Annotated in this window: 48 protein-coding genes, 1 pseudogene and 1 riboswitch (1 of these 50 cut by a window edge); of the genes and pseudogenes, 37 read left to right on the top strand and 12 right to left on the bottom strand. The window is 43.6% G+C overall.

Annotated features, from left to right (window positions below; genetic code table 11):
- Positions 1 to 124: 124 nt before the first annotated feature.
- Positions 125 to 2,491 carry an accessory Sec system translocase SecA2 gene (gene secA2 / locus J2S25_RS08295; RefSeq protein WP_307191654.1) on the bottom strand — a complete coding sequence of 789 codons (2,367 nt, stop codon included), beginning with the start codon at positions 2,489 to 2,491 and terminating at the stop codon, positions 125 to 127.
- Between the two features lie 406 nt (positions 2,492 to 2,897).
- On the opposite strand from secA2, the gene J2S25_RS08290 reads away from it, so the two are divergent.
- Positions 2,898 to 3,956 (top strand): glycosyltransferase family 4 protein, encoded by a 1,059-nt coding sequence (locus J2S25_RS08290; RefSeq protein ID WP_044390292.1) that lies wholly within the window; start codon positions 2,898 to 2,900, stop codon positions 3,954 to 3,956.
- Positions 3,957 to 4,060: 104 nt separating this feature from the next.
- On the opposite strand, the gene J2S25_RS08285 is transcribed toward J2S25_RS08290, so the two are convergent.
- Positions 4,061 to 5,041, bottom strand: coding sequence for an LCP family protein (locus J2S25_RS08285; RefSeq protein WP_044390293.1), 981 nt, complete (start codon positions 5,039 to 5,041; stop codon positions 4,061 to 4,063).
- Between the two features lie 94 nt (positions 5,042 to 5,135).
- A complete protein-coding gene (locus tag J2S25_RS08280) occupies positions 5,136 to 5,774 on the bottom strand; it encodes a YigZ family protein (RefSeq protein WP_044390295.1) in 639 nt (212 codons plus the stop codon).
- A 410-nt stretch (positions 5,775 to 6,184) separates the two neighbouring features.
- Here J2S25_RS08280 and J2S25_RS08275 point away from each other — a divergent pair, with 410 nt between their 5' ends.
- Genes J2S25_RS08275 through sda form a run of 3 tightly spaced genes read left to right on the top strand, consistent with a single transcriptional unit; the run spans position 6,185 to position 8,354 of the window.
- Entirely contained in the window at positions 6,185 to 7,327 is a 1,143-nt protein-coding gene (locus J2S25_RS08275) for a sensor histidine kinase (protein WP_307191653.1), read from the top strand.
- A gap of 45 nt (positions 7,328 to 7,372) precedes the next feature.
- Positions 7,373 to 8,056 carry a response regulator gene (locus tag J2S25_RS08270; protein ID WP_044390296.1) on the top strand — a complete coding sequence of 228 codons (684 nt, stop codon included), beginning with the start codon at positions 7,373 to 7,375 and terminating at the stop codon, positions 8,054 to 8,056.
- A 31-nt stretch (positions 8,057 to 8,087) separates the two neighbouring features.
- Positions 8,088 to 8,354 (top strand): sporulation histidine kinase inhibitor Sda, encoded by a 267-nt coding sequence (gene sda / locus J2S25_RS08265; protein ID WP_084221664.1) that lies wholly within the window; start codon positions 8,088 to 8,090, stop codon positions 8,352 to 8,354.
- A 96-nt stretch (positions 8,355 to 8,450) separates the two neighbouring features.
- Here the strand turns inward: sda and J2S25_RS08260 are convergent, their stop codons facing one another.
- Positions 8,451 to 9,752 (bottom strand): DUF2254 domain-containing protein, encoded by a 1,302-nt coding sequence (locus J2S25_RS08260; RefSeq protein WP_307191662.1) that lies wholly within the window; start codon positions 9,750 to 9,752, stop codon positions 8,451 to 8,453.
- Between the two features lie 530 nt (positions 9,753 to 10,282).
- Between J2S25_RS08260 and J2S25_RS08255 the strand changes: the two genes are divergently transcribed.
- The 13 genes and pseudogenes from J2S25_RS08255 to J2S25_RS08195 form a co-directional block, all read left to right on the top strand.
- The gene (locus J2S25_RS08255) at positions 10,283 to 11,122 is read left to right on the top strand and encodes a DegV family protein (protein WP_307191652.1); all 840 of its coding nucleotides are present in this window, start codon (positions 10,283 to 10,285) and stop codon (positions 11,120 to 11,122) included.
- 302 nt (positions 11,123 to 11,424) lie between these two features.
- Positions 11,425 to 12,780 (top strand): ATP-dependent helicase ComFA, encoded by a 1,356-nt coding sequence (locus J2S25_RS08250; RefSeq protein WP_439117492.1) that lies wholly within the window; start codon positions 11,425 to 11,427, stop codon positions 12,778 to 12,780.
- Positions 12,777 to 13,481, top strand: coding sequence for a ComFC family protein (locus J2S25_RS08245; protein ID WP_307191650.1), 705 nt, complete (start codon positions 12,777 to 12,779; stop codon positions 13,479 to 13,481). Before J2S25_RS08250 ends, J2S25_RS08245 begins: the two co-directional genes overlap by 4 nt.
- A 28-nt stretch (positions 13,482 to 13,509) precedes the next feature.
- On the top strand, positions 13,510 to 13,914 hold the full coding sequence (locus J2S25_RS08240) for a TIGR03826 family flagellar region protein (protein WP_307191649.1): 405 nt from the start codon (positions 13,510 to 13,512) through the stop codon (positions 13,912 to 13,914).
- A gap of 78 nt (positions 13,915 to 13,992) precedes the next feature.
- Positions 13,993 to 14,265 (top strand): flagellar biosynthesis anti-sigma factor FlgM, encoded by a 273-nt coding sequence (flgM, locus tag J2S25_RS08235; protein WP_307191648.1) that lies wholly within the window; start codon positions 13,993 to 13,995, stop codon positions 14,263 to 14,265.
- A gap of 29 nt (positions 14,266 to 14,294) precedes the next feature.
- On the top strand, positions 14,295 to 14,765 hold the full coding sequence (locus J2S25_RS08230) for a flagellar protein FlgN (protein ID WP_307191647.1): 471 nt from the start codon (positions 14,295 to 14,297) through the stop codon (positions 14,763 to 14,765).
- 18 nt (positions 14,766 to 14,783) lie between these two features.
- Positions 14,784 to 16,379, top strand: a complete 1,596-nt coding sequence (flgK, locus tag J2S25_RS08225; protein ID WP_307191646.1) for a flagellar hook-associated protein FlgK — start codon at positions 14,784 to 14,786, stop codon at positions 16,377 to 16,379.
- Positions 16,380 to 16,389: 10 nt separating this feature from the next.
- Positions 16,390 to 17,280: a flagellar hook-associated protein FlgL gene (gene flgL / locus J2S25_RS08220; RefSeq protein WP_307191645.1), complete on the top strand. Its 891-nt coding sequence runs from the start codon at positions 16,390 to 16,392 to the stop codon at positions 17,278 to 17,280.
- Between the two features lie 201 nt (positions 17,281 to 17,481).
- The gene (locus tag J2S25_RS08215) at positions 17,482 to 18,072 is read left to right on the top strand and encodes a DUF6470 family protein (protein WP_044395186.1); all 591 of its coding nucleotides are present in this window, start codon (positions 17,482 to 17,484) and stop codon (positions 18,070 to 18,072) included.
- 14 nt (positions 18,073 to 18,086) lie between these two features.
- Positions 18,087 to 18,521 carry a flagellar assembly protein FliW gene (gene fliW, locus J2S25_RS08210; protein WP_044395189.1) on the top strand — a complete coding sequence of 145 codons (435 nt, stop codon included), beginning with the start codon at positions 18,087 to 18,089 and terminating at the stop codon, positions 18,519 to 18,521.
- A gap of 6 nt (positions 18,522 to 18,527) precedes the next feature.
- Entirely contained in the window at positions 18,528 to 18,746 is a 219-nt protein-coding gene (gene csrA / locus J2S25_RS08205; RefSeq protein ID WP_307191644.1) for a carbon storage regulator CsrA, read from the top strand.
- Positions 18,747 to 18,885: 139 nt separating this feature from the next.
- Complete coding sequence (locus J2S25_RS08200) at positions 18,886 to 20,319, top strand: flagellin N-terminal helical domain-containing protein (protein WP_307191643.1); 1,434 nt, start codon at positions 18,886 to 18,888, stop codon at positions 20,317 to 20,319.
- A gap of 345 nt (positions 20,320 to 20,664) precedes the next feature.
- Positions 20,665 to 20,778, top strand: a pseudogene (locus J2S25_RS08195) (flagellin); the annotation flags it as partial.
- 2 nt (positions 20,779 to 20,780) lie between these two features.
- Here the strand turns inward: J2S25_RS08195 and J2S25_RS08190 are convergent.
- Positions 20,781 to 21,740: an endonuclease gene (locus J2S25_RS08190; protein ID WP_307191642.1), complete on the bottom strand. Its 960-nt coding sequence runs from the start codon at positions 21,738 to 21,740 to the stop codon at positions 20,781 to 20,783.
- Between the two features lie 134 nt (positions 21,741 to 21,874).
- On the opposite strand from J2S25_RS08190, the gene flaG reads away from it, so the two are divergent.
- The 9 genes from flaG (at position 21,875) to prfB (ending at position 30,708) form a co-directional block, all read left to right on the top strand.
- On the top strand, positions 21,875 to 22,228 hold the full coding sequence (gene flaG / locus J2S25_RS08185) for a flagellar protein FlaG (protein ID WP_052807064.1): 354 nt from the start codon (positions 21,875 to 21,877) through the stop codon (positions 22,226 to 22,228).
- Positions 22,229 to 22,241: 13 nt separating this feature from the next.
- Complete coding sequence (locus tag J2S25_RS08180; protein WP_307191641.1) at positions 22,242 to 23,771, top strand: flagellar hook-associated protein 2; 1,530 nt, start codon at positions 22,242 to 22,244, stop codon at positions 23,769 to 23,771.
- Positions 23,772 to 23,804: 33 nt separating this feature from the next.
- Complete coding sequence (gene fliS, locus J2S25_RS08175) at positions 23,805 to 24,206, top strand: flagellar export chaperone FliS (RefSeq protein WP_307191661.1); 402 nt, start codon at positions 23,805 to 23,807, stop codon at positions 24,204 to 24,206.
- Positions 24,206 to 24,550 carry a flagellar protein FliT gene (gene fliT, locus J2S25_RS08170; protein ID WP_307191640.1) on the top strand — a complete coding sequence of 115 codons (345 nt, stop codon included), beginning with the start codon at positions 24,206 to 24,208 and terminating at the stop codon, positions 24,548 to 24,550. The genes fliS and fliT overlap by 1 nt, the downstream gene beginning before the upstream one ends.
- Positions 24,551 to 24,940: a DUF8042 domain-containing protein gene (locus J2S25_RS08165; RefSeq protein WP_307191639.1), complete on the top strand. Its 390-nt coding sequence runs from the start codon at positions 24,551 to 24,553 to the stop codon at positions 24,938 to 24,940.
- 175 nt (positions 24,941 to 25,115) lie between these two features.
- The gene (gene hpf, locus J2S25_RS08160) at positions 25,116 to 25,661 is read left to right on the top strand and encodes a ribosome hibernation-promoting factor, HPF/YfiA family (RefSeq protein ID WP_044395211.1); all 546 of its coding nucleotides are present in this window, start codon (positions 25,116 to 25,118) and stop codon (positions 25,659 to 25,661) included.
- A 117-nt stretch (positions 25,662 to 25,778) separates the two neighbouring features.
- Positions 25,779 to 26,621 (top strand): DUF1028 domain-containing protein, encoded by an 843-nt coding sequence (locus J2S25_RS08155; RefSeq protein WP_307191638.1) that lies wholly within the window; start codon positions 25,779 to 25,781, stop codon positions 26,619 to 26,621.
- A 330-nt stretch (positions 26,622 to 26,951) separates the two neighbouring features.
- Positions 26,952 to 29,465, top strand: coding sequence for a preprotein translocase subunit SecA (gene secA / locus J2S25_RS08150; RefSeq protein ID WP_307191637.1), 2,514 nt, complete (start codon positions 26,952 to 26,954; stop codon positions 29,463 to 29,465).
- A 132-nt stretch (positions 29,466 to 29,597) separates the two neighbouring features.
- Positions 29,598 to 30,708, top strand: a protein-coding gene (prfB, locus tag J2S25_RS08145; protein WP_307191636.1) for a peptide chain release factor 2 whose coding sequence is annotated in 2 segments (ribosomal slippage) — positions 29,598 to 29,669 and positions 29,671 to 30,708 — 1,110 coding nt in all. Because the reading frame shifts where the segments join, the coding sequence is not laid out codon by codon here.
- A 191-nt stretch (positions 30,709 to 30,899) separates the two neighbouring features.
- Here prfB and J2S25_RS08140 read toward each other — a convergent pair.
- Both J2S25_RS08140 and J2S25_RS08135 read right to left on the bottom strand, forming a co-directional pair.
- A complete protein-coding gene (locus J2S25_RS08140) occupies positions 30,900 to 31,856 on the bottom strand; it encodes a nuclease-related domain-containing protein (RefSeq protein ID WP_307191635.1) in 957 nt (318 codons plus the stop codon).
- Positions 31,857 to 32,114: 258 nt separating this feature from the next.
- Positions 32,115 to 34,613, bottom strand: coding sequence for a CoA-disulfide reductase (locus J2S25_RS08135; protein WP_307191634.1), 2,499 nt, complete (start codon positions 34,611 to 34,613; stop codon positions 32,115 to 32,117).
- A gap of 350 nt (positions 34,614 to 34,963) precedes the next feature.
- On the opposite strand from J2S25_RS08135, the gene J2S25_RS08130 reads away from it, so the two are divergent.
- From J2S25_RS08130 to J2S25_RS08100, 7 genes are all read left to right on the top strand, one after another.
- Complete coding sequence (locus J2S25_RS08130; RefSeq protein ID WP_044395668.1) at positions 34,964 to 35,779, top strand: YitT family protein; 816 nt, start codon at positions 34,964 to 34,966, stop codon at positions 35,777 to 35,779.
- A gap of 54 nt (positions 35,780 to 35,833) precedes the next feature.
- Positions 35,834 to 36,151, top strand: a complete 318-nt coding sequence (gene cccB, locus J2S25_RS08125) for a cytochrome c551 (protein WP_044395654.1) — start codon at positions 35,834 to 35,836, stop codon at positions 36,149 to 36,151.
- 348 nt (positions 36,152 to 36,499) lie between these two features.
- The gene (gene ftsE, locus J2S25_RS08120) at positions 36,500 to 37,186 is read left to right on the top strand and encodes a cell division ATP-binding protein FtsE (protein ID WP_044395653.1); all 687 of its coding nucleotides are present in this window, start codon (positions 36,500 to 36,502) and stop codon (positions 37,184 to 37,186) included.
- Positions 37,176 to 38,069 (top strand): permease-like cell division protein FtsX, encoded by an 894-nt coding sequence (gene ftsX, locus J2S25_RS08115; protein ID WP_044395652.1) that lies wholly within the window; start codon positions 37,176 to 37,178, stop codon positions 38,067 to 38,069. The genes ftsE and ftsX overlap by 11 nt, the downstream gene beginning before the upstream one ends.
- A 99-nt stretch (positions 38,070 to 38,168) precedes the next feature.
- A complete protein-coding gene (locus J2S25_RS08110; RefSeq protein ID WP_307191633.1) occupies positions 38,169 to 39,500 on the top strand; it encodes a murein hydrolase activator EnvC family protein in 1,332 nt (443 codons plus the stop codon).
- Between the two features lie 153 nt (positions 39,501 to 39,653).
- Complete coding sequence (locus tag J2S25_RS08105; protein WP_307191632.1) at positions 39,654 to 41,096, top strand: S41 family peptidase; 1,443 nt, start codon at positions 39,654 to 39,656, stop codon at positions 41,094 to 41,096.
- A 194-nt stretch (positions 41,097 to 41,290) separates the two neighbouring features.
- The gene (locus tag J2S25_RS08100; protein WP_307191631.1) at positions 41,291 to 42,460 is read left to right on the top strand and encodes a PDZ domain-containing protein; all 1,170 of its coding nucleotides are present in this window, start codon (positions 41,291 to 41,293) and stop codon (positions 42,458 to 42,460) included.
- A gap of 718 nt (positions 42,461 to 43,178) precedes the next feature.
- On the opposite strand, the gene J2S25_RS08095 is transcribed toward J2S25_RS08100, so the two are convergent.
- Genes J2S25_RS08095 through J2S25_RS08085 form a run of 3 tightly spaced genes read right to left on the bottom strand, consistent with a single transcriptional unit; the run spans position 43,179 to position 46,983 of the window.
- Positions 43,179 to 44,279, bottom strand: a complete 1,101-nt coding sequence (locus J2S25_RS08095; protein WP_044395644.1) for a GerAB/ArcD/ProY family transporter — start codon at positions 44,277 to 44,279, stop codon at positions 43,179 to 43,181.
- A gap of 14 nt (positions 44,280 to 44,293) precedes the next feature.
- Positions 44,294 to 45,409, bottom strand: a complete 1,116-nt coding sequence (locus tag J2S25_RS08090; protein WP_044395641.1) for a Ger(x)C family spore germination protein — start codon at positions 45,407 to 45,409, stop codon at positions 44,294 to 44,296.
- Positions 45,406 to 46,983 carry a spore germination protein gene (locus J2S25_RS08085; RefSeq protein WP_044395639.1) on the bottom strand — a complete coding sequence of 526 codons (1,578 nt, stop codon included), beginning with the start codon at positions 46,981 to 46,983 and terminating at the stop codon, positions 45,406 to 45,408. The genes J2S25_RS08090 and J2S25_RS08085 overlap by 4 nt, the downstream gene beginning before the upstream one ends.
- Positions 46,984 to 47,277: 294 nt before the next feature.
- On the opposite strand from J2S25_RS08085, the gene J2S25_RS08080 reads away from it, so the two are divergent.
- The 3 genes from J2S25_RS08080 to J2S25_RS08070 all read left to right on the top strand — a co-directional run bounded on the left by J2S25_RS08080 (position 47,278) and on the right by J2S25_RS08070 (position 50,273).
- Entirely contained in the window at positions 47,278 to 47,970 is a 693-nt protein-coding gene (locus J2S25_RS08080) for a class I SAM-dependent methyltransferase (protein ID WP_044395636.1), read from the top strand.
- Between the two features lie 313 nt (positions 47,971 to 48,283).
- Entirely contained in the window at positions 48,284 to 48,958 is a 675-nt protein-coding gene (locus tag J2S25_RS08075) for an ArsR/SmtB family transcription factor (RefSeq protein ID WP_241768530.1), read from the top strand.
- A 91-nt stretch (positions 48,959 to 49,049) separates the two neighbouring features.
- The gene (locus J2S25_RS08070) at positions 49,050 to 50,273 is read left to right on the top strand and encodes an MFS transporter (RefSeq protein ID WP_307191630.1); all 1,224 of its coding nucleotides are present in this window, start codon (positions 49,050 to 49,052) and stop codon (positions 50,271 to 50,273) included.
- Here the strand turns inward: J2S25_RS08070 and J2S25_RS08065 are convergent, their stop codons facing one another.
- Positions 50,274 to 50,516, bottom strand: a complete 243-nt coding sequence (locus J2S25_RS08065; RefSeq protein ID WP_307191629.1) for an HAD hydrolase family protein — start codon at positions 50,514 to 50,516, stop codon at positions 50,274 to 50,276.
- 135 nt (positions 50,517 to 50,651) lie between these two features.
- Positions 50,652 to 50,775, top strand: a riboswitch (cyclic di-AMP (ydaO/yuaA leader).
- Between the two features lie 130 nt (positions 50,776 to 50,905).
- On the opposite strand from J2S25_RS08065, the gene J2S25_RS08060 reads away from it, so the two are divergent.
- Positions 50,906 to 52,267, top strand: coding sequence for a TrkH family potassium uptake protein (locus J2S25_RS08060; protein WP_044395634.1), 1,362 nt, complete (start codon positions 50,906 to 50,908; stop codon positions 52,265 to 52,267).
- Positions 52,268 to 52,644: 377 nt separating this feature from the next.
- Here J2S25_RS08060 and J2S25_RS08055 read toward each other — a convergent pair whose 3' ends face one another.
- On the bottom strand, positions 52,645 to 52,757 hold the 3' portion of the coding sequence (locus J2S25_RS08055) for a hypothetical protein (RefSeq protein ID WP_044395632.1). The gene runs 106 nt beyond the window's last position; the window shows 113 of its 219 coding nt (coding positions 107-219); the start codon falls outside the window, past its right edge — the gene reads right to left on this strand; it ends in the stop codon at positions 52,645 to 52,647.

The following is a 52,757-nucleotide window of genomic DNA, read 5'->3' as shown; positions in this document are numbered from 1 at the left end:
TGGAGCCACCTTTGATTAGGTAATTACTTTTTTGGCTCTAAAAGAGGAAAAATATTAAACTGAAAATTGTGACATTATTTATGCAACAATAGTGATTTCTTTTAAAAAATGAAAACATAGGCCCTTATCCTTCCTCTCCCTGTAATTCAGATAATTTTCTCAGCTCAGCAAACTGGACACTAACTTCCTTTGAGATTTTATAATAGGCTATTTCAAATAGTTCGAGGCCTTCGCGCTGGTAAATTCGCATAGGGTCCTCCTGCTGGTAATGACGCATTCCGATGCCTTCCTTCAGCCTATTCATACTTTCAAGGTGGCGGATCCAGTTCCGGTCAATAACGAAGATGTTGGCAGCCTTCAGGGCACTTTGTAGCTTTTGGTTAGCGCCTGAACGGTCGATCATCGTTTTATATTCTTCCAAGCTCTTGGCAACCATTTTTTCAATGACACGACGGTCGAAATTTTCTTCAGGAAATTCAAGGGAAGATACTGGTAAAAACTGATTCAGCTCGGATTTTAAATCGCCAAGATGCCAGTTTTCCGGAATCTCATCCTCAAGGCAATATTTATTTAGTAAACTGCTTACAGCTCGCTCCAAAAGAGGCAAAATGATCGGAATTTGGTCCTGCTCTGTCAAAACGCGGTTGCGCAAATGATAAATAACATTACGCTGCTCATTGATGACATCATCAAGCTTTAGATTATACTCACGCATGGAGAAGTTTGCTCCTTCGCAAATACGTTGTGTACGATTGACGAACTCGTGAATTTTTTTATTCAAAATGACGCCAATTGCATCCGTTGTAAGGGTAGGTTTTAGTTTCTTTAGGTCATCCTGGGCAAAACGGCGGAACATATCATCTTCAATGGAAATGAAGAACTGAGAGGAGCCTGGGTCACCTTGGCGGCCAGATCGCCCCTTTAGCTGATTATCTACTCGTCTGCTCTCATGCCTTTCCGTACCAATGACATGAAGTCCCCCTAATTCAGCAACACCTTCACCTAGAAGGATATCAGTTCCTCTTCCAGCCATGTTAGTTGCAATCGTTATCCGGCCGCGTTGCCCTGCCTGGGAAATCAGTCGGACTTCCTGTTCAACAGTCTTAGCATTCAATAACTGAAAGTCCAATTTTTCTTTATCGAGGTATTCGGCGACTTTTTCCGACTGGAGAATCGAGGTTGTTCCTATCAGGATGGGCTGACCCTTCGAATGGCGTTCTTTTACCTCTTTTGTAACTGCCTTGTATTTCTGCGCCTTTGTTTCAAAAACAAGATCTTCCAAATCTTGCCGAATAACTGGTTTGTTCGAAGGGATTTGAATAACATCCATCCCATATACAAGTCGAAACTCGTTTTCTTCGGTTTTGGCTGTCCCCGTCATACCAGATAAAATTGGATACATCCTAAAATAGTTCTGAACAGTGATCGAGGCCTGGGTCTTATTTTCATCTGTAATCTCGAGGCCTTCTTTGGCTTCTAACGCTTGGTGAAGGCCATCAGAAAGCGAACGACCTTCCATGATTCTGCCAGTGAACATGTCAACCAGTACGATCTTGCCGTCCTTAATGATGTAGTCAACATCCCGCTCGAACATCACATGAGCACGAACAGCCTGAATCATATAGTGATAAAGAGTTTGGTGTTCGAGTTCATAAAGATTATCGACTCCGAAGGCTTTTTCCACTTTATCAATTCCGACATCCGTCAGGCTTGTTGCCTTTGTTTCTTCATCGAAAGTGTAATCAACATCCTTGACAAATCGCTTGGCAAGCTTCGCGCCTATGTAGTGTAAATCAGCACTGGACTGCATTTTACCAGCGATGATAAGCGGTGTCTTCGCCTCATCAATCAGAACACTGTCAATTTCATCAATGATTGCGTAATGATATGGGCGTTGCACTCGCTGTGCGATGCTGGCAACCATATTATCACGGAGATAATCGAACCCAAATTCGGTACCAATTCCATAGGTAATATCCGCTTTATAAGCAAGCAGTTTTTCTTCAGGCTGCCTCATCGGAATATTCAACCCGACCGATAATCCAAGAAATTCGTGAATTTTCCCGATCTGGTTGCGGTCACGTGTTGCAAGATAATCATTGACGGTAATGATATGAACTCCTTTGCCTTCTAGTGCACGCAGATAACTCGGCAGTGAAGCGACCAAAGTTTTGCCCTCACCAGTAGGCATCTCAGCAATATTGCCTTCATTAAGAACAAGTCCGCCGATCAACTGAACATCATAGTGACGCAAGCCGAGCACACGCTTTGAAGCCTCTCGAACGACAGCAAACGCTTCAACTTTGATATCCTCTAGTTTTTTTCCACTAGCAAGCTGTTCTTTAAAAGAAAATGTTTTATTTTTAAGCTCCTCATTACTGAGCTTTTCCATTTCCGGTTCTATTCGATTAATTTGTTGCACTAACTCTCGATATTTCTTAAGGCTCTTCTCATTCGAATCACCAAACTTTTTCTTTAAAATCGACAGCATCCTTTAACGCTCCCTTATTCAAATTCGTTAACTAGTATATCATTTATTTCCTTATAGTAGTATGTTTTGCCAGGATGACAAATTTTTCTATCATTCTTGGTAACTTATTTGTTTTTCTTAGCGTCTATTTAAAAGATTGGAAGGTTTGCTTTAAAGCAAAAATGGGAATTTACGAGTATATTGAAGATATTTGTCGATAGGTAGAAATAATAGTTGTTTCACAGATTCCTATCTTATGCTATAATGCTTTTTGTGGTAATCCGAGCTTTTGCTCATTTTCACTTTGAAAATTTACCCAGCAAGGCTGGCATTGACAGTGTAAACTGTCAATTTATTACGAAAAAGTCATCAATTAGATGTTCAAAAAAATTCGCATTGGTTATGCTATTAATTAAGGAGGACCAACATGATTTATGTAACAATGTTCATTAGTTTTATCACCTCCATTTTGATCACGCCGCTAGTAAAAAGGATTGCCATTAAAATCGGTGCGACGGATAAACCAAATCATAGAAAAGTCCATCAAAAAATTATGCCTCGACTCGGAGGATTAGCAATTTATATTAGCTTCATCATCGGCTTGCTCATACTTCAGCCAAACAGTGATACTCACTGGCCGCTGATACTTGGCAGCTTAATCATTATTTTAACCGGAATATTCGATGATATGTTCGAACTTTCCGCAAAAGTAAAGCTTGCTGGCCAATTGGCTGCAGCTGTTGTCGTAGTCGTTTGGGGCGATGTCCTTGTTTCGTTTATCAATCTTCCGTTTGGCGGAGTAATTGAATTTGGATATTTAAGTATCCCACTGACGATTCTCTGGATCGTGGGAATAACCAATGCCATCAATCTTATTGATGGATTGGATGGCTTGGCTGCTGGCGTATCATCCATTGCGTTGATTACGATTGCCTTTATGGCGTTGATTATGGGGAACTACTATGTGGTCGCCATTGCCTCCATATTGCTTGCTAGCACCCTTGGGTTCCTGTTTTATAACTTCCATCCAGCTAAGATTTTTATGGGCGACACAGGAGCACTCTTCCTTGGTTATATCATTGCCGTTCTCTCTTTGCTTGGCTTTAAAAATGTTACGGTCATCTCCTTGATCGTTCCTGTTATTATCCTCGGTGTACCGATTTCTGATACATTTTTTGCGATTATCAGAAGGGTATTGAACAAAAAGCCGTTATCAGCACCAGATAAATCACACTTGCATCACTGCTTGTTGAGGCTCGGGTATTCCCATCGCCAGACGGTTATTTTGATTTATGCCCTGGCAGCTTTTTTCGGATTAACAGCTGTGATCTTCTCCCAGGCAAAGGTATGGGGTTCACTACTTGTGATCACCGGCCTGTTGGTGCTAATTGAAGTTTTAGCAGAAAGCATCGGTCTAATGGGCAAAAACCATCGACCTTTACTAAAATTCATCCGTCGTTATTCAACAGCAAAAGATCGATCTTAATAGTAAAAACCGTTCCTGAATTGGAACGGTTTTTTTTTTGGACTAAATCTCCTAATGCTGTGAATAATAAATAAAAAGGACAGCGTTACGCTGTCCAATGCAGATTATTGCCCTGACGACACCATTAGGTGGGTTTTTAGGTCTAGTATCGTTTGCTGCAGGGCTTCTTGGTCAAGCTGGTAGTAATATATGCCGTCAATTGTAGCATCAGCCCCCTTTAAGGACATCGATTCTATATCGAGGTTTGATCCTGCTGTAGCATAGTCGATCAAGGCTTTAATTTCATTAAAAGATAAGTCTGTCTGCATGTTGTCGCCAACTGCTTCCATTACATCGGAATATTTTGTGATCGATTTAGCAGAAGTTGCTTTTTCCATAATTGCTTTGAGAAGCTCCTGCTGTCGTTTGCCGCGTTCAATATCATTGTCCAGTTTCCTTGTACGTGCAAGAGCCAATGCTTCTTCCCCATCGAGCGTTTGGAGTCCTTGTTTCAGGTAAACAGCACCAGAGCGGTCAGTCGAGTCCTTTTCATGTAATTCAAACGGTACATCAACTTCGATGCCATCAAGGGCATCAACGACATCAATGAAGGCCTCGAAATTCATTTGAACATAATAGTCAACAGGTACATCGAGCAAAGTTTCAACTGTTTCAATAGTTGAAGTTATGCCGCCTTTCCCATATGCATGGTTAATTTTATCTTCATACCCTTTGCTTGGAATATAGACAAGCGAATCACGCGGGATGCTTAACAGTTTGATCGATTTGTTTTTCTCATTTAGTGTTGCCAGCATCAATGCATCCGTACGAGATGCTGATTCGAAGCTGCGAACTTCGCTGTCATCAATTCCGACAAACAGGACGGAAATATTATCAATATTCGGATTTACTTGTTTATCCCGCTTGTCAGATTCGCGGTCCAGCGGTTTATAAGAATCATCGATAACAGATTGTGCTTTGCTGTATAAAAATGCTCCATACCCTCCTGCGATGAGAAAGGTGGTCAGCACAACGAACAATATGGTAGAAACCACTCTTCTTCGTTTCTTTCGTTTCTTCATTAGAACACGTCTATCAACAGACATAAGATAGCTCCTTTGTAATATAATAACCAACTTTTTTATAAGTACTATTTATTCTACAATTTTTATCGTATTTCGTAAATTGAATTTTGGGTGATTAACCGGCAGCAGGCTCTTCTAAATAGTGGATCATGCCTTCGTGAATTTCGCATTGCCCATTCGTCATTTCAACGATCCATTCATTAAAAGCTTCTGTCTGAGACTCCGCCACATATGTCTCTATTTCCACCTTATCCAGATAGTGGATTTCTTTTATCTGGTAAACTGAGGATCTTAACTCGTTTTCCACTTTCCCGAGTAGGGTGTAATCGATGATCGTGTGCATTACTCGCATCAGCTTGCGTTCTACCACCCCTGTCGCCTTCAACCCCTCCGACGTCGCCTTCCCGTAAGCGCGAATCAAACCGCCAGCCCCGAGCTTGATTCCCCCGAAGTAACGGGTAATTACTACGACTGTGTCTTTTAACTGTTTCTTTTTCAATACTTCTAAAATCGGTACGCCTGCTGTTCCGCTTGGTTCGCCGTCGTCATTTGCTTTTTGGATCTGGTCATTTTGGCCGATTAGATAAGCGGAGCAATTGTGGGTGGCGTTCCAGTTTTGTTTTTTGATTTTCTGGATGAATGCTTGTGCTGCTTCTTCTGTTTCTGCTCTTTGTATATAGGCGATGAAGCGGGATCGTTGGATTTCGATTTCTTGTTCGCCGTAGCCTTTCACTGTATAGTAATTTGGAAGCAAATCTAGCTCCCCTCTCTTAGAAATTTTCCCAACCTAGTATTCGACCATTTTTGTATATTCGACACGGACATTTGATGCTACAATTCATTATAAGTGGACAGCAATCGGGGGACAACGGTGTCTTATGATTGTAATATAACTTTAATACAGTAACTAAGTGCGGATGGTATAATTATTACTATCGTTTGATTGATTTTTTAGTTAAGAATAGCTTCTAACCTTCGAATCTCTTCGCTGATAAAATAGGAGTTTGCCTTCTAAAATAATAGGATATAAGACTTAGAATGAAAAATCAAATTTATGTCTTTCTATCGATTTTCAGCAAAATTGGGATGATTTTCTTGTTGAAAATTAGTAACAAATTCGTTTTCAAGTTAAAATATCTTTGTGCCGCCCTTGGGGGAGTTTACATGGCGATTAAAAAATTCGACACGAAAGCGCTTGATTTGATTTTGGAAAAAATGATCGAAACGGTGGGAGACAGCAAGGATGAAATTTTCCGAATAGGGGAAGAATGTCGAACGGATTACGAATCGATCACAGACGAATTAATAGAGATTAAGCGAAAAGTAGCGCAAATTATTAATGATGGCGACAAGCTGGATATCCGGGTAAGGAAGGCAAGGCTACGGTTGTCGGAGGTAAGCAAGCGTTTTAAGGATTATTCTGAAGAGCAGGTCCGCGAGGCGTATGAAGTTGCCCATAAGCTCCAAATGGATTTGACAATGGCCAGGCAATTGGAAAAACAGCTGCGTGAGAAAAGGGATGACCTGGAGCGCAGGCTGATTGGACTGAATGAAACGATTGAACGAGCCGACCATCTTGTTTCCCAAATTAGTGTGGTCATGAACTATATGATGAGCGATATTCGGCAAATGGGGGAGGCGCTTGAAACTGCGAAGGAAAAGCAGGATTTTGGGCTGAAGATTATTGCAGCGCAGGAGGATGAACGAAAGCGGCTTTCCCGTGAAATCCACGATGGTCCTGCGCAGATGATGGCGAACGTGATGATGCGTTCGGATCTGATTGAGAAAATTTATAAAGAGCGCGGGACAGACGAGGCTATTCAAGAAATCAAGCGCATGAAAAAGATGGTCCGCTCTGCTTTGTATGAGGTCCGGAGAATCATTTATGACTTAAGGCCAATGGCGCTTGACGACCTCGGCTTAATTCCTACCCTCAAAAAGTACTTACAGACAATCGAAGAGTATCATAGAACTACTAGAATCCAGTTCACAAACATCGGTGAGGACAGACGACTCCCTTCCAATTATGAAGTTGCCTTGTTCCGGATTATCCAGGAATCCGTTCAGAATGCGCTAAAACATGCGGATGCGATGACGATCCAGGTGAAGCTGGAGATCAAGAAGGACCACATCATGGCGGTTATCAAGGATGACGGGAAAGGATTTGATATGACAGAAAGCAAACCAGAGTCCTTTGGGCTGCTCGGCATAAGAGAACGAGTCGCACTGCTCGAAGGCGAGCTGACGATTCATTCCAAAATCGGCACAGGAACGCTTGTCATCCTCCAAATACCGATGAATTTATGAAACAGACAAAAATAGAGATAGAAGCCGCAAAGGGAGGCGAATAATATGACAACAAAAATTGTTATTATTGACGACCATCAACTTTTCAGAGAAGGGGTAAAACGGATCCTTGAATTTGAACCAACATTTGAAGTGGTTGCCGAAGGAGAGGACGGCAGTGAAGCAATCACCCTTGTCGAGCAACACGAGCCCGACGTTATCATTATGGATATCAATATGCCTCATATGAACGGGGTGGAGGCGACTGCGGAATTGATTCAAAAGTTTCCAGAGTCAAAGGTGATCATCTTATCGATCCATGATGACGAGAACTATGTAACGCATGCTCTAAAAACAGGTGCAACTGGGTACCTTTTGAAGGAAATGGACGCAGATGCTCTAGTTGAGGCAGTAAAAGTGGTTGCCGATGGCGGTTCTTATTTGCACCCTAGAGTGACTCACAATTTGGTAAAAGAATACCGTCGACTGTCCGCTGACGAAGATAATCCAGACAAATACATACCTCAAGTCGAAATTCGCCGGCCATACCATCTGTTGACCCGCCGTGAGTGTGAAGTCCTCCAACTGCTGGCAGATGGGAAGAGCAACAGGGGAATTGGCGAAGCGCTTTTCATCAGTGAGAAGACTGTTAAAAATCATGTAAGCAATATTCTGCAGAAAATGAATGTAAACGATCGTACCCAAGCAGTGATCGTCGCCATCAAAAATGGTTGGGTCGATGTGAGATAGGCCGAAAAACCCACATTTGTCGACATGGCAGATGTGGGTTTTTGTCGGTTTTTGTTGGAAAAATAAGAGAAAAGCCTCCCCATTAACTGACAATTTTCCCCTAAATTCCGTTATAATAAAGGAAAGAAAACGGGGGGTGGTTCCAATCTCTACTCTATGGGAACTAACAGATGAAAAACTAGAAGAAGCTTACCAACAGGCAACCCTCTTGCATTTAGATGACTCTTTTATTGAAATGCTGTTAGAGGAGATGATCAGCAGAGGATTAGCATGCTCCATCCAATCCTATGTTTCGTAACGGCGTGCTGCTGTTTTGCCTTTTGGGAAAAATGGTTTTCCTAAGCCTATACAATTGATGAATGCTCTCATTTTTTGTCTAGAAAACAGGAGTCCGCTATAGAGCAATCCCCAGTACCGTTGATAGTTTTCTTTTTTTCTCGTTCAAATAGGTCTGGTCGAGCTCCTTCAACTCGTTTGAATCAAATTTTTCCATGCTGTAGATATACAGCTCCCATATGCTTCTCTTCAAGGAAGCATCGGCCGTTTTTCCAATCAGTAGAAAAGCGTCTAGTAAAGCAGTTAGAATGGAGATGTCCTTGCTCCCATAATGGATAATTTGATAAAATGATAAATACAGGATATCCTTCGTTTGTTTTTGCTTTCTGACAATCCTTGGCTGCGAATCTTCATCATAATAAGCTATATACCGTCCATTTGAACGGGCACGGCATAAATGGGAAAGGGCCACACCTAGATAAGAAATACAAACTCTCGCGGTATTCGGGTCATTAATGCCCGGGGAGATGGCCCTTAACGCTACCTCGACAATCTTTTGGAGGGCAAATTCAGGATCCTGGATCGATGACCGTTCTTTTCCAAGCTTTAAGTATTGATTCAAGACAGCATCAATACCCTCGTGGATTGCACCACTATGATGCACTCTGAAGGCAATGCTGTCTTCGGTCAGAAAATCACCGTTCAGGAAATTAGCTTCCACTCCAAGATCATTCTCAGATGCATATTTCAATAGTCCCTGATAATCTGTAAGCTGAATATAACCATACCCCTTGGATTTAACATCCCGTACGAATTCGTAGGTGAATCCAGCATCTTTCCTGTCATTTATCACATGTATGTATTCGCTTTCCAGTGTATCCTCCTGTCTTCTGATGACCTTTAATGCACCCTCAGTGATTTCCCTGATTAGCGTGCTTACCTGGACGGAAGTGGCGACATTATGGATAAAGTATGCGAAGAATGCGAGACAGATGAACGCAATCACAACTCCAACCGTAGCTGAGATTACCTCGCTCTCATACCAGGTTTCATTCATGAACAGCAATGAAAGGATCGAATAGACAAATCCTCCCATGAAGATTCCAAGCACCCGAAGCGTCACCGGATCCTCAACGAAGTTACTTAGCGTCCTCGGAGAAAATTGAGATGAATAGGTAGTCAGGACGACCATGATTGTTGAAAAAGTAATCGTCGTCATCGTCAGCAGAGCCCCGGAAATCGAACTTAAAATCATCTGTGCCAATTCTACATTCGTTAGCAAGAACGAAGGGACTATTCCATAAGCCAATTCGTTATGATCGATGTAAATCACTGCTAATGCCAGCAGGAAAGCCAATACGCTATAAATAACAGGCTTTAGCCATATACTTTCCCTTATTTGTAAAACAATTTTTTTCACCAAAACTTCCCAGCTCCTTAGTTACCAACTCTTTCCTTACTTATTTAGACCATTTGAGACTGGTTTAATCCTATGAAATCCTACTCTTAACGATTTTCGGCGAGAATTCTATAAAATTTTCCTTTTTCATCAGAAATGTGCCGGGTTCGCCTAACCAATATCTTTCCCGGAGCAAACTACCTGATCTTATATATGAGTGGGTTTCCGCTCAAGGAACCTTACCTTTCAAACCTTCAACGGGTCCTGTGGAAGTTTATTATTAAAAAGGTACAATAACCTTGATTTACGGAAAAACAAAAGTACTTTATAATAGATAAGTCAGGCAGCAACTGTCCAAATCCAATAAAAAGCCGTTTCTCCCATTTTACTTTCCCTTTTTTGGCTCTAAACGAGGAAAGATAGAAAACTAGAAATTATGATATTTTTTTGCAACACTAGTGAGTTTGCCTGAAAGAATGCTTTTTGCAGAAAGTTCGATTAAAATGAGATGGACAGACTGTAGAGAAAAACATAAGGGTGGGAATGGACTAATGAAAACGGCCGTCGTTACGGATAGTACCGCGTATATCCCGAAGGAGCTGCGGGAAAAATGGGGCATTTACATGATTCCATTAAGCGTGATATTTGATCATGAGACATATAGAGAAGAAATTGACATCAGTGCAGAGGAATTTTACAAAGAGGTGAAACAGCGCGAGCTTCCAAGCACGTCCATGCCGCCGATTGGTGAGTTCGTTGCGCTTTTTGAAAAATTGATGAAGGAATACGATGCGGTCATCAGCATCCACTTGTCCAGCGGGATCAGCGGCACCTTCCAGGGGGCTGTCAGTGCGGGCGATATGGTGGATGGGATAAAAGTCTATCCGTTTGACTCGGAAATCAGCGCGATGGTGCAGGGTTTTTATGCCTTGGAGGCTGCTGAGCTGGCAGAGCAGGGTGTTCACGCGGAGGAAATCCTCGAGCGTTTGAAGGAAATGAAGCGTTCGATCCGCGCTTATTTTATGGTAGACGATTTAAGTCATCTTCAGCGCGGCGGCCGCTTGTCCAATGCCCAGGCGTTGATTGGCAGCCTGCTGCAGGTGAAGCCTTTATTGCATTTTCAGGACAAAAAGATCGTTCCGTTCGAAAAAGTACGCACGCGTAAAAAAGCAATGAATCGTGTTGTCGAATTGCTTGCAGCGGATGCGAACAGCGGCGAGGAATACCGGGCAGTCATCATCCATGCCAATCGTGAAGCGGAGGCGCTGGAATGGAAAAGCGAGCTAGAATCTCTATTTCCGAATGTAGAATTCCTGTTAAGCTACTTCGGGCCAGTTATTGGCACCCATCTTGGTGAAGGTTCAATGGGGCTGGGCTGGTATAAAAAATAAGCATTAGGATGAATCGCCAGATCCGCAGGGGATTTGGCGCTTTATCGGTTATCCCCATCAAAATAGCAGTTATCAACAAAAAATTGCTCTCACCTCCATTTATCCACAAAAATAACCGCTTCCATTTCACTTACCAACAAAGTAACCCACATTATCCACATAAAAACGGTGTTATCCACATTGAAATCCACAAAAGGCTGTGATTAACTTTGACAAAAGAAGAAACTCTCCACCTCCCTGTTGATGAATCCTCATTCACTGATCGATTATCCACAAACCGTTCGTTTCCATTCCATGCTGACATGCAAAAAATCCTGTTTGGAAAACAGCTGCTGCTCGAGGAATTGCCATTTTCACTTGAGGAAATACGGCAGCACGAACAACATGGTTATCTGCTTTTTCGGAAGGGAATCAAGAGAGAGCCGCTGTCCTGTGTAAGATGCGGAACGACTGATGCTTCCTGGTTTGCCGAGTTTCCTTGCGCGCGCTGTGGAAAAGTGGAGTTCTATTGCCGCAAATGCTTGATGATGGGCCGGGTAAGTGAGTGCTCGCAGCTCGTCAGCTGGGCGGGGCCAGATCTGAATTTTCGTCAGATTGCGGACCCGCTTCAATGGAGCGGAAAGTTATCAACAGGACAGCAGGCAGCGTCCCAGCGAGTGGCGGAGGCTGTGGAAAACTCAGCGGAGCTGCTTGTCTGGGCAGTTGCCGGGGCTGGAAAAACAGAGGTGTTATTTGCTGGGATTGCAGAGGCGTTATCCACAGGCAAGCGGATTTGCGTCGCTACGCCAAGGACGGATGTCGTTCTGGAGCTGGCACCTAGGCTGCAAAAAGTGTTCCCGGATTGTAAAATTGCCGTTCTTTATGGCGGCAGTGAAGACCGCCATGAAGCTGCCCAGCTAACCATTGCTACGACGCATCAGCTGCTCCGTTTTTACCGGGCGTTCGATGTGATGATTGTCGATGAAGTCGATGCCTTCCCTTATTCGATCGATCAAACGCTGCAATATGCTGTTGAGCAAGCGAGAAAACCAAAGTCCTCCTTCCTCTACTTAACTGCTACCCCTAAGAAGCAGTGGCAGCAGCAATGCCGTCTTGGCAAAAGAGCGTTTATCACGATACCTGCTCGCTACCACCGTCATCCTTTGCCGGTGCCGCAGTTTGTCTGGTGCGGAAACTGGGAGAAGCAGCTTTCGAAAGGGAAACTGCCGGCGATTAGTAGCAAATGGGCAGAGGCTAGATTAGCCACAGGAAAACAGGCGCTGATTTTTGCCCCAAAAATCGCCGCCATGGAGAAAATCCTCCACATTCTTCGCCGAATGGATCCTTCGATTGAATCAGTCCACGCCGAGGATCCCGACCGAAAAGCAAAAGTTCTCAAGTTCCGAAACAAGGAAATCCCCATCTTGCTCACCACCACCATTCTCGAACGCGGTGTTACGATTCCGAATATTGATGTCGCCGTCATCGGGGCGGAGGACAGAATTTTTACCGAGAGCGCACTTGTGCAGATTGCTGGCCGGGCAGGAAGAAGCGCCGAATTTCCGACAGGGACTGTGACATTTTTTCATTATGGTAAAACAGAGGCGATGCTCCGTGCCCGCAGGCAAATCGTGATGATGAACAAGGAAGGAAGGAAGAAGGGGCTGATCGATCGATGAAAGATTATTGTCTGATCTGCCATCAGGAAATAAAGGCGAATTTTTCCTGGACGACTCTATTCAAAGAAGAAAAGGCAGCAAAAATTTGTGGAGACTGCAGCAACCATTTTTCACAGATTACTGGGGAAATCTGTGAAATCTGCGGCCGGCCATTTGCGTTTTTGGAAGCGGAATATAAGCTGGAAAAGCGTTGCAATGACTGCGCGCGCTGGGAGGAGGATGCACTGTGGCGCGGAACGCTCGATCAAAATCGCTCCCTGTATCGCTATACCGATTTTACAAAAGAAGTGATCGCGAAATTCAAGTTTCGCGGCGACTATGTGCTTGCCGAGATTTTTGCCGAGGATGTTCAGCTTGCTTTGCAGGCTTTCCACTATGATTATCTTGTCCCCATTCCGCTAAGTGAAGAGCGGCTGTACGAAAGGGGCTTCAACCAGGCGGAAGCTCTGATTGTCACGGCTGGCTTCGAACCAACGCAGTTGCTCTCGAGAGTTCACAGCGAAAAACAGTCGAAAAAATCGCGCTCTGAAAGAATCCACCATCCGCAAGTATTCGAATTCACTACAGATCTCCAGCTGAACAGTAAAACAATTTTGCTGGTGGACGATATATATACTACAGGCTCGACACTCAGGCAAGCAGCAAAAATTTTGAAACAGAACGGAGCGGCGAAGGTATATTCATTCACTTTGGCACGCTAGATAAGATATGATTGAAGGAGGAAGGACATTGGACCTTCAAAATTGCCCAAAATGCGATGCACTCTATGTAAAAAATAAATTTCGTGATGTTTGTGAAAAATGTTGGAAGGAAGAAGAAGCGGCCTACGATACAGTCGCCAAGTACATGAGGAAACGGGAAAACAGAGCAGCGACTGTCCTCCAAGTCGTAGAAGCGACCGGTGTTCCGGAAGAGTTGATCTTAAAATTCATCCGAGCAGGCCGATTCCAGCTGACTCAATTTCCTAATTTTGGTTATCCTTGTGATAAATGTGGTGCGATAATTCGTGAAGGAAGAATCTGTGCGTCGTGTGCGGAGGAATTGATCGCTGACTTGCGTACCGTCCAAAAAGAAGATCAGCGAAAAAAAGAAATCGCCGATCGTCAGGCGACTTTTTACATCCACCGAGAATAGGAAAAAAGAATGATTAAATAGTGGCAGCTTCCTGCCGATAATAAAAGTAGAAATCGTTCTGGAAGTGAGGGATAGACGATGAAAATCAATCATAATATAGGCCCATCAGGGATCAATCCATATAAACGTCAAATGAGCACGCCGGATGCTGCAGCGAACGCAGCAAACAAAAAGGCTGATAAGGTCGAGATTTCCTCGACTGCAAAAGAAATGCAGCAGCTTTCTCATTTATCTGTCCAGCGCCAGCAAAAAGTCGAAGAGCTGAAGCTGCAGGTAGAAAACGGCATGTATAAAATAAACCCGAAAGAAACAGCCAAGGGCATACTGGCGTTCTATCAGAAAAAAGACTAGCATCTAGTTTTATAGGAGGAGGGCAGTCCATGTCTGCTGAATCATTGATAAATATCATGAATAAATTGCATAAAATGCACAAAAGTCTATACGAATTGGCCGTAAAGAAAACCGATATCGTAAAAACTGGCGACACAGCTGCCCTCGATCAGCTTTTGAAGGAGGAGCAAGCCCATGTGGCAGCGATCGATAAGCTGGAACAACAGCGGGCTGCCGTATCGAATGCCATTTTACCGGGTGCGTCTTTACAGGAAATTGCAGAAGCGAATCCGGCAAACAAAGAGCAGCTTCTCTCGATCAAAGCGGAACTGCTAGCGGTCATCTCCGAAATAAAGGTGCGGAATAACCTGAATCAGCAGCTGATCCATCAGTCCCTGCAATTCATCAATTTTTCCAAAAGCCTTGTGCTGCCGCAGGAAAAGGAATTCAATTACGGCCCGCCTGCCGGCAAGAAAGCAAAGCCTGGTCCATCAACAGGGATGTTCAACTCAAAAGCATAATAATTGGAGGAACGAAACATGCGTTCAACCTTTATGGGATTAGAAACAGCGCGCCGCGGCATGTACACGCAGCAGAGCGCTTTGCAAACAACTGGACATAATATCGCCAATGCCAACACGCCCGGGTACTCTCGCCAGCGGATTAATTTTGAGCAGACCGAGCCCTACCCGAATGCGGCGCTCAATCGTCCACAAATTCCTGGACAGGTAGGAACAGGCGTCAAGGCAGGCTCGATCCAGCGTGTAAGAGAGAGCTTCCTTGACGTCCAATACCGTGGGGAAAACAATAAGCTTGGCTATTGGGAGACAAGGGCGGAAGCTTATAACAAGCTGGAGGAAGTCTTGAACGAGCCATCCGAATCGGGTTTGTCTAAAACGATGGACCAGTTTTGGCAGTCGCTGCAAGATTTGGCTGTAAACCCGACAAACCCAGGTGCTCGCTCCGTCGTTCGCCAGCGCGGAATTGCCGTGGCAGAGACTTTCAACTACCTGCACAATTCTTTGTCTTCGATCCAGCGAGATTTGAAAAATGAGGTTTCAGTTAGCGAAAAAGAAATCAATTCGTTAACTTACCAGATTAGCAAAATCAATGGGCAAATTGCCGATGTCGAACCACATGGCTATTTGCCGAATGATTTGTATGATGAGCGCGACCGGTTGATCGACGAGTTATCTTCGTTTGTGAATATCAAAGTTGATTACACCAGTTCAGGCGGAGGCGCGCTGCAAATGGCCGATGGACAAGCGGTCATTAAGATGGTCAGCGACAGCGGCAAGGAGCTTGGAATTCTCGTCAGCGGGGATCGGCAAAATGATGTGACCGTAAACTTTGATGGAGCGAGTGAATCGGTTAAAACGATTTCGATTGGCAGTTCCACCTTTGACTTTACCGATTTACATTCGACAGGAAAGCTTCAAGCGTTAGTAGATTCCTATGGGTATGAGGAAGGCGGCAAAGTTGCTGGAGTCTATCCTGATATGATGAAAGAGCTGGATAATCTTGCCTATACATTTGCCACAGAGTTTAATGCTGTTCATGCAAAAGGAGTAAGTCCGAATGATATTGTAAACGCGGAAAAGGCTGAAAATCCATTTTTTGCAGATGCCGAAAATGCGCCAATTCAACGGACTGGTTTTGCCGGAAGAATAGAACTGGCCCAGGAAATTCACAACAGTCTTGACAATATCGCAACGGCACAGGGGGAAGAAAAATTGGATGCCAATGGTGTTCAGTATGTCGACGCTACTGTTGGCGACTCTTCCAACGCCCTGGCACTTGCCGATGTTTTCAATAAACCATTGGAATATCCGGAAGATTTTACGCCAACGGATCCAGCTGATGACGAACTGGCAAATTTCCGCAATTACTATGAAGGTGTCATCGGCGGCATGGCCGTGCTTTCACAGGAAGCGGTCCGACTGACACAAAACAGCAATTCATTGAGAGAATCGGTGGACAACCGCCGCAAATCAGTCAGCTCCGTTTCATTGGACGAAGAAATGACCAATATGATTCAGTTCCAGCATGCCTACAACGCATCAGCCCGGATGATCAGCCTTCAGGACGAGATGCTCGATAAAATTATCAATGGCATGGGGACAGCAGGAAGATAGGTGAAATGAAATGCGGATAACTCAATCAATGCTTTCTTCCAATTCATTAAAAAACTTGAGCGAAAGCTATCGCCGGATGGGGACCTACCAGGATCAGCTCGCCACCGGCAAAAAAATTACGAAGCCTTCCGACGACCCAGTGGTAGCGATGAAAGGAATGTTTTACCGCTCCAACCTAACTGAAGTTGAACAGTACAAGCGGAACCTTTCTGAGCTTTATCTGTGGATGGAGAACTCTGAAGCAGGAATCGAGCAGGCCAATAATGGCTTGCAGCGTGTCCGGGAGCTGGTGATTCAAGGGAAGAATGGTTCAATGAGCCCAACCGACCGTGATGCAGTAGCCCGTGAGGTGGAACAAATTAAGGATGATTTGGTGCAAGTAGCGAACACCCAAGTATCCGGCCGCTATATTTTCCATGGAACCGATACAGATCACCCGCCCGTGCCGACAGCAAATCCGCCAAAGGTTGCAGCAAACTTGGCTGACCCTGCTATCAAAGCTTACAAAGTGGAGATTTCACGCGGCGTGTCATTGACGGCCAATGTTGATCCAAATGGCGTTTTTAATCAAGAACTTTTTGATGTGGTCCAGGAGATCCAGACAGCTTTAGAAGATGACAAAGCTGGCGATCTGGACCCGCTTTTGGAACGATTGGACGGAGCAATGGACAATCTTTCTTCAGAACGTTCTGAGCTTGGGGCACGCTATAACCGCCTAGAGATGATCGACGACCGAATCGCCCAGCAGGAAGTAATGGCAAATCGCGTCCTGTCCAATAACGAAGACGCAGATATCGAGCGGGTCATCACCGATCTGAAAACCCAAGAAAGCGTCCACCGCGCCGCACTAGGAGTCGGAGCCCGCATATTGCAGCCGACGCTATTAGACTTTTTAAGATAAGCTATTCTCATTGGGAATGGCTTTTTTTCCAGATAAGGAAGTATAAAATTCACTTCGAGAATTGTCCAGCTCCAGCGCCTAGCCCCTCGAGTCGCTTCGGTCCGCTCAGGTGAAGTCAAAGAACGACTTCACTGGTCGGCCCTCCAGCGCTTGTCGGGGCTGAACAAGGCGCTTGCGCTTTTCTTACTAGGAGGGATATAAATGCAATTTCCCCAGATTCGCTTGGAGTCAAAGTTTGGGCAGACCGAGATCAGGACTCAGTCTTCGAAACTGGAAATCGAGCAGCCGAAAGCGGAGTTGAGCATCGAGCAGCCGGCTGCCAAGCTGAATATCGACCGTAAGCCGGCGAGATTGACCATCGATCAGACCGAAGCGCGTGCCGATATGGATTTGAAACCCATTTCCCGAAGGATTGATGAAGCGGCACAGCAGGGTTATCAAGACTGGCTTTCCGGTCTCGCGCGCGTTTCTCAAGACGGCGATGAGCTAATGAGGATCGAGAATGGCGGCAATCCGATTGCAGATCAAGCAAAGCGAAACAGCGAGTCGCCGATGCTCGATTTTAATATTGGTTGGACTCCGTCCGCTGGAAGTGTGAAGATTGGCTATGACCCTGGCAAAGTAGACATTAATTGGAAACAAAATAAGCCGGTGATCGAAAGCAGACTTAATAAGCCAATCATCACCTATACTCCAGGCAAGGCAGAAGTCAGCCTGAAGCAGCATCCATCATTGAAGATTGATTTTGCCAATCTTAGGCATGTCGGAATTAATTATGAACAATCTATTTAAGGAAGGATTCTAAAATGAACATACACACGAAGTACCATGGTGAAGTGGAAATGGACGAGATTCTGACTTTTGAAAAAGGGATACCGGGTTTTGCAGAGGAAAAGCAGTTTGCCTTGCTGCCATTGTCGGATGATGAATCCTACTATGTCCTCCAATCAGTATCGACCCCCGGACTGGCATTTGTATTGACAAATCCCTTTCAGTTTATGACAGCGTATGATTTTCAGCTGGAAGATGCCGCGGTCGAGGAATTGAGCCTGGAAAGCGAACGAGACGTCGCGGTCTATACCATCCTGACTGTCCAGGATCCCTTTGAAAAAACAACCGCAAACCTGCAGGCGCCGATTATCATTAATTTGAAAAACCGCAAGGCAAAACAAGTCATCTTACACAACGAACAATACAAAACCAAACACCCAATCTTTCAAAAAGCAGAAGCGAAGGGGTGATCAAACATGCTCGTACTAACACGAAAGAACGGCGAAACCATCCAAATCGGCGATGACATCGAAATCACCATCGTCTCCGCCAAAAACGACCAAGTAAAAATCGGCATCAAAGCACCAAAAAACGTCGAGATCTTCCGCAAAGAAATCCTCGACCAAATCCAAACCGAAAACGAACAAGCATCCAAAGACATCACATCCCTACTAAAATTTATCAAAAAAACTTAAAAACACTATTAAACAATTTTAACCCCCCGACGATAAAACAAATGTAAGAGAAAATAAGGGCGGCCGACCTTATCGACTCGAACCAATAAACCATTGTTCACAAGGACGTGAACAACAAATTCAAGGAGGAAAACAAGCAATGAGAATTAATCACAATATCGCCGCACTGAACACATATCGTCAGTTGAACGGTGCATCAAATGCTCAATCAAAATCAATGGAGAAATTATCTTCAGGTCTTCGTATTAACCGTGCTGGAGATGACGCTGCAGGTCTAGCAATCTCTGAAAAAATGCGTGGGCAGATTCGTGGGTTAGACATGGGTTCTAAAAATGCACAAGATGGTATCTCTTTCATTCAAACTGCAGAAGGTGCTTTAAATGAGACACATTCTATTCTTCAACGTATGCGTGAACTAGCAACTCAATCTTCCAATGACACAAATACTGATTCTGACCGTGTAGAACTTCAGAAAGAGGTAGATCAGTTATCACAAGAAGTAACACGAATTTCTAATAACACCGAGTTTAACACAAAGAAGCTATTAGATGGTGGAATCCAGGCTGGTAATATCAGTGACGTTAAATTTCATATCGGTGCTAACGAAAACCAAAATCTTTCTCTTTCAATTGGAGCTATGGATGCTGCTTCATTAGGTGTTGCTAGAGATGTGGCTAGTGCTACTGTAAGTGCTGCTACTGATGTTACTGGTGCCAATTTATCAGGATCTTTAGGAACAGGAATTACAGATGGAACTACTTTAACTCTATCTGCCACAATTCAAACGGCAGGTACAGTTGCAACTGCAGGAGCTATCGGTGGTATTACGTATACAACTGCTGATAACTCTGATTCACTAAACGGATATACTATTACAGTTAGTAATGGTGCTACTGCAGGTAGTGAGGTAGCTACTGTCGATACTACAAACAAAACAATCACTCTTCAAATCTCTGATGCCTCTGGTACTGAATCAACAGCAGCAAATATTAATACAGCATTGAATGGTGCTTTAAGTTCAGCAGGTGTTACAGATTTAACATTTGCTGCGACAGGTACAGTCACTACTGCTGGTGGTACTGGAAGTGGTACATTAACTGGTGGTGCGCAAGATACTGTTAGATTATCTTTAACTGACGGTTCCCTTGTTGAAACAGTTGACGTTCAGGGTAATGCAACTTCAGCAACATTTACAGATTCTACAAAGTTTGATGGTTTAAAAGTTACTTTAGATGGTAACTTAAGTGCTGGTGCTGGTGCTGCTGCTACAACTAGTACTGCTGCATCGATTGCTATTAACAAGACTTCTTCTACAGCAGCAACATTCTCTAATGGAGAACTTTCTAATGCTGCGTCTGTGGCAGGAGGAATTGATATTTCATCACAATCTGCTGCTAATGCAGCAATTACATCAATTAATACTGCGATTGAAACTGTATCAGCTGAACGTTCAAAGCTTGGTGCTTACCAAAACCGATTAGAACACACTATCAATAACTTAAACACATCTTCTGAAAACTTAACTGCTGCAGAATCACGTGTTCGTGACGTAGATTATGCTTTAGCTGCTTAATAGCAGTAACAAGCACAGTCGTCCTAGTTGGTAACGGCTAGTGATTATGATCGGGTGAATTGCTGGAAACTCCTTAGAGCTTTTCTTGCCACAACGTAGTTGGAAACGACAAGCGTGACGGTTTGAAAAAAGAAAAGATTGGGCAATCAGCAGCCAAGCTCCTATCTCGAAAGAGTGGAGAAGGTTCAACGACTAGGATATACCATCTAAGGCCAGAGCTATGATGATGAAATCCGTAGGTGAAACAATGTACATCAGCATTGTGAATCCGAAGTGCCCGACCCCTACTAATACATAGAGGGTGAAGATATAGTCTAGTCATTTATGAAAGTAAATGTTCGCACGATGGCGAAAGAAATGATGGAACAAACTAAGAATTCTATTCTTTCTCAAGCAGCACAAGCAATGTTGGCGCAAGCGAACCAACAACCACAAGGAGTTCTACAACTTCTTCGTTAATTTTACCTAAAAGAGGTTTGTCCTTTGGACAGCCTCTTTTTAGCTTTTGTGAAAAAAAGAATTGTAATGATCTCACTCATTCTCAACCCTGTTCGACTTTGCGTCATAAAGATTTTATTTTGTTCCAATTCGATTAACGTTACTTGGTGACTATATATTAAGGTGGTAGTTGTTAAATGGCTTTTATATAAATCCCTGTACCAATTGGCTATAAAAGTTTCTGGATTGAATTTAAATAAAATCTCTCTAATTTCTTTTGTGGGCTTAGTTAACTGAAACGGTAAATAAATAGTGGTTCTTTTTTGATGTGATTTTATTGGAGAGGTGATTTGACTATATGGTGGTAATTTCCTTGCCATCGATGGATGAATATAATCTTGTACTAAAAAAATAAAGTATAATATTTGAGGTTGGTCGTAAAGGCACAATCTGTTTTGACCATCTAGAGAAAATTCTAGATGAAATAACTCTCTTAATATCTTAATTAGACCAAAATTCTCCTCTCGAGTAAAATTATCAGTCGACAAAATAATTTTTCGTGGTGAACCATTTTTCCAAACCAAATGTCCATCATCTTGGTACCACCACGCTAAAGATTCCGGGCTCAGAGTTTGTTCTATTAATTGTAAAGGAATAATCTTTTTCTTGCCTGCATACCAGGATTTTTTTAACAGGGTAAGTAAAGGAGTAGTCCTGGATTGTACATAGAATGTTTCGGAAAAACCTGCATTAACTCTTGGGTCGATATTCTTTTTATATCTAGGAGGATTGATTGGAATGTAACTATGAAGACTTTCATAGCAGAAATAACACCAACCTTTGTCTGCATAACTGTGCTGGAACCGGAACCTTGGTTGTTTTGTGCCCTCTATAGTTAAATTACCATCTCTTAATAGCTTTGCGTTGATTAAAGAAAGTGATCGTAACGGTATATGTTCCAGGAGTTCTTCGGACAGCCCCATTTAATTACCTCCAATCTAATTAGAACATTTGTTCCTTAATATTATATAGCATTCTAAAAAGATTTTAAACTAAACAAACTCGACATCATTCCGATATAACTACTATAAAACAGAATATTTCAGGGGGAACCGTGATGATCGAGCGACTATCATCCAATTCATTATCCTCACAACCTAGAAGCATTGCAGTTAGTGATGCGGCAACCATGATTCAGGATAGGGACACCGAGAAAAGGCAAGATTCTCCGGAGGAAGTGGTATTTCCTAAAGAGAAAGTGAAAGAGATTGTAGACAGCGTGAATAAGTTTTTGGAGGCTTCGCCAACGGCTCTGAAATTCGAGTTCCACGAAAAGCTAAATGAGTACTATGTGAAAATTATCGATGAGAAAACGAAGGAAACGATACGGGAAATTCCACCAAAAAAAATGCTTGATTTTTATGCGGCGATGACGGAGTTCCTTGGTTTGTTGGTGGATAAAAAAATTTAAAGGTGATTAAAACATGGCTAGTAATATGCGAATTGGCGGACTCGCCAGCGGGATGGATATTGACCAGATAGTAACGGACTTGATGAAGGCGGAGCGTATCCCTTTGGATAAGCTAACTCAGAAAAAGCAATTTCTTGAGTGGCAACGGGATGATTATCGAGAGATGAATACGTCGTTATTAGAGTTGGATACCCAAATTTTTGATGGTGTTTTTAAGCAAGGGTCTTATGCGAAGAAAACGATTTCTGTTTCGGATCCAGCTGCACTAGGAGTCAAGAATATTAATTCCACTGTTGACTTTTCAGGGACGGTTCAAGTGGATACGCTTGCTAAGGCGGCAACGATGTTTTCAAAAGCGTCCAGCACCATTAATACTACCGACAAGCTAGTGGCCCAGGGGATAACGGCACAAACGCTGACGATTAAAGCGATCGGCAAGGACGGCAAGTTGGATCAAGGTGTCCCAATCGAGATTACAGCGGACGATACGATCGGTACGTTAATTGATAAAATAAATAAAAGTACTGGTGTGAATGCCTATTTTGATGAGCAAAAAGGGACGCTGTCCATCATTGCGAAAAACACCGGGGATGTTGCGGGAACAGCCGAAATAGAACTTTCGCCGAGCGGAAATGCAGGCGATTTTTGGACCGCAATGAATATGCACAGTGATAATATTGCAGCATCCACGGATGTTTCTGCAGGTGGCCCGTTCGGATCGGTAGGGGCAAATGCAGCTTTGACCTATAATGGAATGCCAATTGAACGATTCTCTAATACTTTTACAATTAATGGGGTTGAATTTAATTTAAAGCAGGAGAATACAGGGAATGTGAATTTTTCTTCGTCAACGGATACAGATGCGATTCTTGATACGATTGTAAAATTCGTAGATAAGTATAACTCGGTCATTGAAAAGGTGAAAAATGAATTAGAGGAAAAGCGCTATCGGGATTTCCAGCCACTAACGACGGAACAGAAGGACGCGATGAATGAAAAAGACATCGAGCGCTGGGAAGAGAAGGCCAGGAGTGGAACTTTAAAAGGCGATACCATTTTATCAGGTGCCTTGAATAAAATGCGGATGGATCTATCCACAGCAGTGGAGGGTGTCACTGGAGCAACCCAACTAGCGGAACTCGGAATTACGACCTCTAGCAATTATCTGGAGGGCGGGAAGCTCGTTATTGATGAAGATAAATTAAAAGCAGCGATCACGGCTGACCCGAATGGGGTTTATGAGCTTTTTGCCAAGGATGGCAGTTCCTCTGCTACGGATGGCTTGGCAAGAAGATTAAGAGATACGATCAAAGATACGATGAATAATATTGAAACACGTGCAGGGAAGTCCTACAGTGTAAACAATACCTTTACTCTGGGCAGAAACTTAGATAGTATTGATGACCAAATCATTCGGTTTGAAGATCGTCTTTTACAGGTGGAGGACCGGTACTGGCGCCAATTCACGGCGATGGAAAAAGCGATCCAGCGGTCCAATGAGCAGGCAATGTTCATGTCGCAGCAGTTCGGCAGCGGCATGTAAGCAAAATTCCCTTTGAAAAAGGAGAGTCACTTAATGGCAGTAAATAATCCATACCAGTCTTACCAGCAGAATTCCGTTAACACGGCTTCGCCAGGTGAATTGACGTTGATGTTATACAATGGTTGCTTGAAGTTTATCAATCTGGCCAAGCATGGGATGCAGTCCAAGGACATCGATGGGAAGAATTTGAATATCCAGAAGGCGCAGAACATCGTCCATGAATTGATGGTGACGCTGAATATGGATCTTGAAGTCTCGCAAAATATGATGTCGTTGTATGAGTATATGAATCGCCGTTTAGTCGAAGCAAATATTAAAAATGACCTCGATGCGCTGGCGGAAGTGGAGGGGCTGGTCACGGAATTCCGCGATACGTGGAAGCAAGTAATCCAGCTGAATCGCCAGAAGCAGCACAGCCAGGGCGGTAGGGCGTAGTGAGTGTGCTAAAGGAATTCCACAAGGCAACGATCGAGCTGATTCAGATTTTGCAACAGCCCCAGACAGAACGGGATCAGAAGATTTTGCAGGTGGAAGCACTGTTGGACAGGCGCGAGGCGCTGATGAAAGAAATCGTCCCGCCGTTTACTCCTGAGGAAGCGGAGCTGGGCAAGCAAATTGTTACAATGAACGAGAGGCTTGAGCAGTTGATTACAGCTGAAAAAGTTTCGATCCAGAAGGACATCAAGGAGCTCCATGTGAAAAAGGTATCAAACACTAAATATGTCAATCCATATCAAAACCTTTCGACAGATGGCATGTTTTACGACAAGAGGAAATAGGTGAATGGATTGGATGAGTTAAATGAAGAGAAAATGCTCTTAGTCAGGCAGTATATCGGTTTGCTGGATACCATTGAAGAAGCTTTTGGACATATCTTTTTTTGTCTGGAAGAACGGAAACTGGAGGCTGCCGATCACTTGTGGGATGATGTCCGTTTGGCATTTGGGCAAATTCATCTCTCCAATCAAGTTCTCGCTGAGCATTTTGCGGAGCGAACTGGAGTTTTGAACCAGTTTGCATCCTTCGATGATGTTTGGGAAAAGGCTCAAGATCTTCCTTATGCCGATTATAGCATGTGGGAAGAAGTGATTGGGGAAAGCATTTATCCTGCTTTTTCTGAATGGTCCAGAGAAATCAATAAACAATTCAGGCCTTATTATATCAACTAAACCGTCCGATTTCGGGCGGTTTTCCCTTGTAACGACAAGCTTCTACAAAATATCTACTATCTCGACGGTAAAAACAGACATAAAATTGTCAAATCTTCTGACTGTTTTTGCAGGAGTTCTTTAGGGTAAAATAGAATTAGTAATACATAGTTATATCCCAAAGGAGGAGTCCACTATGAACTACAACATTCGTGGAGAAAACATTGAGGTAACTCCAGCAATCAGAGAGTATGTAGAGAAGAAGGTTGCGAAGCTGGAACGGTACTTTACTGAGTCGCCCAATGCTAACGTGAACGTGAACCTGAAAGTTTACCCGGATAAGAAATCGAAAGTGGAGATTACGATTCCGATGAAAGACCTAGTACTTCGCGCCGAGGAAACTCATGAAGATATGTATGCGGCAATTGATTTGATCACAGATAAGCTAGAGCGCCAGATCCGCAAGCATAAGACAAAAGTGAACCGCAAATTCCGTGAAAAGGACAGCCTGAAGGATTACGCTCCCATTTTCACCGAAGTGGAGCAGGTGGATGAAGACGACGATCTTGAGGTGGTCCGTACGAAGAGCTTCAACCTGAAGCCGATGGACAGCGAGGAAGCGATTCTGCAGATGAACATGCTCGGCCACAGCTTCTACGTGTTCACAAATGCTGAAACAAACCAGACAAATGTTGTTTACAAGCGCAACGACGGCCGCTACGGTCTGATTGAAGCGCAATAAAGCTCTTTTCATTAACTTTTTCGCTAAAATGAAAACCCACAGTCGGAAATTGGCTGTGGGTTTTTTGAAGGAAAAATCATATCGAGTGTCGAAATAGTTTCACAGGAGGCGATACATATGACATTTTCGATTGTAGCGTATGATCCACGGGAAAAAGAATGGGGAATTGCTGTGCAATCCAAATTCCTTGGAGTCGGGGCTGTTGTTCCGTTTGCCAAGGCTGGAGTGGGCGCAGTAGCGACGCAATCCTATGCGAATACCGCTTATGGCCCGCAGGCGCTGGAGTGGATGGCACAGGGAAAATCAGCAGAGGAAGCGATGGAGCTGATCACCAAGGATGACCCAGACAAGGAAATGCGTCAAGTTGGTTTGATTGACGCTGCAGGAAGCGCGGCTACTTTTACGGGTTCTGCCTGCTATGACTGGGCAGGCGGAGTGACGGGCAAGCATTTTGCAGCCCAAGGGAATATTTTAGTAGATGAAAAGACCGTGAAAGCAATGGCCGAGACCTTTGAAGCAACGGAAGGATCGCTCGCCCATCGGCTGCTGCAGGCGCTGCATGCTGGACAGCAAGCTGGCGGCGACAGCAGGGGCCAGCAGTCGGCAGCACTTCTCGTCGTCAAGGAAAAGGGTGGATACGGCGGCTACAACGACCGTTTCATCGATTTGCGTGTCGACGATCATCCGGACCCTATCAACGAATTGATTCGTATTTACGGGCTGCAGCAGCTTTATTTTTCCAAAGCGAAGTCGGAAAAGATCGTGGCAGTCGCAGGAGAGGTCAAGGAAACAGTCATCCAGCATCTGAAGCGGCTCGATTACTTGAAGGCGGATCCAGCTGACGATGCGGAACTCCACCAGGCGCTCACTGCCTATCTGCACACGGAAAACTTCGAGGAGAGAGAACAGGAACAAGGCAAGATCGATCTGGAAGTGTTGGAGTTTATGAAAAATCAATAATGGATAAGTCCCCTGTCTAATCGCAGCGGGACTTTTTCGATTGGTTGTCACTCCCTATTGTAAGTGGTAAAATAGGAGGAGGAAATAAAGCGAATTTTTTTAAAGGGATTCGGTGCATGAAACGGCGAATCTTTTTTCTTTTTGACATTAAGATAGAATTCACTTCGAGAATTGTCCAGCTCCAGCGCCTAGCCCCTCGAGACGCTTCGGTCCTGCCAATGAAGTCAAAGAACGACTTCTCAGGCAGGCCCTCCAGCGCTTGTCGGGGCTGGACAAGGCGCTTGCGCTTTTCGAATTCACTGAGATTCAATCGATAAAAGGAGCGTCTGTATGGGGATTTTAACGAAAATTTTCGACCAGAATAAACGCGATATTAAGAAATTGACGAAAATGGCGGATCAAATCGATGCGCTTGCAGCTGATATGGAAAAACTGTCTGACGACCAGCTAAGGGAAAAAGCGGAAGAGTTCAAGAATCGCTACCAGCAAGGCGAATCCACGGATGATCTGCTTGTGGAGGCATTTGCGGTTGTCCGGGAAGGTGCCAAGCGGGTTCTTGGCCTGTATCCTTATAAGGTTCAGCTGATGGGTGGGATCGCTCTCCATGAGGGAAATATTGCCGAGATGAAGACTGGGGAAGGGAAAACCCTAACAGCGACCATGCCGGTTTACTTGAATGCGATCACTGGACGCGGCGTGCACGTCATCACGGTCAATGAATACCTCGCAAGCCGTGACGCGGTTGAGATGGGCAAGCTGTATGAGTTCCTGGGCCTGTCTGTTGGCCTCAACTTAAACAGCATGACGAAGGAAGAAAAGCAGGAAGCGTATCGCGCGGACATTACGTATGGTACGAACAATGAGTTTGGCTTCGACTATTTGCGTGACAATATGGTACTGTATACGGACCAGAAAGTTCAGCGTTCGCTTCATTTCTGTGTCATCGATGAAGTAGACTCCATTTTGATCGATGAAGCCCGGACGCCGTTGATCATTTCGGGCTCGGCGCAAAAGTCTGCGGCGCTATACATTCAAGCGAATGCCTTCGTGCGTACCTTGAAGCGGGAAGAGGACTACACTTATGATGAAAAAACGAAGGGTGTTCAGCTGACGGAGGAAGGGATTACGAAATCCGAGAAGGCTTTCGGCGTCGATAATCTTTTTGACATCAAGCATGTGACCTTGCTGCACCATATCAACCAGGCATTGAAGGCACACGCGAGTATGCACAAGGATGTTGATTATGTCATTCAGGACGGCGAGATTGTTATTGTCGACCAGTTCACCGGCCGTCTGATGAAGGGGCGCCGCTACAGCGAAGGATTGCACCAGGCAATTGAGGCGAAGGAAGGCCTTGAAATCCAGAATGAAAGCATGACGCTTGCGACGATCACCTTCCAAAACTACTTCCGTATGTATGAAAAGCTTTCCGGTATGACTGGTACAGCAAAGACGGAGGAAGAGGAATTCCGCAATATATACAATATGTACGTAGTGGTTATCCCGACGAACCGTCCGATCGTCCGTGACGACCGTCCGGATTTAATTTATGCATCGATGCAGGGCAAGTTCAAGGCAGTTGCCGATGATATCGCCGAGCGCCACCAGGCTGGGCAGCCAGTGCTCGTTGGTACGGTTGCGATTGAAACGTCGGAAATCATCTCTGCATTTTTATCAAAAAAAGGCATTAAGCATAATGTCCTCAACGCGAAAAACCATGAGCGAGAGGCGGAAATCATCGCAGGAGCAGGTTCGAAGGGTGCGGTGACGATTGCAACAAACATGGCGGGTCGCGGTACAGACATCAAGCTTGGCGAGGGCGTCACAGATCTTGGCGGTCTTGCCGTCATTGGTACCGAGCGCCATGAGAGCCGTCGGATCGATAACCAGCTTCGCGGACGTTCCGGTCGTCAAGGAGACCCAGGTGTAACGCAGTTCTACCTTTCCATGGAAGATGAGCTGATGCGCCGCTTCGGTTCTGACAATATGAAGACGATGATGGAGCGCCTTGGCATGGATGATACCCAGCCAATCCAGAGCAAGATGGTATCGAAAGCGGTTGAATCTGCGCAAAAACGTGTGGAGGGCAACAACTTCGATGCCCGTAAGCAGTTGCTGCAGTACGACGATGTTCTTCGCCAGCAGCGTGAAATCATCTATAAGCAGCGTGATGAGGTGCTTGAGTCTGAAAACCTGCGCGACATCGTTGAAAAAATGATCAGGTCTTCCTTAGAGCGCAATGTTTCCGCTCATACGCCAAGCGGCGAAGAGATGGAAGATTGGGATCTGAACAGCATCATCGACTACGTGAATGGCAACCTGCTTCACGAAGGAGACGTCACCGTCGACGACCTTCGCGGCAAAGAGCAGGAGGAAATCATCGAAGTCATCATGGCCAAGGTGAAGGAGCGCTATGACGAGAAAGAAGCAATGCTGACAAACGAGCAAATGCGTGAGTTTGAAAAAGTCATCGTGCTTCGTTCCGTTGACTCCAAGTGGATGGACCATATCGACCAGATGGACCAGCTGCGCCAAGGGATCCACCTGCGTGCTTACGGCCAGATCGATCCACTGCGCGAGTACCAGCATGAAGGTTTTGCGATGTTCGAAAGCATGGTCCTTTCCATCGAAGACGATGTTGCGAAGTACATCATGAAGGCAGAAATCCGCAGCAATCTCGAGCGCCAGGAAGTAGCGAAAGGCCAGGCAGTGAATCCGAAAGAAGACGAAGGCGGAAAAGTGAAAAAGAAACCAGTCGTCAAAACAATGAACATCGGCCGCAACGACCCATGCATCTGCGGCAGCGGCAAAAAATACAAAAACTGCTGCGGCAAAGCAGAATAACTTCACCGCATCGCCGCATCGGGGGTCAGACCCCCAGTGCGGTGATGCGGTACTAAAGAGGGCGCGGGGGACCGGCTCTTTTTTTTCTGAATGGGGTATAATAGTAATTAACTTTATTATGAGGTGAATGGTATGGAATTAGCAGATATCAGAAATGAGCTTGAGAAAACAGCTAAGAAATTAGCGGGCTTCAGGGGGTCTCTTTGACCTGGAAAATAAGGAAGCGCGCATCGCTGAATTAGAAAACGGCATGCTTGCGCCCGATTTTTGGGATGACCAGCAAAAAGCACAGGTTGTCATCAACGAAACCAATGAGCTGAAAGAACAGGTAGATGTTTTTAAGGAACTAAGCGAGATATACGAAAATCTCGATCTGACGTATGAACTGGTGAAAGAGGAAAACGACACAGATCTTCGCGAGGAATTGGAGAAGGAGCTTGTCGAGTTTAAAGAGCGCCTGAGCGAGTTTGAGCTTCAGTTGTTGTTGAGTGAAGAGTTTGATAAAAATAATGCAATCCTCGAGTTGCATCCAGGGGCTGGCGGAACCGAGTCCCAAGATTGGGGTTCGATGCTGCTGCGTATGTATACACGCTGGGCGGAGAAGCGTGGCTTCAAGGTGGAGACATTGGATTATCTTCCCGGCGATGAAGCGGGCATTAAGAGTGTCACGCTAGCGATCAAAGGTCATAATGCATACGGATATTTGAAAGCGGAAAAAGGCGTACACCGCCTCGTTCGAATTTCGCCGTTTGACTCGTCAGGCCGCCGCCATACTTCATTCGTTTCCTGTGAAGTCATGCCGGAATTCAATAACGAAATCGAGATTGACATTCGGCCGGAAGACTTGAAAATCGATACGTACCGTGCAAGCGGCGCTGGCGGTCAGCACATTAACACCACTGACTCAGCCGTCCGAATTACCCACTTGCCGACTGGTGTCGTTGTATCATCTCAAGCAGAACGTTCGCAGATCAAAAACCGCGATACATCGATGAAAATGCTGAAAGCAAAGTTGTACCAGCGTGAAATTGAACAGCAACAAGTAGAACTCGACGAAATTCGTGGCGAGCAAAAAGAAATCAGCTGGGGCAGTCAAATCCGCTCCTACGTGTTCCATCCGTATTCCATGGTGAAGGATCACCGGACTGGAACGGAATCCGGCAACGTGCAAGCCGTCATGGACGGGGATATTGATCAGTTTATCGACGCATATTTGCGCTCCAAGTTGAGTTTGAGTGAGTAAAATAGGTGTTTTGGGAGTCCCCCGCCGGGTTTGGCGGGGGATTTTTAGGGAATCTCTCGGTATAGATGATGATTCTCTCTGTAAAAGCTCATTATCTCTTGTTTAATGTGGATAATCTCTCATAATAAATCAAGAATCTCTCGCCAACACATTCTATTCTCTCATTTATCCAAATAATGGATTATAAGGAATTACTTTGGAAAATAAACTCTGTTTTTTGTGGTCCCTGAAAAGGGGAGATTCGTGTTGAGGAGGAGCCTAGAAGCTGTTTTATCTGATGGAAGCTTTAACAGCAGCCTGAGCTGCTTGTTTGTGATGGAGGGGTTACCGATTAAAAAGTAATCCATTATCGTTTGTACATGTGCATCAGATGAGCTGGTTCCGCAATTGGCACAGTGCCAGCTCCCTGATATTCGCTCCATATACAGCCGGCTGCAGGATGGACAAGCAACCCCTAGAACGAAATCCGCTGAAGAAAGACTGAATTTATTCAGATGGGATCCCTCGGGTTCATGGCTTTTAATCAAAAATTTAACTAATCTTTTTATATCCTTTTGCGAAAAGATTTCTTTGGTGTTTCGATTTTTGAATTCCTCTATTTTCATGACTGCAGCTCCGCCCTTACAAACTCTTTTATATATTTCTTCATTTTTGGTTGGGTTTTGAAGGATGGAGCCTTGATTGCTGTAGGTGACGAGGAATTCCAGTGGAGGAATTGTGAAGTGGTTCAGTTTGAGCCAATGGGCCAGCTGAATCAATTGCCTTTTTACTTGCAAGACTGGGTCATCGTAAATCTCCGTTTTACCATTATTCCTGCGAATGACCTGGTTAAAATCTGCGTCGAATTCAATATAGCCAGGCATATTTTTATTTTCGATTAAAAGGATGAAAGTAATGGAGAGCAAGAGGAAATCGATTTGGAAGTGATTGTTTCCCAAAGGAAGGCGGATATTCTGGAGAATATAGAATTCGGAATCGTCTAGCAGGCTGAGATAATAGTCCATGTCCTGTTCCCCTTTGAATCCGGCTCTTCGAATCAAAAGATCTTGGGTAATTTCGGTTCTTTTTGGATGATTGAGAGGAAGGCGCCTCAATAAAGCCTCATCAATCAAGATTCGTAATGGTATTTCTCTCTTTTTTACAATCAAAATGGAATCACTCCTTATTATTTTGATGATTATATTCAACATGACGATTGAAAAGTCCTGCTTGAAGTTCAGAAAAATGGAATCTCTCATTTAAAAAGCGGAATCTCTCGGCACACAGTGAGATTCTCTCAGCGTGACAAAATATTCTCTCGGATTATTAATAAAATCTCTCCCAAAAGGGACTCTATCTCTCATTTAACCTCAATATGGAAAAAAAGGAAAAAAAGCGGCCCTCAACATAGAGGACCGCTCCACTTATTAGATGAACAAATTCAACCCAGAGTCCTCTGCATCTCCAAGATATGCTGCAACGCCGCCAATCTCGACTCCGTCAATTAGCTCTTCTTTGGAAATTCCCATAATATCCATGCTCATGCCGCAAGCAACCAGTTTCACACCGGCGTCGATGGCGTTTTTCATCAAGGTTTCAAGGCTGTCGACGTTTTTGTTGGCCATGACAGTCTTGATCATTTTTGATCCCATGCCGGCCATGTTCATTTTGGACAGCGGCAGGTCGCTAGCGCCTTTTGGCATCATCATGCTGAACATTTTTGCCATCATGTCTTTTTCAGTAGATGGTGCATCGTTGCGCTTCAAGATGTTCAGTCCCCAGAAGGTGAAGAACAAAGTTACCTCTTTTCCCATCGCCGCGGCGCCAGATGCGATGATGAAGGTAGCGATGGCCTTGTCGAGCTCTCCGCTGAATACGACCATTGTCGCACCCTTTCTGGCTGGCACTTCGATAGGAGCGGCCATCGCGACAACGTTCCCTTTCCTAATCTGAGCTTTGAACTTTTTATCCTCAAATTTATAGCTGAGCAGCTTGTTGCCGGTCTTTTCGCACCATGCGTTGATGTCTTTTCCGAAGCCTGGGTCGGTCGCGTGAACTTCCAGCACCTCGCCTTCCTTCATGTCGCCAATTGTTTTGTAAACCTTCATGATTGGGCCAGGACAAGACAAGCCGCAAGCGTCAAGAGTCGTTGTTTTCGCCGAAGACTCTAATGCTAATCCAACACTTGCCTGCGCTGCACCAGCTGCGAGTTCCTCCATTGCAGCATTCCGCTGGGCAACGCCGTTATCGCTGATTGGTGTTCCGCAGTTTTCGCTCGCATCTGGCTCGAACACGCAAGAATAAGTCTTGTATCCGCCATCGAGGTTCTTCACATTGAATCCAGCCTGCTTGAGGATCCGTGAAGCCAAATATCCACGAAGTCCAACTTGGCAGTACACGTATACGTCTTTCGTCGGAATCTCGTCAAGTCGCTCACGCAGCTCACCAAGCGGAATGTTCACAGAGCCGTCGATCATCCCCATGTCGCGCTCGATTGGTTCGCGAACGTCAATCAAATATCCGCCGTCCGCTAGAATGTCATTTATCTCGTGCCACTGCACAGTGTCCACAAGACCTTCGGCGATATTTTTGGCTGCATATCCCGCCATATTGACCGGATCTTTAGCGGAAGAGTAAGGCGGTGCGTATGCGAGCTCAAGATCTGGCAAGTCAAAAATGGTCATGCCGCCTTTGATGGCTGTTGCCAACACATCGATTCGTTTGTCGGCACCATCATACGATACAGCCTGAGCGCCAAAGATTTTTCCTGTCTCACGGTCGAATATCAATTTCAGGGCAATTGGGAACGCACCTGGATAGTATCCGGCGTGAGAGCTTGGGTGAACGTGCACAACATCGTAAGAAATGCCAAGTCGCTTCAATGTTTTTTCGTTATTGCCTGTTGCGGCAACTGTCATGTCAAATACCTTCGCAATCGATGTGCCAAGGGTTCCTTGGTACTTAGAGTCGATGCCGTTGATGCGGTCAGCGACGATGCGTCCCTGGCGGTTAGCTGGCCATGCAAGCGGAATGTGAGTCGCCTGGCCATTGATGTAATCCTTCACTTCAATCGCGTCGCCAATGGCATAGATGCTTTCGTCTGCTGTCTGCAATCGTTCATTAACACGAATCGCACCGCGATGTCCCAGCTCCAAGCCCGCTTCCTTCGCCAATTTATTTTCAGGAACGACACCGATCGCAAGGATGATCAAATCCGTTTCGAGCTGCTTTCCGCTGGTGAGGTTGATCAGTTTTCCATTGTTATCAAAAGATTTCACCCCATCTTCAAGCACAAGGTTTACGCCTTTTTCACGAACGTGCTGGTGTAAAATAGAAGCCATTTCAAAATCGATTGGCGCCATAATCTGGTTCGCCATTTCAACCAGTGTTACTTCAATGCCGCGTTCCCGGAGGTTTTCGGCCATTTCGACACCGATGAAGCCACCGCCAATCACTGCTGCTTTCCTTGGCTGCTGCTCATCAACATACGCCTTGATTTTATCAGTGTCCGGGATATTGCGAAGCGTAAACAATGCTTGTGCCTCATCAATGCCTAGAATCGGAGGCTTAATAGGGCTCGCTCCGGGTGATAACACAAGCACATCATAATTTTCTTCGTATGATTCGCCAGTTTTCAAATTCTTGATTTCCACCATCTTGCGCTCCCGATCAATGCGCGTTACTTCGCTCAAATTGCGAATATCCATATTGAATTTTTTTGACATGCCTTCCACTGTTTGTACAAGCAATGCGTCGCGTTCCTGAATCGCCCCACCAATATAATAAGGAAGGCCGCAGTTGGCGAAAGAAATGTATTCTCCCCGTTCGATCATTATGATTTCTGTCTGTTCATCCAATCTTCTCAACCGGGCAGCCGTTGTAGCACCACCAGCAACTCCACCTACGATTACCACTTTTTTAGCCATTTAAAATACCCTCTTTCTGAAAAAATTTATTGTGTAATATTGAGCAATCTTTGTTAAAAAAAATAATTTCATCTCCAGACAGGAATACTAATCAATCCTATACGTGAAATATATCACAAAGTACGACTAGGGGTAAGGGTATTTAGGAAAACGTCAAAAAATGTTCATAATTTCACAAGCGACAAAAGCCTGTAAAAACTCCTGCCACTTTTCTCCTTTAACACGGCGCATTGTTATCGTTTACAGAAAATTTGCGACATGCTATACTCACTGACGGCATAAACGGAAAAGGGGATAGGACAGTGAAAAAACGGCGAAATCAGAAGATTCATCCAGCTATATCCAGGTTGATGGAATATGGCTATGTGTTGATCGGTTCTGGGATTGTTGCTCTATCGTTTAATGTGTTTCTGCTGCCGAACCGGATTGCTTCGGGTGGAGTGAGCGGAATTAGTACGATTTTGGATGCGACGATTGGCTGGGAGCCGGCATACGTGCAATGGGCCTTAAATATTCCATTATTTATCGCGGGAGTTATTTTTCTAGGAAGGCAATATGGGTATAAAACACTTGCAGGAACGATCTTTCTGCCCTTCGTCGTGTTCCTGACAAGCGATGTGGAGCCATGGACTCTCGATCCGTTGTTAGGATCCTTATTCGGAGGAATAGGCGTCGGATTGGGGCTTGGAATTGTCTTTAGAGGAAATGCTTCCACCGGCGGAACGGATTTGGCAGCGCAAATTATCCAAAAATTTTCGGGACTTTCAATTGGTACATGCGTGGCGTTGATCGACGGACTAATCGTCTTGTCGGCAGCGATTGTCTTTGATATCGAGCGTGGACTTTATGCTTTGATCGGGCTGTATGTGACTAGTAAAACAATTGATCTCGTTCAGGTCGGCATCGGTCGCTCAAAGATGGCAATGATCATCACGAATCGCCAGGATGAAGTTCGTGAAGCGATTTTGAATAAAATTGACCGTGGTGTGACAAAACTATCAGCATACGGAGGTTATACCGACCAAGAACGGCCGATTATCATGTGTGTCGTCGATCAGACGGAATTCACAAAATTGAAACATTTAGTCCAATCCATTGATCCCGTTGCATTCGTGATTGTAATGGATGCCTCGGAAGTATTGGGGGAGGGTTTTAAAAGAGCTTAATATTGGTATAATATAGTAGTCATGTTTGTAAAACTTTCGAAAGGGGAGATACGTTTGAAGAAAAAACTAGCGGCATTATTAATGGGTACAACGTTAGCGCTGGCAGCCTGTGGCGGTGGCGGTGGCGGCGATCAAGCTGGCGGCGACAAGGCTGGGGCAGACCCAGAAAAACTTTTTAACCAAAAATGCTCCAGTTGCCATGGCGGCAACTTGGAAGGCGGCGTAGGGCCAAAATTAAGTGATGTAGGATCCCGGCTATCACAAGATCAGATTGAAAGTACAATCGCGAATGGTCAAGGAGCAATGCCACCTAAGTTATTGGAAGGAGCTGACGCTTCAGCCGTGGCTGAATGGTTGGCAAACAAAAAATAGCGAGTATTGGAAACGTTCTGTTAAAAGCAGGACGTTTTTTTGCATTCACATTTTGTACAAACAAGTTATCGACAAAAATTTTATGCTATCGTAATAAAACTAAAAATTCGACTAATCTCAAAACTTCCTACCAAAAGGGTTTTTACTAGATAAATAGGGAACAAGGCATCGGAAATGTAAAGCTAAATTCACGTGAACAGTGGATTATGGGACCTTTTATGAAATTTGAAAAGAAACTGTAATATAGAAAAGGGTTTTTTTGATAGAACAAGATGCTATAATAGTTTTGTTACAAATTGTCGAATGAATAGCCACGTGATAAGACTAACTATCTAAGGTGATACAAAAATGATTGATATGCAGGATGTGTATAAGACTTATCCCAACGGCATTTTGGCCGCCAATGGATTGAATGTCCATATAGACGCAGGTGAATTTTTATACGTGGTAGGACCTAGCGGTGCTGGAAAATCTACTTTTATAAAAATGATGTACCGGGAAGAAAAGCCTTCAAAAGGATCCATCGTTATAAATGGTGTTAACCTCGCAAAGCTTAAGGACAGCAAAGTACCGTTGCTTCGTCGTAATATTGGCGTCGTATTCCAGGACTTCAAATTGCTTCCTACTCTCTCAGTCTATGAAAATGTCGCGTTCGCGATGGAGGTTGTTGAGGAATCCCCACAATATATCAAAAAGAGGGTTATGGAAACTTTGGAATTAGTGGGCTTGAAGCATAAGGCCAGGGCGCTCCCGACAGAGCTATCAGGCGGGGAGCAGCAGCGCGTTGCCATTGCTCGCTCGATCGTGAATGCGCCAAAAGTGGTGATCGCCGATGAGCCTACGGGGAATCTTGATCCGGACACCTCGTGGGGAATTATGAACATCTTTGAAGAAATTAATATGAGGGGAACCACCATTGTCATGGCCACCCACAACAAAGAGATCGTCAACACAATTAAGCATCGCGTTATTGCGATTGAGAACGGCCGGATTGCGCGTGATGAAATGAAAGGTGAGTACGGATATGAAGGCTAGAACATTCCGCCGCCACATTCGTGAAAGCTTTAAAAGTATAGCCCGGAATGGCTGGATGACCTTTGCATCCGTAAGTGCCGTAACGGTTACCCTGCTTTTGGTCGGTGTCTTTTTCGTCATTATGATGAATTTAAATAAAGTCGCAACCACAATCGAGGAGGATGTAGAAATCCGAGTTCATGTGGATGCAGCAGCGAACGACAAAGATAAAGAGGTATTGGAACAACAGATTAATCAAGTTTCTGGCATCAAGAATGTCACTTTTTCCCCTAAGGAAAAGGAACTTGAGAACCTAATTGCCAGTCTTGGCGACCAGGGGGAAGCCTTCCAGCTGTTTGAACAGGACAATCCTTTGAACGATGTGTTCGTCGTAAAGACGAAAAATCCTACTGACACAATGAATGTCGCAAAGAAGCTCGAGAAACTGAATTATGTAACGACCGTCAAATATGGTCAAGGTACGGTTGAGAAATTATTCAGTTTTATAAAAATTAGCCGGAATGTCGGACTCGTTCTGATTGTCGGACTTCTTTTTACGGCCATGTTCCTGATCTCGAATACCATTAAAATCACGATCATGGCGCGCAAACGAGAGATTGAGATTATGAGACTCGTAGGAGCAACAAACGGGTTTATCAGGTGGCCGTTTTTCCTTGAAGGGTTATGGCTCGGTGTTCTCGGAGCAATCATTCCGATTGCGGTAGTGTCAACAGCGTATTATTACGCTGTTGACTTCTTAAACGAAAAGCTAAAAGATCATTTTATTACATTACTCGAATTCAACCCGTTTGTTTACCAGCTGTCTGCGATCCTGATTATCATGGGTGCTGCAATTGGAATCTGGGGAAGTCTCATGTCCGTCCGCAAGTTTTTAAAAGTGTAAGGGAGTCGAACGTTTCTCCTAAACACTACATACCCAATAGACGAGAGATAGAAACAAAAAGTTACGAAACTATCATGAGTAAGAGAGGGGAAAGATCTAGTGAAAAAGCAGATACTCTCACTAGCAGTAGTCAGTACTTTAAGCCTAGGTGCAGTGATAAGCCCAATGTATGCCAACGCCGAATCAATTTCCAGTTTGGAACAGAAGAAGCAGGAAGCGTTAAATAAACGCTCCGGATTAAACAGTGAGATTGATGAAAAAAAATCCGCAATTACGGAAATTCAATCGGACCAGGAAAAAGTAAAGAGTGAGATTGGAGCACTTGATACTGCAGTAAAGGACACGGAAAACAAAATTAAAGAAAAAAATGCTCAAATTGATCAAACCACTGCTGAAATCGAGCAGCTGAAAGTGGAGATAGCAGAATTGATCGAGCGTATTAATAAAAGAAATGCATTGCTGAAGGATAAAGCTCGCTCGATGCAAGAAAGCGGAGGAACGATCAGCTATATGGATGTTCTTCTCGGCGCACAAAGCTTCAGCGACTTCATTGACAGAGTAAATGCAGTTACTACGATTGTACAAGCTGACAAGGATATTCTTGTGCAGCATCAGAAGGATAAAGATGACTTGGAAAAAAAGCAAAAGCAAGTGGAAACAAAGCTTTCCGATCTTCAATCGATGAAGAAGGAATTAGAAGCCTTGAAAGGTCAGCTAAAAGGGAAAATAGCTAGACAGCAAGAGTTGATGAAAGAGCTCGAACAGGAAGAGCACCAAATGCACGGAGAAATCAACGATATTGCTGAACAGCAGAAAATTTTAGCTTCACAAGCCGATGCCATCGAAAAAGCAATTGCGCTCGAGAAGAAACGTCAAGCGGAGATTGCAGCTGAACAGGAAAGACAAGCTAAGCTGGCTAGAGAACAAGCTCAGCTGGCTAGAGATCGAGCAGCGGCACAGAAGAAAAGCGGGACTTCAGAGTCTTCTGCACCTACATCTGCACCCCAAGTTTCGGCGCCTCCCGTATCTAATGGCATGTTTATGTGGCCGGCCCGCGGTTATGTATCTTCATCCACTGGCTCCAGAGGGGGAGCTTACCACTACGGAATCGATATAGCGAGTGGTGGAACGGTTCCAATCGTCGCCGCAGCTGATGGGTATGTCAGTCAATCTTATACATCCAGCAGTTATGGGGAAGTTATCTTTATTACCCATTCGATAAACGGCAAAATCTATACGACAGTTTATGCACATATGAGAACTGGTTCAAGAACAGTGGGACCTGGGTCCGTCGTCTCCAAAGGTCAAAGAATTGGGACAATGGGCAATACAGGGCAATCTAGCGGTCAACATTTGCACTTCGAATTGCATGATGGACCTTGGACTCCTGACAAGCGAAACTACGTCAACCCTATTCCGTATTTGAGATAAGCATGTAAGGAAGAGACTTACATTCTCTTCCTTTTTTTATTCCCAATTGCTAGTCCTATATCCAAGCCATGTGAAAATTAATCCTTCATAACCTGTCCATCTTCGTCATATAATGGGAATCATAGAATGCGGTAAACAGGGAGGAGTTTGGCAATGGATCGTAAATGGATTGCCATTTTGATGGCGGGATCGCTGCTGACTGGTGCGGGAGGTACATACGCCGGAATGCAATGGTACGCTGGAGTGCTAGACCATCAGATTTTTCCTTACAAGGAAAATGGGCCAGCAAATTCTAGCGAGTCGGACCATCTTGAAAAAGTTGCGCAGGCCTACAGTTTGATTTTCACTAATTATCTGGAAAAGGTAGAAGAAGAAAAGCTGGTGGAGGGTGCGATACAAGGAATGCTGTCCACATTGGAGGATCCCTATTCCGTCTATATGGACAAGGAAACGGCCAAGCAATTCAATCAGACATTGGAGTCATCATTTGAAGGGATTGGCGCGGAAGTCAGTTCCGTCGATGGGAAAGTGGTGATTGTTTCACCATTTAAAAATTCACCTGCAGAAAAGGCGGGACTGAAGCCGAACGATCAAATTCTGAAGATCAATGGAGATAGTATTGAAGGGCTGGATTTGTTTGAAGCAACTATGAAAATTCGCGGAAAAAAAGGGACGTCAGTCGTTCTCGAGATTGGACGGGAAGGCTTGAATGATCCCATTCAAGTAAAAGTAACTCGAGATGAAATCCCCCAAATTACCGTTTACAGTGATATGAAAAAGGTAAATGGCGAAAAAGTTGGCTACCTGGAGATCACCTCTTTTTCCGAGGAAACCTCAAAGGAGTTCGATAAGGAACTGACAGCTTTGGAAAAAGCGGGGCTGGATGCCCTGTTGATTGATGTGCGCGGAAATCCTGGCGGGCTGCTTTCGAGTGTCGAGGAGATCTTGCGGGAACTGATCCCTAAAGATAAGCCGCTTTATCAAATAGAGGAACGAAACGGCGAGAAGACACGCTATTTTTCCAATTTGGATAAAGCGAAAGACTACCCAATTGGTGTGCTGATAAATGACGGCAGTGCATCGGCATCGGAAATCTTGGCCGGGGCAATGAAGGAAGCGGGTGGCTATCCAGTAATCGGCGAGAAGACTTTTGGTAAGGGAACAGTCCAGCAGGCTGTACCGATGGGGGATGGCAGCAATATTAAACTGACGGTATTTAAATGGCTGACGCCGAATGGAAACTGGATCCACAAGAAAGGCATCGAGCCAACCGTCGAAGTGATGCAGCCGGCGCTTTATGATACCCATCCCATCCAAGCCGAAAAACCGCTCAAGCTCGATATGAATAATGAACAAGTCAAAAATGCGCAGGAAATTCTTGTCGGCCTTGGATTGGAGCCAGGCCGTACGGATGGCTATTTCAACGGCATGACCGAAATTGCCGTCAAAGCATTCCAACGGAAAAATGATCTGCCGGTGACGGGTGCCATCGATGCAAAAACTGCCTCGGCACTCGAGGAAGCGGTCAGACAGGCAATGAAACTGGAAGAAAATGACCTACAGCTGCAAACCGCCTTGAGGCTGCTGGCGAAATAACCAAAAAGCTGTACCTTATTGGGTGCAGCTTTTTGGTTATTTTCTTATCCTCTCTCGTGATCGAAAAGTTCGGCAAAATGCCTCCGCATTAGACATAAGAAAAAAATCCCTTCCATATTCCTCAACTATTAATAGGTTTTCCCCCGTACATTTGATAGAATAAGCTTAAAATCATGAAAGGCTGGTGACATAGGGTGGCACAAGATTGGTTCTTGGAACTAGTGAAAGGGACGGGCAGGCTGCTGCTTCACCCTGTGTTCTATTATTCTCTTTTTCTAGCGGCGCTTTTTGGTGTTTCGCGCGTGAAACGAGAACGGAAAAACTTCACGGTCCGATCGGAGGATGCCTTTTTTGAACTCAGGCAACTTTTTCCCGTTGGTATTGTGATTGGTTTAGTGATTTCCCTTATTATTATAGGAGCAGGAATTGTCCTTCCGTTCGCTGCAATTGTATTAATTGCTGCAGCGACATTGCTTTGGAGCTTTACCGCGAGACTCAGACTGCTCGCTCCAGCCTATACCGTGGGTGCTGCGTTCTTTGCACTAGCCTTTCTGTCTGGAAAAAAAATCGTCGGCGATCTATTTACAAATCTCGATGAAAAAATATACCCATCCATCGCTATATTGCTGGCATTGCTGACAATTGGCGAAGGATTTCTGATTTTAAAGAATGCGAAAAAAGGAACTTCTCCAAAATTAATCAAGAGCAAGCGCGGCCAGACAGTCGGTGTCCATGAGGTGAAACGATTGTGGCTGGTTCCGGCTTTTATGCTGATTCCGGGAAATACCCTCACCTTGCCGTTCGACTGGTGGCCGGTGTTCACGCTTGGCGAAAATTCCTATTCATTGCTGCTCGTACCATTTGCGATCGGCATGCAGCAGCAAATCAAGGGGATGCTGCCGAGGGAAGCCGTTCAGCAGCAGGGCAGACGGGTAATCGGACTTGGCATCCTGATCGCATTGATTGCGGCAATCGGCTACTGGTATCCAATTGCAGCAATCGCAGCTGTATCCATCGCGATTATCGGACGCGAAGCACTGACCCTTTTGCAACAAATGCAGGAAGAGAACAGGCCGTTTTATTTTGCAAAAAAGAACCAGGGCGTGATGATTCTAGGTATCCTAAGAGGATCACCAGCGGAAAAAATGGCTTTGGAAGTCGGAGAGCATATCACCAAGGTCAATGGCACATACGTCCATGACGAATCATCATTTTATGAGGCACTATCGCGCAACAGAGCACACTGCAAACTGGAAGTACTAGATACGAACGGACAAATCCGCTTCGTGCAGCGGGCACTGTTTGAAGGAGACCACCACGAACTAGGCATCCTCTTCGTTCAGGATGAGAAAAAGTGGGGGTGAAATAACTGGAAAGTTTGTAGGTTTTCAAAATTAATTGGAAATTTGTCAAAATCCACTGGAAAACTTGTCATAATTTATTGGAAAGATTATTTGGACTGTTTTACAAAACTTAATAAAATATTTTTTTACTAAAAAGCTCTTTAAGAGAATCATCTTGAAAGGGCTTTTTCATTTAATTTATTTATGATTCTTTTCACTTACAAATAGGCGACTAATCCAATTGCTTATATTGAATTTTAAGATGGGGAAGCATATAGAAGTGATCACATAAATTAAAAACAAATTGTAAACTAAGGTACTTCATAAATAGGTCATAAATTCAAAGTTGGAAGTCAGATCGATCAACTATTAAATCAAGTTTTTACTTCTTAAATGTTCTTTAGTTTCTCCGCTCGTTACTCCTTAAGTACAATAATATATGTAATCTAAAAGGGGGAGAAAAACAAACAATGCAGGAGCTAACAATAATATCGTATTCACCGGTTTTTTCGTTTCGAATTTTTGCAAGGCTCAAGTTATTTTTAGTTAAAACAACCCATAAATGCAGACTCCACTTCGGCCAAGGTGAGTCTGCATTTATTAATGAATGAATCTGGTTGGTTATTTACCGCTTCTGGTACGCACTTTCTCGGGTTTTTGGATTCTTTCTTTAACAATCCAAGTAACACGTCGGACACGCTTGGTGATACGGTTAAAAGGGTTGCACTGTCAGGAGTCTTCACAATTTTAAAGGTTTTGCAATTCTTTTGAATTCGGACACAATCCATGTAATAAGAGGCAGACCAAAGGAAATAACTGCGGTTAATGGATAATAGTTTGTGATGTAGATGCTTATGAAATGCCTGTGGCTATCAATCACAGCAAAAGAAAAAAATACGATAGCAATGATAATGGCCAATTGAATTGGCCATTTAGCTTTTTCGCTTGAAACCCATTTGCGAAAGATCTGATAAATAGAAATCAGTAAAACGGATGCCCTGATGACACTCCCCAAGACGATCACAGCAATCCCATAGATATCAAAGCGTTCTATGAAACCAAAAGAAACCAAACGCACAATGCTTTGTGCTGGATATTCGAGAGTTTGGACTAATTTCTCTCCAAATACAGAAATAGTGCCGGTAACGGTTCCTAAAAACATGAAGGTTATTAAAACCATCAGCAAGGTGTTGGTAAACATTAATGATCTCGATTTGGCATGGTCTTTTTTTATATGGATCATCAAAAGCAATAACGTTTCACCATATAAAGCAATTGTCAAAACAATACTGGAAGTCAGGGAGATAAGCCCATTCTCAAATACAGGGAGTAGCAATTTGTAGTTTTTTTCAGGAATGGTGGCAATTCCAATGGTAGAACCTGTGAAAATGATGATCGGCAAAAGGGCTTCGCTAATCCTTGCAATGCTTTCAATTCCTGAATAAGATGCATAGAGAACAACAAGGAAGAAGGGAATGGCAATAACAAACCTTGGTGTTTCAGGTAAAAAAATAACCTGGATAAAATCGATCATTCCATAAAAGGTGATCAGCATTAAATAGAAGAAATAACACAGTAAGCCAATATTCAAAAAATTGCCCGCTATCTTGCCGAATGTTTGTGTAAGCATATCGTTAAATGTATAATTTGGAAAGATAGTATGCAACCTGTACAAAATGAACCCGAAAAGAAAACTTAACGGCGCTGCAAGCAAGATTGCCACCCATGCTTCATGACCTGAAAAACTGAAAATCGTTGGCAAAAGAAGAAAGTGGCCAGTGACAGGAAGAATCATGGAAAGCAGAAAGACCGATTGCCTGTATGAAATGACTTCCAACATTATTTCCTCCTTTCCTATTCTTCTAAACCATTTGCAGTAATATCCGTTTGGACATTTACATTGACGCTGAGTTCGGGATAAATCTCATCCCATTGTTTGGCATTCTCCTTCCAATATTTTTTATTTGTCCGTTGGATGGTGCCCGCAAAGTCAAAAACATTGGATTTAAATTGTTTTTGGATTTTAATAATGGTCTTTTCAACTTCTAGTTTTATCGCCTTCGCATACAGTCCCTTGATTTCGTTGATCTTTTGTTGATCCAACCGAATCTGCCCTGAAACATCACCTATGAACCCGGTTTCTTTGATTTCAACTTGTATGGATGGCTGGCCATTTTGAAATAAAGCTTTGATTGAGCTTTTGGACTTCTTGATTTCAATGGATATCAGGATAGGTTCGTTTTCTGAAGAGGGCAATTTGACAACTTGAATGCCTGCTTTGGCATCTCCCAAAACCCTTAACATTCCACGGGTTTCGAAAGCGGTTAGGTCACCAACCAATTTTTCACCGTTAAAGATGGCAGTTCCGTATACTTCAAAATTGTCTTTGACCTTATGGATGATGGGCAAGTAGGGATCCTGATAAGGCTCTAGTATACCCTGGTAAAAATTATGAATACTTACTTGGGGAGCCTTGGATAAAAATTCTTGCACTCTTACTGATTCTTTTAGCGTTAAAGAAGGAATCGGGAAATCTTTATTTTTTATTTGTAAAATTTCTCCTGCTGTTTGATCAGCTATGAAGACATCCATTGAGGACCTGGGTTCATGGTCTCTCATAAAAAAATCCAAAGCTGGGGATATTCCGGTCATTGCCAGCTCTCTTCCAATAATGACGACCTGGATATGTTGGAAAATTTGTTTTTTCTTTGCAGTAATAATGAAATTTCGTACCCCATCAAAAACAGTGGCTCCTTTGCTGGTTTGTATAAGGACTGAAGCTGGGGTGCCTGCCTTAGGATCCCCTGGTTTAATCGTTTGGGTTGTTAGTTCGAAGCCAGCCTCCGTCCCTGCATCTATTCCTATTCCAGAGACAATGCCAACATCCCTTAATTCTGATTTCCCCCAACAACCTGTTAACATGGTCACAATACATATACATATGAGGACGAGGGCAATCTTCTGTTTCATCTTCCTTTTCCCCTTTCATTGGGATTAAGGTTGTTTGGGCCCTGTTCACTATTCTGTCTTACTTCATTCAACACCCGTAGGTCCTCAGGCCGCCGGGTTAAGTTTCTCAATGGAACTCTAACTACAAAATCTTTCCATCCACTCCATGTGATTGGAAACCATGGGGCAGTATATGGAATCCCGAATGATCGAAGAGAGGCAACATGCAGCAAGAAAAAAGCAAGGACACACATAATTCCGTAAACCCCTAAAATTTCGGCAGCAACCAGATAAAAAATGCGGAGCAACGCCGTCACGTCATATAAAGGAGTTACAAGAAAACCGGTGATGGCAGTCAGGGCAACGACAATGACCGTAGGCGCACTGACTAAACCGGCATTGACAGCGGATTCTCCAAGTACAAGGGCGCCGACAATGGATACTGCCTGGCCCACCGGTCTTGGCATCCGGATTCCTGCTTCGTGAAGCCACTCAAAACTGACCAGCATCAGGATGACTTCAATGAAGATGGGAAAAGGCACTCCTTCCCGGGACGAAGCAATGGTAATCAATAATTCGGTAGGGAAAATCTCCTTATGATAATCATGGAAGGCAACATAAGCTGCCGGTGCCAAAGTGGATAAAAGAAATCCGATCAACCTCAGACTCCGGACCAAGGAAACATAATAGGGACGTGAGTAGTAGTCCTCAGGAGACTGAAAAGATTCCATCATTAGATATGGAACCATCAGGACCGTTGTTGTACCGTCGACCATGATGGCCACTCTTCCTTCAAGGAGGCGGGCTGCGACAACATCCGGCCTTTCCGTGTTTGATACCGTGGGGAAGATTGAATAGGGCGCATCCTGAATGAATTCCTCAATATATCCAGATTCCAGGACTGCGTCAATATTGATTTTTCGCAATCTTTTTTTGACTTCCTTCAATATCTCAGGATTGACGATTCCATCCAGATAAACAATGGCAATATCTGTACTTGACATTTTTCCAATCACTGTTTGTTCAATCCGAAGTTTAGGATGATGAATTTTTCTCCGAAGCATGGCAGTATTTGTACGTAAAGTTTCTACAAACCCTTCCCTTGGTCCGCGTATGACAGTTTCTGTTACAGGTTCTTCAATACCTCGCATTTCCCATGCTCTGGCTCCCAGGATAAATGCCTTGTTAATCCCGTTAATGAAAAGAACGGGATCGCCTTTCAATAGGAATTCTATACTTTTGTCCATGGTCAATTCCTTTTTGATGCTACTCAAACTAATAAGCTCTTTATCTAAATGATCTAGACAATCCAGCAGATCGCGGCTGCCACAATCAAGATTCATAAGCGGTTTGATGACATTTTCGTGTATGGCTGTTTGGTCAAATAATCCTTCCACTGCGACCAAAAAAGCTTTAACTTCTTGATTTATTCCTATATCAAAACTTCGAAAAATGATATCCGAGCTTTCTTGAATAATGCTCTCTATAAAATTGACATTTTCTTTTAGTTCCGATGAAACAAAGTGTGCCGATATTTCTGTTTTCTCATTCATTAACTTTTTGAAGTGAATTTTCCGTTGAATCCATTTGTACATTTCCCATCACCCAATCTAGGTTCTGTTAATTAAATAGTTCTATCAATAACATTTACAAGCAATTGGTTATTTATTCAAAATGTCAATATGGATTACCAGTGAAATAAGATGCTGTTTCTTATATTTTTAAACTACAGTTCGAATTAGAAGGAATATTAAGGGTTACGTTAAACACCAGATTATTGTCATTGGTTTCTCCCGCTATTGCGGAGGTTTTTTGCGAAAATAAGGATGTTCGCTGCTGAACTTTTGTTATAATTTAGTAAAATATAAAGATAGTGAGGAGATATACTAATGGCACTTTTTGATCGTTCTGCTGCAACTTATGATGCGTGGTGTACGACAGAAATTGGATCATATGTCGACAATCTAGAGAAGAATATTATCTTCCAGTTATCACTGCCGAGAAAAGGTGAGAAAGCACTAGACCTGGGGTGCGGCACTGGTATTTACTCCATTTGGATGGCGAGAATGGGGTTGAATGTTACAGGTGTGGATATTTCAAGTAACATGCTTGAGATTGCAAAAGAAAAAACAATTGCTTCTTCTTTGAATATCGATTATGTTCAATTCGATATACAAAAACTTCCTTTTGATGATGAAACATTTGATTTAATCGTTGCCAATATCGTGCTTGAATTTGTAAAGGACCCTGAAGCTGTCGTAAATGAAGCAATCAGAGTGCTTAAAAAGGGGGGAAGATTTGTATGCGGCTTTATTGGGAAGGAAAGTTCCTGGGGTGAGAAATATCGCATACAAGGAGAAGAAAAGACGGAAAGTGTTTTTGCTAATGCTTCTTTCTTCTCTCCAGATACTGCAAAGAAGTTGTATTCATTGGGAACTGATAAGGTGCAACTGGGACTCTTTATGACAGAAGCGGATTTTTTAAATGCGGAACAGGCCGATGCATTGGAAACTGAGAAAAGGGTAGTTGGATCTGAAAAAGAAGCAGGCTACTTTGCTGTACGATGGGTTAAGGGGGAATAGAAAAGAATTAGGAAGATACCATACTGATTACGATCATGCATTCCAATATTGAAACCGGTATCCTCCAGCCAATAGATCGAATTAATTGTCTCCTGTATTGAAGGAGATGGGAATACCTGATCATATGGGGATGGGCGCAATCAGATTCAGCCTTGGTAAGGTATACAACCAAAGAAGAAATCGATCAAGTACAGGTTTAAATTGAAAACCATGCCAAAAGGTAAAACGATGGCATGTTTTTTTTAGTTTAAATCAAGCGTCGTATTTACAGTAATAATTTGCTGTGTTATTATTCAACTAATAGGTTGAATAGTTGAATAATGATTTGGAGGTGATCTACATACAAGCACGGGAATTTAAGGATTTCGTATACGGAGAGTTCGCCCGGATTGGAAAAGCGATCTCCAGCCCAAAGAGAATTGAACTGCTGGACTTGCTAACTCAAGGGCCAAAAACAGTGGAAGCTTTGGCTGCGGACACTCAAATGAGCATAGCTAATACATCCAAACATTTACAAACCTTGCTTGATGCGAAACTTGTCACATACTCAAAGGATAAAAACTATGTAATCTATCGATTGGCAAGTGAACAGGTGTTAATGTTTGTATTTGCTTTAAGAGGGACTGCGGAGGACCGTATATCAGAAGTAAATATAGTAAGGGAAGCTCACATTCTTAGAGAAAACTCACTAAGTCCTATCTCGTTTGCGGAATTAGCTGAAAAAATGAATAGAAATGCTATCACCTTATTGGATGTAAGGCCAATGGAAGAATATAGGCATGATCATTTGCCTCATGCCTTATCAGTTCCGATTTCGGAATTGGAAGACCGCCTAGACTCATTGCCAAAGGATAAAGAAATTGTGGCATATTGCCGTGGACCATATTGTGTTTATGCGACTGAAGCGGTAGAGCTTTTAAAGGCAAAGGGTTTTCGTGCCACATTACTTGAGGCAGGAATAAATGAGTGGAAACAAATCCAGCATTAAAACGATTAGGAAAATTTTAAGAAAATGGGAAAAGAGAATCAAGGAAAAGGAGCCTGAATTTTTTCAGGCTTTCTTCATGGAGGTTAAATGGATGCAACCTAAAATCGGAATGAAGGAAAATATCATTCAATTCATCCTGTTGGTTGTGACGAACCTGTTTGTTGGTTCGATGGTCGGGATTGAGCGAACTGTTCTTCCCTTGCTGGGGGAGGAACAGTTCGGACTGGCATCTACCAGCGCCGCGTTATCATTCATTATCAGTTTTGGATTTTCTAAAGCAATTGTAAACTATTTCGCAGGACAAATTGCGGACCGGCTTGGACGGAAGAAAGTTTTATTACTAGGTTGGTCTGTAGGTTTTTTCGTGCCAATCCTAATTATATTTGCACATGCATGGTGGGTCATCATTGTTGCGAATATCCTGCTTGGGATTAACCAGGGACTGGCATGGTCAATGACGGTGAATATGAAAATCGATATATCAAAGGCAAACCAGCGCGGTACCGCAGTAGGTTTGAATGAGTTTGCTGGCTATTCAGGTGTAGCGATCATGGCTGCTGTTTCGGGTTATATTGCTTCATCCTATTCACTAAGACCAGAGCCATTCTATATTGGAATCGGCATTGTCGTGGTCGGGATTCTGCTATCATTAATTGTTAAGGATACGGGAGAGCATGTAAAGCTTCAAATCAAGAATAGTGGAGCAGGAACTTCTGAACCGAACCGATCGGCAAAGGAAGTATTTGCTCTGACAACTTGGAAGGATAAAAGTCTATCAAGCATCAGCTTTGCGGGGTTATCCACGAATTTGAAGGATGGCATGGCTTGGGGTCTGTTTCCAATCTACTTCACTGCTGCTGGATTAACTGTCGGGCAAATCGGTACGATTGTAGCAGTATATCCGGCTGCCTGGGGCATTTTCCAGTTATTCACTGGTACATTGAGTGATAAGATTGGCAGAAAAGTTCTGATTACCTATGGAATGTGGACACAAGCTGCTGCGTTATGGTTTATTCTCGTTGTTGACCAATATTGGTTGTGGATAGCAGGAGCAATGCTACTGGGTCTTGGAACTGCAATGGTTTATCCAACACTGCAGGCTGCGATAAGCGACGTGGCTGGACCGGAATGGAGAGCTTCCTCAATGGGTGTCTATCGCTTCTGGCGTGATAGCGGTTATGCATTCGGTGCATTAATGGCAGGAATGATTGCAGATAGTTTAGGTGTCGATTGGGCAATTGGGTTAGTTGCATTCCTACCATTCCTATCGGGTATTCTTTCAAAAGTGAGGCTAAAAGAAACGATAAATAGTTGATTAGAAAGGAAAATGCTTTTGCAATATGTACTTTAGACCATCTTGGTCATTACTTAAAGTTACTTCATCGGCGATCTTTTTCACCTCGTCTGGAGCATTTCCCATTGCAACTCCTAAGCCTGCGTAGGTTAACATATCCATATCATTAAAGTTATCTCCGATTGCCATGATTCCTGATTTGTTATGCCGAAATAGTTTTAATAATGTTCCGTCAATATCGCTAAAAATTGCTCTAAGTGCCATCGTATCATGTCTCCCTTTCTGGTTTTTCCATTCACTTTCATTATAAGCGTTTTATCGGGCAGTTGCTATTGATTTAGGATGACTTGCCTTATGGTGGTATTGACAAATGAAGGACTAAAGAGTTATTTTAATACAAGATAAAAATAGCTTAATCATTTTGAGCGGGGGAACCATTTTTTGGGGTGAATCTATTCATGTAGAAGGAGACTCTCAACTCCTAATCCGTCAGCTAACCTCGTAAGCGTTATTGAGAGTGGATGTATTGGAAGAGTACAGACCATTCGTTTTTTTGGAATGGTCTTTTCATATGGGAATGAATTGATAAGGTTGATGGTACCAACCGAAGTGTTCCAGGTACAGGAAAATAACTTTATAAGGAGACAGTATCAATGGATCATTTCAAATCTTATTTAAGTTTTCAAAGGTTAATTAAAATAAATCCTGCCCAGACGCTTGCGCTTGGTTTCTTAGTCCTTATTTTTATCGGAACCATGCTGTTGATGTTGCCAGGAGCTACAAAGGATCGAAATTATTTATCGTTTATTGATGCTTTGTTTGAAGCTACCTCTGCAGTTTGCGTGACGGGATTGGTAGTTGTTGATACTCAGTCAACCTTTACCCTTTTTGGTCAAATTGTTCTGATGCTGCTCATTCAAATTGGCGGACTTGGATTTATGACTTTTGGAATCCTAATTGCACTTTTCCTTGGGAAAAATATTGGATTAAAAGGACGTATGATGATCCAAGAATCATTAAATCAAATTTCCTTAGAGGGTATGGTTAAACTCGTGAAGTTTGTTGTCGGCTTTACTTTTTTAATCGAAGCGACCGGTGCCGTAATTTTATCGATTCGCTGGGCACCTGACTTTGGTTTTCCGAACTCGATCTATTATGGAATTTTTCATTCTGTATCAGCCTTCAACAATGCTGGATTTGACATCATGGGAAATTTCAACAGTGTCACAAGTTATGTAGGGGATGCAACCGTCATCTTGACATTGAGTTCCCTGCTCATCGTTGGCGGGATTGGTTATACCGTGATTTTGGATTTGATAAAAAAGAAGTCCCTCCGGAAGTTAGCGTTGCATACAAAGATAGTCTTACTAATCACGTTCATCTTAAATATTACTGCCACGATTTTTATCTTGTTTTTAGAATATAACAATCCTGGTACATTAGGTGAGTTACCATTAAAGGAAAAAATTCTTGGCGCATATTTCCATGCTGTTGTCCCTCGTACTGCTGGGTTTAACTCACTGAATACAGCGGATATGACGTTAAGCTCCCAATTTTTAACTATGTTGTTAATGTTTATTGGGGGAGGTTCAGGCGGAACAGCAGGGGGGATAAAGGTTACTACCTTTGCAGTAATCATTTTGGCGGTAGGGACGATAATCAGAGGCAGAGATGATGTCGAAGTAATGGGAAGAAGAATACCAAAGGAATTAATCTTTAGAGCCTTTTCTATTACGATTTACTCCGCTTTTATTGTGCTGTTAATCTTATTTATTTTAACGATTACGGAAAAAGGCGTGCCATTAAACGTACTATTATTCGAGGTTATATCTGCTTTTGGAACGGTTGGTATGTCATTGGGGCTAACTCCTGACTTAAGCCCAACTGGAAAAGTACTGATTTCCTTAATGATGTTTATCGGAAGAGTAGGACCATTAACCCTCGCGTTTGCCTTAGCAAAGGCAAACAAAAAACAAGCAGTGAAACATGCCGAAGAAAGAATTATGATCGGATAAAAAGAAGTAGCGCCTGAATATGAAAGGCGCTGCTTCTTTGTGTTTATTTTGGTATCTTTCGTGCCCTTATGCGGATAGGTTCGCCTGCATAAGGGCATCTTTCGTCCGGAATGGTGCCCTTATGCGGAAGGATTCGCTTGGATAAGGGTATCTTTCAGCTGGAATGGTGCCCTTATGCGGATGGACTTGCCTGCGTAAGGGTATCTTTCATCCAGAAAGGTGCCCTTATGAGGAAGGATTCGCTTTAGTTCTTTTAGAATAATCTGGTGCCGGCGATTACTTAAAATGAAAGGGGGTTTTTGTATCTCACAAAATCCCCCATAATTGCGTTTTGTATTAAATACCAATATATGCTTTCTAGAAAAGATCCATTGATTTTATTCTTCTGATAAAGAAGATTGAGTTTGTATCTGCGATTGTACTTGACTAATTAATGTTTGTACTTGTGCAACATCATTTGATGCTTGTTTTAATGCTTCTGAAGTAAGTG

The sequence above is a fragment of the Mesobacillus stamsii genome (assembly GCF_030814065.1).
In the GTDB taxonomy this organism is placed as follows: Bacteria; Bacillota; Bacilli; order Bacillales; family Cytobacillaceae; genus Mesobacillus; species Mesobacillus stamsii.
The sequence above is the reverse complement of the archived record's forward strand: the minus strand, read 5'-3'. Positions and strand labels throughout refer to the sequence as shown.

What these genes read in the sequence shown, in the direction of transcription:
- secA2 (WP_307191654.1), bottom strand. Translation starts at nt 2,491, where the DNA reads ATGCTGTCGATTTTAAAGAAAAAGTTTGGTGATTCGAATGAGAAGAGC.
- J2S25_RS08290 (WP_044390292.1), top strand. Translation starts at nt 2,898, where the DNA reads ATGATTTATGTAACAATGTTCATTAGTTTTATCACCTCCATTTTGATC.
- J2S25_RS08285 (WP_044390293.1), bottom strand. Translation starts at nt 5,041, where the DNA reads ATGTCTGTTGATAGACGTGTTCTAATGAAGAAACGAAAGAAACGAAGA.
- J2S25_RS08275 (WP_307191653.1), top strand. Translation starts at nt 6,185, where the DNA reads ATGGCGATTAAAAAATTCGACACGAAAGCGCTTGATTTGATTTTGGAA.
- J2S25_RS08270 (WP_044390296.1), top strand. Translation starts at nt 7,373, where the DNA reads ATGACAACAAAAATTGTTATTATTGACGACCATCAACTTTTCAGAGAA.
- sda (WP_084221664.1), top strand. Translation starts at nt 8,088, where the DNA reads ATGTGGGTTTTTGTCGGTTTTTGTTGGAAAAATAAGAGAAAAGCCTCC.
- J2S25_RS08255 (WP_307191652.1), top strand. Translation starts at nt 10,283, where the DNA reads ATGAAAACGGCCGTCGTTACGGATAGTACCGCGTATATCCCGAAGGAG.
- J2S25_RS08250 (WP_439117492.1), top strand. Translation starts at nt 11,425, where the DNA reads ATGCAAAAAATCCTGTTTGGAAAACAGCTGCTGCTCGAGGAATTGCCA.
- J2S25_RS08245 (WP_307191650.1), top strand. Translation starts at nt 12,777, where the DNA reads ATGAAAGATTATTGTCTGATCTGCCATCAGGAAATAAAGGCGAATTTT.
- flgM (WP_307191648.1), top strand. Translation starts at nt 13,993, where the DNA reads ATGAAAATCAATCATAATATAGGCCCATCAGGGATCAATCCATATAAA.
- J2S25_RS08230 (WP_307191647.1), top strand. Translation starts at nt 14,295, where the DNA reads ATGTCTGCTGAATCATTGATAAATATCATGAATAAATTGCATAAAATG.
- flgK (WP_307191646.1), top strand. Translation starts at nt 14,784, where the DNA reads ATGCGTTCAACCTTTATGGGATTAGAAACAGCGCGCCGCGGCATGTAC.
- flgL (WP_307191645.1), top strand. Translation starts at nt 16,390, where the DNA reads ATGCGGATAACTCAATCAATGCTTTCTTCCAATTCATTAAAAAACTTG.
- J2S25_RS08215 (WP_044395186.1), top strand. Translation starts at nt 17,482, where the DNA reads ATGCAATTTCCCCAGATTCGCTTGGAGTCAAAGTTTGGGCAGACCGAG.
- fliW (WP_044395189.1), top strand. Translation starts at nt 18,087, where the DNA reads ATGAACATACACACGAAGTACCATGGTGAAGTGGAAATGGACGAGATT.
- csrA (WP_307191644.1), top strand. Translation starts at nt 18,528, where the DNA reads ATGCTCGTACTAACACGAAAGAACGGCGAAACCATCCAAATCGGCGAT.
- J2S25_RS08200 (WP_307191643.1), top strand. Translation starts at nt 18,886, where the DNA reads ATGAGAATTAATCACAATATCGCCGCACTGAACACATATCGTCAGTTG.
- J2S25_RS08190 (WP_307191642.1), bottom strand. Translation starts at nt 21,740, where the DNA reads ATGGGGCTGTCCGAAGAACTCCTGGAACATATACCGTTACGATCACTT.
- flaG (WP_052807064.1), top strand. Translation starts at nt 21,875, where the DNA reads ATGATCGAGCGACTATCATCCAATTCATTATCCTCACAACCTAGAAGC.
- J2S25_RS08180 (WP_307191641.1), top strand. Translation starts at nt 22,242, where the DNA reads ATGGCTAGTAATATGCGAATTGGCGGACTCGCCAGCGGGATGGATATT.
- fliS (WP_307191661.1), top strand. Translation starts at nt 23,805, where the DNA reads ATGGCAGTAAATAATCCATACCAGTCTTACCAGCAGAATTCCGTTAAC.
- hpf (WP_044395211.1), top strand. Translation starts at nt 25,116, where the DNA reads ATGAACTACAACATTCGTGGAGAAAACATTGAGGTAACTCCAGCAATC.
- J2S25_RS08155 (WP_307191638.1), top strand. Translation starts at nt 25,779, where the DNA reads ATGACATTTTCGATTGTAGCGTATGATCCACGGGAAAAAGAATGGGGA.
- secA (WP_307191637.1), top strand. Translation starts at nt 26,952, where the DNA reads ATGGGGATTTTAACGAAAATTTTCGACCAGAATAAACGCGATATTAAG.
- J2S25_RS08135 (WP_307191634.1), bottom strand. Translation starts at nt 34,613, where the DNA reads ATGGCTAAAAAAGTGGTAATCGTAGGTGGAGTTGCTGGTGGTGCTACA.
- J2S25_RS08130 (WP_044395668.1), top strand. Translation starts at nt 34,964, where the DNA reads ATGGAATATGGCTATGTGTTGATCGGTTCTGGGATTGTTGCTCTATCG.
- ftsE (WP_044395653.1), top strand. Translation starts at nt 36,500, where the DNA reads ATGATTGATATGCAGGATGTGTATAAGACTTATCCCAACGGCATTTTG.
- ftsX (WP_044395652.1), top strand. Translation starts at nt 37,176, where the DNA reads ATGAAGGCTAGAACATTCCGCCGCCACATTCGTGAAAGCTTTAAAAGT.
- J2S25_RS08105 (WP_307191632.1), top strand. Translation starts at nt 39,654, where the DNA reads ATGGATCGTAAATGGATTGCCATTTTGATGGCGGGATCGCTGCTGACT.
- J2S25_RS08095 (WP_044395644.1), bottom strand. Translation starts at nt 44,279, where the DNA reads ATGTTGGAAGTCATTTCATACAGGCAATCGGTCTTTCTGCTTTCCATG.
- J2S25_RS08090 (WP_044395641.1), bottom strand. Translation starts at nt 45,409, where the DNA reads ATGAAACAGAAGATTGCCCTCGTCCTCATATGTATATGTATTGTGACC.
- J2S25_RS08085 (WP_044395639.1), bottom strand. Translation starts at nt 46,983, where the DNA reads ATGTACAAATGGATTCAACGGAAAATTCACTTCAAAAAGTTAATGAAT.
- J2S25_RS08080 (WP_044395636.1), top strand. Translation starts at nt 47,278, where the DNA reads ATGGCACTTTTTGATCGTTCTGCTGCAACTTATGATGCGTGGTGTACG.
- J2S25_RS08070 (WP_307191630.1), top strand. Translation starts at nt 49,050, where the DNA reads ATGCAACCTAAAATCGGAATGAAGGAAAATATCATTCAATTCATCCTG.
- J2S25_RS08065 (WP_307191629.1), bottom strand. Translation starts at nt 50,516, where the DNA reads ATGGCACTTAGAGCAATTTTTAGCGATATTGACGGAACATTATTAAAA.
- J2S25_RS08060 (WP_044395634.1), top strand. Translation starts at nt 50,906, where the DNA reads ATGGATCATTTCAAATCTTATTTAAGTTTTCAAAGGTTAATTAAAATA.